The following is a 57,671-nucleotide window of genomic DNA, read 5'->3' as shown; positions in this document are numbered from 1 at the left end:
TTTATTGCACCACAGGCAAGATCATTAACACTCGCTGAAACGGGGCTGGAAAACAAATGGCAATCTAACAATCTATCTGACAGCTCTGTCATTACTCTGGTCACTAATCAAAATGCTGAGTCAGTTTCTCTATTGGGTTTTGAAACAATGCTGCGCTACGAGTGGTCGTATTTAACATCTAGATGGCAACACGTCGGCCTAATTGGCCACTTTAACTATACGGATGGAACGAAGGATTACTACAATAACGACGCTGAGTTTTTGTTTCAAAAGGCGTTACCTTATTTATCGAAAAAAACCGCTGCGGTAACATTATATTACGACGACAAAATCCTTAGTGGGCGAATTTCAGCATCCTATCGAGACAATTATATCCATCAAGTCAATCCAATGACTTTACAAGACGAAGATGAAACGGGTTTTCATTCCACCTTATATATTGATGCGAGTTTTAGCTTGCAGTTGAATCGGCGGTGGCAATTCAGCTTAGAAGCACAAAATCTTACTAATCAACGAGAAGAGCAATACAGTGATTCGACAGATCGAGCGTACAACTCAACTACCAGCGGTCGTACGTTTTACGTGGGTTTATTATATAAATATTAATCTGTTTAGTTGCGAAAAAAGTGGATTACAACAAACACCTTTGCTGCTTGTATTTGTTCTCGCTTGCCTGCCTAATTAAGCGTTTAACATTGGCTATTTTTGGCATAAAGCTCTCAATTTTTTGATATTCATCTAGATAGCTTATTCTGCCGAGTATGCCTTTTTTAGCAAATAGTTTTAGTTCTGGCTTTAGCTGCTCATTAATCGATTGGATGTCCGTTAGGGTTTTATTTTGTACCTCGACGCTTTGTTTTTTAAACTTGCTGACAAAACATTGGCATAGATCGACACTTTCAGTTTTACTCACTTTTGAATCAAACAAGCCGATGAGCTCTTCACCGCTAATATCGTTTAGTACCTGAAATTGCGCCATGTAGTTTACGATGGAGTGTTCGGTTTTATCTCGACAACTTGCATAAAGCGTATCAACGCTTAGTTGTTTGCTGCATGCGGTCAGCAGAATAGTGGCTAGCAGTAAGAAAACGAGTACTTTCAAGTTACTTCCTTGTCTTTAGATTTGCGCTTGTTGGCTAAAAACGCGACTGAATTAGAGTCTATCTAAACGCAAAGATTAACACTAATGCGTCAACTCTGTGAGATTAGCGAAACTATCCTTATCTTTTTTCGGCGCGTGTATCTCTCATCAATTCAATTAATTGCGTTAAGCTTGCGGTGGCATCTTCAGATTGTTGCTGAGTTAAATTATCTTCCACTTGTTTCGCTAATTCACTTATACGTTCGAATCCGTAGCTACCCGCAGAGCCTTTTAATTTATGCATAAGTTGCTGCACTTCATTCCAATTTTGCTGTTCAACAGCGCTTTGGATATCGCTAATTTTGGTCCCAAAGCTAGCTTTGTAGTCTTCAATTAATCGCTCAAACTCGCTGCTAGGCTGAGAGGTTTGGTGCTCTATTGGATTATGCGTATGCAAATCCATCAACTCACTTAATTTAGCGTAAAATGCCTCGGTCTTAATGGGTTTACCAAAGTGCCCTGTTGCCCCTGCCTGCATCACTTGTTTAATACTTTCGCTATCAACATTGGCGGTGAGCATCAAAATAGGACATTGAATACCCGAACTTAACAATCTGCGAGTTGTTTCTAAACCGTCCATATCGGGCATTTGCATGTCCATTAATACCAATTCGAAGTTATGTCGTTTCGCAAGCTCTAGTGCCTCAATGCCGCTGCTTGCTAAACTAATTTTCACACCGGTTTTTCTGAGTAAATAGGCGACTAACTGTAAATTGTCTTGGTTATCATCCACACACAGAATATGTCCCGATAGGCGTGGTATTTTTAGGTCGTTGTGTTGGTACTGCTGGGCAATATCATCGGCTTCTTTTTGGGATGTTAGCATTGCCTTATTGCGGGCTTCAGACCAAGGTAAATAAACAGCGAACTGGCTACCTTCGCCCTCTTGAGAGGTGACTTTAATATGCCCCCTCATAATTTCAATCAGTTGTTTGCTGATATATAAACCGAGTCCTGTGCCTCCATATTTACGATTAATCGCAGAACTTCCTTGAGAAAAGGCGGTGAACAGGCGCAACTGTTGCTCTTCACTCATGCCCACGCCACTGTCAGACACGACAAAAATTAAACGTCGTTTATAACTATCAAAATAAACCTGCAACTCCACCTGGCCTTGGTCGGTGAATTTAATGGCGTTGTTGCACAAATTAAGCAATATTTGCTTCAATCGAGTGGGATCTGTATTGATATAATGGGGCAACGGGAAGTGCAGTTGCAAATTGAACTGCAAGCTTTTTTCTTCAGCAAAACGGCGCATGTAGGACTGCACTTCATTTAATAAACTGACGGTGCACGTATCGATATTTTGCAGGTGGATTTTGCCTGCCTCAATCTTAGATAAATCCAAAACATCATTAATAATATTTAACAGATATTGGCCGCTACTGTTTATCGCTCGCGTTGCTTGCTGTTTTTCCTGAACGCTTGCTTGGCTATCATCTAGTACTTGGGTATATCCAATAATGGAGTTCAACGGTGTGCGTATTTCGTGGCTGACATTGGCTAAGAACCGATTTTTAGCTTCATTGGCAGACTTCGCCAACTCCTGCTCTTTTTGCACAATTTCAATTTGATATTTGGCTTTATTGGTTTGCCTGATTTCTTCGGCCTGATCTTTTATCTTTTGTTCACGCTGCATAACAGCTTGCTGCATGTTGCCAAACTCCAGCGCCAATTCGCCAAGTTCACTTTTTTCGGATACCTGAATTGCATCACTGTATTTGCCGCTGGCGACCAATTTAGCCGCATCCAGCAGTCGACCTACGGGTCGAGTGATACTGCGCGCAATATAGTAGGAACCAATCACCGCTAACAATAAACCCACCGCGAAGAATGGCAGTAACTCGAGCATAAATTGTCGTAAGGTATTCAACCAAGTCTGAATGGAGTCTTGCAATACCACGACAAACTGTCGGCGATTATCTTCAAACAGCACAAATGGCAATAATACGGTGTCATGGGTGTCTACCGTTTGAAACTCGATAGCGCGGTTTTCGTCTGGCAACATTAGACTGGCGTTTCTTATAGCATCATTTAACAATTCGTCGTTATCAATAGTCGATAGCGGAAGCAGTGCTTGATTATCGCTGACAACAGTAAGGTTGATATCAAGAGAAATTAAACTTTTAATTCGCTCGAACAGGCTTAAGTTGAGCTTTTTACCCATGATTAACCAGCCAATCACGCCGGGAGCACGAATAGGCTCAGCGGAAACCAAAAACGGCTGTTCTCCCATCATAGTGATCCAAGCTTGGTGTTTTTGTTCGTCACTCAGTTCTCGGCCTAAGGCTTGGGCAACTTGACTGTCCTGCCCACCATACTGGGAAATAAGCTTAAACTTTTTATCTAACACTAGGGCAATATCTGCGTCTATGCGGCTCCCAAAGTTAAATAAAATAGTACGGATAGATTCCTCATCTTCTCCTTGTCCAATGGCACTGCGCAGTGCCCAGTCTTTGGAAACCGTTTCTACATTTAGATCAAGTTGCGATTTGGCATTCGCCAACTCGTTTAAAAATACATTGCGGCCCACGTTCAAACGAGACAAAAATTGACGTTCAGCCTGATTATAGGCAGCGTTGTATATACTCAGCAGAGTTAACGCGAACACCATGCTAAACAAACTAACCACCAGCACAAATATTTTAATTTGTAATGGAGTCCAGATTAAATGTTTGCGTCTGCCTAAAATTGGCTTCAAATTAAAACCTAATAATTTAATTAATGATTAAAAAAACCTGCATTGAGGTTAGCCAGGTTGTTTGATTCTTCTGTGGGTAACTCTAACAGAGTGACCCGAACCTCAGTGCATAACTTTCATTGAATCAGATGTATATTTGACACTTTCTGTCAGACTTTTTGACAAGCGTCTAAAACACCTCCCCCACCAAAAACACTTAACCTTTTGTTTTTAAATAACATATCAAACATGGTTCGATTTATGCTGTATAAGAATAGTACAGTTTTTTTGATTGGTAACCCCAGAAGTATCAGGTGAAGTATGTCTTGTTTAACTCGTAAGTTGCAGCAAAATTTAACACGTTATGTCAAAAAGCACAGCGCTAACATTGCCGATAAGCCAGTGGAATGTGTAAAAGAAGAGTTAGTAGATAAGGGCCTGTGTCCGTCACACATCACCGACGACCAAATGCGCGAAATATTGCGTTGCGCTTATCAGTCGGGTAAATAGCCAGTAGCCAGCCAATCGCAAAAGGCATCTAAGTGCTAATACAATATGTATTTTGCACTAAATGCTAGATGGCTATATTTTCTTCAAAGTAACGATTAAAGTCGATGTCGAATTGGCTGGGCTTGACCCCCTTTTCAACCTTCATTTGGCTTTGGGTCAAGTCGATCTCTTTGATTGGTAAATAATTTCCAGTGCGGGCAGAATAAAAGATCTTCACAACAGGTTTCAATGGTGCCAATTCATTGCAACTGACCACCATACCCACTTGTTCGTTGTTTAGCTTCACTAGGCTGCCTACAGGGTAGACGCCAACACATTTAATAAACTTTTGCACTAAGGGCTGATCGTACATCACAGGTGAGTCAGCCAGTAATATTTTGAGGGCTTTTTGAGAAGACATGCCTGATTTGTAACAGCGATCGGCTGTTATCGCATCATAAGTGTCGACTATGGCTATCATGCGGCCATATAAGCTAATTTCATCCCCTCGTAAACCTTCTGGATACCCATAACCATCCAGACGTTCGTGATGCTCTGACATGATTTTTATAATGTGTTCAGGTAATCCCATTTCTTCTAAGGTTTGAATCCCAAGAAAGACGTGATCGCGCATAATATTCATTTCTTGATCGGTAAGTCGGCCGGGCTTGTGCAGAATACTATCTGGTATTTTAATTTTACCAATATCGTGTAAAAAGCCGGCTAACGCGAGTTCTTGCACTTCAATTTCTTGTAAGCCAATAAATTGCGCAAAATTCGCAAGCAATATCGCCACGTTAAGGGAATGCTCCAACAGATAACTGTCTTTTTCACGTATTTTAGTTAAACACATCAGCGCGTTGGGGTTACGATCGATAGAGCCAACAAGTTGTTCAGTAAATTCTCTAGGCAGTTTTAAATCAATTGGTAAGCCTTTGGCTACCAACTTAAACATCCTATTTTGAATTACTTTACCTTTGTCGTGTAATTGCTTAGCAACTGCAATTTCACTGTCAAAAGTAATATGTCCCCTGCGTTTAGTGGGCTGTTTTTGTTCTTCTGAGGGTTGATTATCTACGTCTGGTTCAGGCTCTGGAGTAAACTCTTTACTAGGATCAATAAGAAGTCGGATGATGCCTTTTTTTTTCAACTGGCTGACAATAGCGCGTTTAGTCACCTTTCCTTGGCTTTTGATTTTCATATTGCCACGCTGCTCAACAATAGCTTGAACGTACATGCCTGGCTTCAATTCATCAATTGAAATTTCTTTTAACACCGGCCGAAAACTCGTTGCTTAAAATAGATACGCTTAAACATAAACCACACTGCTGTTTGGTACAAGAACATTTACATAATCTTTAAATTTATCAAGTATTTAGTAGTTCAATTTAAATAGCATTTCTGCTAAGTCAGGTTGCCATTGAAATACCTTCAGTTTCACTCTGTTATTAAATACTGCAACATTCTCTTGTTGTAATAACCCTGTTTGCAAATTGGATTGCTCACTTTGCGCCGGAAAAGCAATTTTACCGTCTGCTCGAAGTACTCGATGCCAAGGTACTTGCAGCGAATCAGGGGCATAACCTAACGCTTTACCAACTAAGCGAGCCCGTCCCGGTAAACCCGCTAAATCAGCGATTTGCCCATAACTGGCAACCTTGCCAATTGGAATCTGTAAAACCGTATTCCAAATTCGCTCATAGTGCTGCTGATTCACGTTACTATGCTAATGGAAACTGCAAATTAAGTTGCTCAACATCAACCGGCTCGCCACGACGATTTACCTGACGATACAAACTCAGATCTGTGGGGCTAACAAAGCCTGCCACTCGCTCTAGATCGTTAAGTCTAGCTCCCTGCACAACCAAATAGGTCAAATAGGTATGTCGCAACGCCGCCACCGAAAACTGCTCAGCAAACGCTAAACCGGCATCATGGGCGATGTTTATCATCATCTGGTCGAGTTGTTGAGCATCGTGTCGCCCACCTAACAATTGACTTTCGGCAGCTTGATTGGCCCGCAAATTATCAACAATTTCCATACAATCGGCGGTCATTGGAACGCTTCGAGCATACTCTCCAGAGATCTCTAAAGACTGGGTTTCTGGGTCAACATCCTGAATCGTCACATTGAGTAATTCGCTAGGACTGACACCATTTAAAATCAATGAAATTGCCAATTTTCCGTCACGATTAGCCACCTTGTACAAACTTCCACATTCAGATTCTGACAATAAACGAGCTGCACTTGGCGCATTGTTTTGGGCTAATTGTAAGGGTGTTTGTTGATGTCCTAATTGTGCATTTTTTTGTTGCTCTAATGCGTGCTGTGCCGCCAATTTTTGCTCTAATGTCAGCCCTGAAGAAGAAGGAACAACATTGTAGCTTGTCATCGTTGGGGCTGGCGTTTTTTGGCGATGAATGAAACTGAATAGCAGCAGCGCAAACAAACTCACCAGCGTAGCTGCAGCTAAAGCAATCGCCGAATCTCGCCAATAATTAGGGGATATTGGGTAAGTTGGAACAAAGGGTTGCTCCAATACGTTGATTTTTGCTTGGAACGGCTTTTGTACTTCAGTTTCTACCAGTTGATCCTTCAATTGCTGAGCTTGTTCTTGCAACTGACTTAGTGAACGCATTAATCGGCCGTATTCTTCTAGCTTTTGATTAAATACCTGTGCCTCTTTACCCAAATCATCAAGCTGAATTTCTAATTGTTTTTGCTTCTGTTCAGAGGCCACCACTGTGCGTTGTAGATCTTCCACAAATTTCTGCTGGCTTTCAGCGGCGACAATAGCATAACGGGACTTCAACTCTTCTAATCTGCGTCTTTTGTTGACGATGCTTGGATCTAAGCGCATGTATTCAGCGGTATATCGCTGCGATAACTCGTAGAGTTCAGCTTCAGTATCTCGTATTGTACTGCGAATATCGTCCAGTCTATTTTTGTCGCCAGGGTGAATAACCGAATCTCCTTGGGCGATACTCTGTTTCACACTTTCTAAGGTTGCCGCAGCTTCTGCTTGCTGGGTCTCAGCCGTGTCTAACGCGGCCCCCATACTTTTAATCTTTGACAACGCGCGGTTTTCATCGCGCTCCATTGAAATAATGTTATTTTCTTCACTATACTGCTCCACTAATTCGCGCTGCTCGATAATCTTCTGTTCCAGCGCAATGAGCTTTTCTTGTCCTAGTGATAAATCTTCTACCGTATTTTCCTGAGTTTCTTCTTCTAACCTCGCCAAATACAAAGCCAACCATTGTTCAAGCACAGGTTGTAAATGGTTTTTGTTTTCGCCAGTGGTAAATAGATTAATAATCCGGCTATCAAGGTGCTCTTCAGTAGACACCATATTGGCTAGCTCTTCGGTGGTTAAATTTAACGAATACTGCTCAGCCAGTTGTGTGCTTAGACTATCTAAAATTCGGTTGCTGGTAAGACGCTTATTGTTGAGGGTTATTTGCTCTTCAGGCACAGCGGTTTGTTGATTATTCAGCTGCTGAGCATAACTAAAGTGAATTATCGCTTGGCTTTGGTAGATTGGTGAGCGGGTCCAAATCCAAATCATAGCGACCACAAATACCAGCATAAAACTGATACTCAATACCCACCACTTTTGCTTCTGAAGTTTTTTACTTTCTTCCTCAGAGCGTCTATCCATGCTGTCTGTTCCAAATTGTGGCGGGATCACTTCCACGTTTTCGCTAAATGACATGTTTTATATCCATATTCCTTAAACGAGCGTCTGACATTAAGACAAACACACGAAGATTTTTATACCTAATAGATTATCAGCTATAGTAAGGCTCTGCGACTGATATTAAGTTCCAAAAATAATAAATTTGGATTCATTTTCGAGATACAAAAACCTTAACATATTTCATGACAAACTCTTACGTAAAACCAGCAATCAAAAAACGAGTCATTTGTCGACGCTGTAAGTACCCGCAAACAGTGTGTATTTGCGCGTTTATTAGTGAGGTGAAAATCCCCCTGCAATTAACAATATTGCAGCATCCGTTAGAATCGAAACATGGCAAAAACACAGCAAGACTCATTCCCTTGTGTATTGAAAATAGCGAAATATTCGTAGGCGAAAACCAGCAGGATTTTATTGATGTAAAAACTCAAGTCATGGCTGCTTCTCAAAATACTTGGGTGTTGTATCCCCATGCCTTTAGTCAACCGTTGGAAGAGCACTCAAAACACTTTCAGAACGTATTACCCGATAGGTTAATAGTGATAGATGCGACTTGGCGTAAAGCGACTAAGATGTGGCAGTTGAATCCTTGGTTACATGCTTTGCCAAGTTGGCATTTTAATACCCTACCTGACAATCAATACCGTATTCGCAAATCTACACTTGAGCATAGTTTATCTTCATTAGAAGCCACGGCCCAAGCGTTGAGCATATTGTGCGATACAGATACTCAACCTTTGTTAACCTTGTTCGACGCCATGCAAAGGAAACAAGAACGGCATATACCAAATTTAGGGGTGTGAACAACCACAAAGAGCTAAGGAAATCGGGATTTATTTTTGACGTTTAAAATGAAACCAGTTGGGCAGCCTACCGACAATAACAACATAGTATGCAAATATCCCTAAAGCGGAAAAAATGATTCCACTGACACCGGGTTCCCGCCAATTTTCGGTAAAAAGTGAATAGACAGAAAAAGCAATAACCATCAGCGTAGGTGAGGCCACAAGAGCGATCATGACGCGCACGTTCGCCGGTATTTTCACCGCCTTTTGAGTTTCCACATTCGAACTTGTTGACGCTTTGGCTGATGGCGAATTTTGTGTCATGTTTTACCTTCTGTAATCATTCACTGTTGCAGAAAATCAATCACACTTTTGACTGTAGATTCAGGATCTTCTTCGTGGGGAACATGTCCAAGTGTAGCAAAAATAACCAGCTCACTGTTTTCAATTTCCTCTTGAAAACGTCTTCCTAATTCGACCGGAATAAGGCGATCTTCTTGCCCCCACATAATCAGCGTAGGCTGCTTAATCTCTGGTATTCGTTTACTTAACTCACTAGGTTGAGTTTGCTCAAAGCGCGCTTCTAACGCTTGCCTATTTCCAGTACGAGTGGTCAATTGGTAATAACGGTCTACCAACTCAGGTGTGACCTTGCTTGGGTCACCATAAACGTTTTTAACACTTTTCACCACTAAACTACGAGGCAACATGTCGCCTATAAGTAATTTAAGTAACGGTTGCTGGGTTATTGTAAACGCTAAGGGTACCGACGTAGATTGGTATGGATAACCACTGGCATCGACTAAAACAAGCTTTTCAACACGTTGCGGGTAAAACACTGCGGTTGCCCATGAAATGTAACCACCTAAGGAATTTCCCGCCAATACAAAACGATCAACCCCAAGGCTATCCATCACATCAATCACTGTCTTGCTATAACGCTCAATGGAATAATCATTTTCTGGGTTTGGACCAGTTAAACCAAATCCAGGCAAGTCAAACCGTATGACTCTGCGCTGAGACTTTAATGCCTGCGTCCACCCCTCCCAAGTATGCAATGATGCACTAGTACCATGTAGCAGCACTATTGGAAGAGGATCATCTTTTGGCCCTTCATCGCGAAGATGAATTTGCATTCCATCTAGCTCAATAAACTCTGAAGGTGCTGGCGCCCATAGAGGCGCAAGTTCAGCAACGGTTTTATCGGGTTGCTGAAAAAGGATAAGGAGTACAACATAAATTGCCACCAGCAAAATCAGTATTGAGCCCAAGAACGTCATTATGCGTTTTACCATTTACTATTCCATACTACTTCTGTGCACATTACATTCTCCACTTCCGGTTAATCTCGTCTGTTGCCGCGGAGTCTGTTGTAGCAACACAAAACTCAACACGATTAGTGGAATGTTTGTTGTCACTGGATTAAATGCTTCCACTAAAATTTGCGGAATGAAAATTAACGTGAATATCAACAAAGCTGCCAAATTAAGAGCGCTAAAGTAAATGAGTAACCTATTTTTGTAAAACAAAATCAAAGCAACCCCCAAAATTATCTCAGCCACACCGGCACATCGCGTAATTATTAAACTTTGCTGGGGGGAAAACCCAAGGCTGGCTGTCATCAACATTTCCAACGGCGCAATATGCAACAGCTTAGGCACTAAGCCGTGATAAATCCAAGCCAAGCCTATGGTAAACCTAGCTAGCTGCACAACCGACACAGTTAACAACATTCAAACTGTTCAAAGCGTAATTTTTTACGATAAAGGTAGCTAGAAACCAGCAAAGGAAAAGGACAAATGAAGGCGAAAAGAGGATTGTAATCGATGAAAAATAACGTACACAACACGCAGCCAATGCCACCACAAATCAGGTGAAAACGATAAAAAGAAATACTCTCTTCGTAGGCATCAGGAAACACTAACTTTAACAGTAATTGGAATAGCCCCCAAATGCCAACTGAACTCAAAATAATACCAAAAACAATTAAATAACCAATCTCAAAACCACGACTGATCATTTCCATGCCAACGATAAAGCCAGAATCTATCACTGCGATCCATAGCGCAACAACCGCGCAAAAACCACAAAGAGATTCGACCAAAAATAGGTTTTTCTTGGCTTTTTTCACCTTGACTGAGACTCGTTCATCGATTTCATCTGAATAAAATACTAACACGCAAATACTGTGTTTTTAACACCCTAACAAAGGCAGATGTTTAATTTTATGGTATTTAAGAGTGAGTGCTATGCAATGGTATAGCTCAGTTTCAGGCAATTCGAGAGCCAATGGCAACAAAATTGCTCGATTGCCAACAAACTGCAAGCGTCTGCAGTACAGTTCTTTAAAGGTTTCTATTAACTTAGTTTGGCAGTTAACATAAATGAAGATATTGTTTGGATCTTTAGGCTTCCAATCCATTCTTAGGGTACTACCGGTTTTGCTAAGGTAGCTCGGTTCTCCCCACTTCAACGTCTCTTCGAGGTATTTTACTTCGGGGGTATTAGTTGCCACACGTAAAATTAGGTCGCGTAAACATAACAACTGGTTGCGTGGTTTTTGTGGGTAACTATTGATTCGGTTTAGCACCGACTGCCCTTGCGTAAAGACCATATTTCTCCTGTACTCAGGTTAATTACCCACAAAAATGCAAATCAATTTCGCCACTTATGGTCGCTAAACTTGATTGTTTTTGTCGCCTATACTGAAGGTTTTAACCATTCCATTGCGTCTTCAGGATTGTCAAAGTACTTTACTTCACCGGAAATAAACCAAGTGCCAATCTTCGCCGCATACTGTTGCCATTTTTTACTGCCATAAATAGCGATTTTGTTGAATTCATTGTTGTACTTTAAACCAATTTTGAAATCATCCCAAGCCGCCCTTAAATCCCAGCCTTCTAGTTCAGTTGCATCTATGAAGGCGTTAACTTTCGGATCTTTCACTTGGGTTAGCGCAGAGTCAATAAGTGGTGTGATAATTTCGTAATCTTCGTGAGTTAACTTGCCAACAATTTGCATGGATAGGAAAAAATTCTGTTCTACTCGTTCAATACCAATAGATAAGCCGTGTTTTTTAACTTTCATCATACTAATTCCTTATGCCCAGATTAAATTCAAATGCAGTCTCGTATTGCTGACTGCATTATCAAATTATACTCGCTATGAGGAATACATTTAGGCTTTCATGGACGTTTTCAAACCCATAACTTGATTGAAATCAAAAGAAACGAATTTAATTTTCGTCAACTTTTTAGATTCATCGAGTCAGTGCTACTGTAAGCTCAAAATTAACCTTCTTGTGATTGGATTGACGATGCTAGCCAGAGCAAAATCTGGATTGCACAAAAAACTTATAAAGGAGGATCCACTCGCTCAGAAACAGAAGTGTTGACTCGATACCATCCGGCAATTGAATAGCGATCACGTTGCGCTGGCAAAACTTCATGGGGAAAATCTTCACTTAAGAAAACCACTATGGTTCCCATCAACGGAACAACTTTAATCCCTTCAATGTCGTTATCGTCGGTAAACAGGACTAACTCACCACCGTCATCGATTGCCCAACCAGAATTAAGGTATGTCACTATTGATAACACACGCTGGGCTTCGCCTTTAAACGCATCATAATGACGTTTGTAATACATTCCGGGGGCATAATGCGCAAAGTGACTTTCAAACGAAAACAAACCAAGAAACAATCGGCTATTTAAATAGCGTTGTAGCTGGGCGGTCCAATTTAACCACTCAACTTCCTCTGGTGATTTTCCGGTGATCCAACAAATTTCGTCGGTTCTGACAAATTCATTTTTCAGGTAATCATTTCCTCGGCCAATGCCAGCAGCCTTAAAACGTTGCTCGTCCATTTTCAGCTGATATTGGCTCATGGAAGTGCAAAGCGCACTTGGTAACGCAACAGGTTTAATGCTGTACCCTTGGTGATATAAATCATCGGCAATAGCCGCAAACAAGGTTTCGTCAAAACCACTGTTATCACTTTTCAGAACCAAAGATTGGATGGCGCTCACGTTTGTTACCTTACAAAAGCCTAATTAATTTAAATTGAAAGAAAATGGATGATTATCTGGAGATGCAAAATGCAAAAAAACGCCAATTAACGCTTAAAATCTGTGCAATACTCGCCAGGGTGGCGAGTATACGACCATTTGAACATTTTACTAAGTTTATTATTTATCTAAAACGTAATTACCGCTTACGCACCAATTATAAGCCTGTAACGACATAGCAGTAGCGCGTTTTTTTATAGGGTTTAGAGTAGGTCTTTAAGAACAATTAGCCACTACCGAGCGCGCCTCTTGCCAAGCAGTGTCGGCATCAAAATCTTCAATAAGACCATTGCTGTGTTTTTGTTCTGTAAACGAGCCTATGCCATGTTGGATCATGTAAGTGGGTATATAGGTAGGCTTCCCTAGTTTTTTCAGATGTTTACAAGTAGCAGAATTATTCGATGTTTTCTGCATTATGTAAGTTAATAGTTCATTCAAGGTTTGTTGTTCATGGTCGCCAAAGGAATTCATTCTCAATACCATAATTGCTTGGTGGCCAGAACGATCTGCAACTCTACGAGTATCAAAATAACCATAGCTCATAGCCACTAAATATAGATCTGACGCCTTATCAAATTCATCCTGTTCAATGCACTCTGTTAAACCTAAAAATAGATCGGCAGGCGTGTGCGACGAATTTACATCATCAATGCCCACGCAACCTAGCGCAGTGGATGATTGCAAATTACCTTGCGCTTCATAATTCACGGTTTGGGTTGGAGAGGTTGGCTGACAAGCTGCCAAACATAATAACAATACACATGTGGCTAGTCTTTTAATTTTCATGCACGACTTCTTTTAAAATGAATATTAGATGATCTCAGAATACCAGAGTGACAATTAGCTACTAGTCACCAACATGTCACTAAAAAGTGCCAAGCAGAAACCAACGACAGCTCCTAGTGGCGGGGCCCAGTGTTTAGCCAAACGTGATTGTGGTCCAATATCTTGAAAAATAATATACAAAATTCCACCTGAGGCAAACAACATAATTGCGCCTAAAATTGCTTCATAATCTGATAAAAAAACGTAACCGATAATCCCAGCAATAGGCCCCAATGGAATTAATGCACTCATGGTTAAAAGGGTTTTAAAAGATTTGTTGCCGTTGTTATGGTTAATTTCTCGGTAGCTATTAAAACCTTCAGGCAAATTTTGTAAACCAATGAACAATGCTAACAAAGGTGCCACTGGGGAACCCAGCGCAACTAAACCGCCTAGTGCAATTGCTTCGGGAATATAATCCAGCATCATTCCCAGTAACTGCGGTGAATCATGCTTTTTCAAGCCGAGTTGCTTTTCAACAATAAAAAAAGCCACTCCGCCGAGTAACACAATCGGGATAGAGAACATAGAATGGCCCATACTGGCAATGCCTTCAGGCACTAATACAACTGACACCGCACCGAGTAAAATGCCACCGCCAAAAGCAATCACACCATGGCGTACTTCGCGCTCAATCCAAAGCGGGCGAATATGGTCAAAGCTAGCCAAAATTCCACCGATGAGAATACAACTCCCCGATAAACCGGTAAGTAAGATGATTGTTAGTATTTCAGACATTAAATTCCCACCCAGCAACTAAGATGAAACTATGATAGCAGTATTTTTTAGTTGTCTTTAGGTTCACCTCGATCACATTTTTTGCAATCCAACATAAAACCCAGTTTGGCATTCCTTCCAGACGCCGTTTCCACCCAAGGTCTATTGGCCCAAGGCGGGGTGTGTCTGACGTGCTGATTGTGACCACAATCAAGTTCGGCAACCCAATGCCTTTGTTCGTCTTTATGATAACCCTTGATAGCCTGTTTCATGGTTTTATGTAATTTAGTAATAATCTGTTAAGTAAAGCAGTTAAATCGCCATTAAACCAATCCCGCCTAGCAACATAATTGCATAGTATTTGCCCCCAGAAGGAAAATAAGACAATAACCAGAAATACACAAAAGCAGCCAAACTCAAAATTAGGCTTAAAAAAAGCGTATGCCAAATAGCAACAGTGGAAATAAAACTAATAATAGATAGCGGCACAACGAATAATAAAGTGGGAGGAACGGGTTTTGCTACGACATCATGTAACGATAACGCAGCAAGCAGTAAGAAGACTTTAACCATCAAAAACATATGAAATGCATCCTGTGCTCATTATCGAGTTAAACAAATCACCGCATTTGTCGGCTTTACATCATCGATTATCTCAACCTGTTTTAACCTGAATAAGATCGAATTTATTTCCATACAAATCTTGAAACACCACAACAGTGCCATAAGGTTCTTCGCGCGGCTGTTCATCAAAGACAACGCCTTTGGATTGCATTTTTTGATAATCTCGCCAAAAATCATTGGTTTGTATAATCAAAAAAACGCTGTCGCCAGCTTGATTTCCCATAGCAGCAAGCTGTTGCTCTGACTCTGCTTTGAGCAACAACAAACTTGAGCTGGTTGAATCTCTTGGCGATATCTGAACAAATCGTTTACCGTCACCAACATCGACATTTTGAATAACGTCAAATTCTAATTTATCAGTATAAAAATCAATAGCATTCGCGTAACTATCTACCAATAAAGCCACGCTGCTAATATGCTGTTTAACTGACTGACTCATTCATTACATCCAGTTTGTTTTAAAAAATAACCGCTGAGGAAAGCTAGATAACAGCTCAACTTACTTATTCGGATGGATCGGCAACGCTTTTATCTTCGGCTTTTTTGACCCGTATTTTATTGCCACCCAGATTTTTATAATTTAGGTTTTGAATCGCAGCCTTAGCCTCTCTAGCGTTAGCCATTTCCACAAAACCAAACCCTTTTGATTCGCCGCTCACTTTGTCGATCACCAAAGTACAAGAACCAACTGTTCCAAATTCTTGAAATAATTCTTTTAATTCATTTTCTGAGGTACTACGGACTAGATTACGTACTAATATTTTCATGTATATTTCCTAAAAGCGCTGTTGATTGAGGCTTCGCTTTAATATCTCGATTTTAAAGCGTAATACTTTGCAGAATAGCAAAACTCTATATTCAGCTAGGCTAATTAGGCAAAAAGTCGATAAATTATAACACTTATAATGAAAAACAGGGGGTTAAAAAGAAATTTGGTTTCTTCCATTCTCTTTGGCCAAATACAGTAATTGATCGGTTCGACGAATAAACTCGCTCACATTATTATCATCATTGGGATAAATTGAGTGCAATCCAATACTGGCCGTTAACATCGAACATATAGGTGAATTTTCGTTAGCTATGTTGAGCGAACGAATTTGCTCCAGTAACTCGTTAACTAATGGCTTAGCTTGCTGCAAATTTGTATCTCCATATACGAGTGCAAACTCTTCTCCGCCATAACGAGCGCACATATCGCTTGGTCTTTTAGCAAACTTTTGAAGTATCTTACCAATTGATTTTAAACAGCTATCTCCAACTTGATGTCCATAGCTATCATTTAATAATTTGAAATAATCTAGATCGATTATCGCAAGACAAATTGGCATGCCATGTCGATGACATCGCTCCCATTCATTTTCTATAAATTCATTAAAATAACGACGATTAGCGATACCAGTTAATTCATCAATACGCGAAAGGTTTAACACCTCTTCTTCAGCTAACTTTCGTTCTGTAATATTTTGATGGGTGATAACAAAGTAGGAAACTCCAGATATGTTAAAAGGAGATACTCGCATCATAAACCAGCGTGGCTCATCAGGACTATGGCAAGGATATTCTAAATAAAAAAGAGATGAACGTTGCTCGATAACGCTTCTAATACCGTTGCCAGCATTAGTCCCAAATTCATCTCCAACCGCCGACGCTTTATCGCAAACATCTAAATAATTAACTCCACGCCAATCATTGCCAACCGAACACGCATTATTGTTGCCAAACGCAGACCAGCTTTTATTGACGTATTTAATCTCACCTGCGTCATCAATAACAACAATATGTTCAGTGATTGTATCAAGAACTAAGCTTAAAAATTCAAATGAATTTTCCACTCTCTACTCCAAGGGTTATTGATAATTGCGCTTTCATTTTTACTGCTAGGTTTTCGCTGATAATAAGTGTTTTTTTCTAACGCCTCTAAAGTTTTCACGATTAAATAATTAGAAAACTCATAGGCTTAAAATCAATATTCAAGTAGCGAGATTAGTAGCCAACATAGAGTATCACAAAGCAGCTTATTTCAGCGCTTATCTAAATAAAATCACGCTTTATTTGCGCGAATTGACCGCAACCACTGCGACAAGATGAATTTATGAATTTTATATTAAATTCAACAGTTTAAGACATACCATTATAGCCTTTTTTAATGCAAGTGATATAATTAGCCGTCTTCTAATTGGATGACCAACTTAAGATAAACGTCAATCTTGGAAACCTTATGACAACGCACAAAGCAACAAACACTCACTTTCGCAAAAAAGCAATTACCCTAGCAGTGGCCAGTACCTTTATTGCCACTTCAGGATCAGCACTACTCTCATCTCATGCCTATGCACAAACAACAAATGCACAAGCAGATGCTTTGGAAGTCATTACCGTCACGGCTCGTAAAAAAGTCGAATCAATACAAGATATCCCAGGGGTTGTTAATGTACTTGATGGCAAACAACTTAGAGCTAATGGTACAGCTGATGCCCAAGCGTTAGCCCTAAATACTCCAGGACTAATATACAGTGAAACCTACGCTGGGGCGTCATCTCCTAGAATCACCATTCGTGGTGTAGGTGATGATGACTTTAATCCAAACGGCTCATCATCTGCCGCTATTCATGTAAATGGTGTTTACCAAGGTACCAATGGCTTGTTAAACGGTCAGTACTTCGATATTGATAGAGTAGAAGTATTAAAAGGCCCACAGGGTACCCTATACGGACGTAACGCGACCGCTGGTGCAGTGAACATTTTAACTAATCGTCCCGATGTTGATTTTGGTGGCTACGTTGATTTAGATGTTGGTAATTACGGCCTATTTCGCGGTGAAGGCGCTGTGGATATTCCTATTTCTGAAGACTTCCTAGTTCGTATCGCTGGTCTGTATGAATCATCTGACGGTTTTTATGAGCACTTAGGTACGGGCCCAGGAACTGGATATACCTACGCAGAAGGCACAATTGCGCCGCAAGAAAGTGTAGCGGCTCAAGGCGACTGGGGCGGGGCCGACCGTATTTCAGCTCGTGTAACTGCTGAATGGACGGTTTCAGACAGCACATTGGTGACAGCTAAAGTCACTATGGGAGAAGATAACTCTGAATTAGCTATCCCGGATGTCACCGCGGATAACTGGGCGGAGTATGCAAGCACATCAGCGTTCTTTTTAAACCCACAAGATCCTGCACTTATTGAATTTGCCAATGCCTTAGACAACGACCCTTTCACTGTCTATTCCAATATGCTACCTAAATTAGATTCAGATCAGTTTGGCGCAAACCTGCAAATTGAACACGAGTTTTCAACGGATATGACGGGAACTGTTTTAATTGGCTATGAGTCACTTGACCGTGATTACACAACCTCTGACAACCTACCATTTGCAGTTGCTGATTATTTATTCAGAAATGAATTTTCACAATTTACGATTGAAGCTCGACTAGCTGGGAGCTATTCAGAAAACCTTAACTGGTTGCTTGGCGCTTTCGCCTTGCAAGATGAAGTCGACTTTGGCACTAACTTATTGTTCTTAAACTCTGGATTGTGGCAAACCGACGTGCAGACAGATTATATTCAAGAACGTGATTCTTTTGGCCTGTTTGCCTCATCAGACTGGACCCCAGTAGATTGGTTTACGTTAGAAACGGGCATTCGTTATTCATCAGATGAAGTCACATTCGAAGGACAGACTCAAAACCTAGACCCTTATGGTGTTTACGGTACTGCACCGACATTTTTCCCTGCAGGTGACGTGTATATTGGTGTGCCAATTGATCCACTATCTCCACTGATGTTTGATGAATCTTTGGATGACAGTGAAGTAACTTGGAAAATTAGCAGTATATTTACGCCGGCACAGCAATGGCGACTATATGCAACAATTAGCACTGGTTACAAAGCAGGTGGCTTTGACGGTTCAACCATATTGACACCCGAAGAAGCTCTGCCGATTGATTCTGAAACCTTGATTGCCTATGAGCTAGGTTCGAAGTATCGTTCAACTGACGGCTTGCTCTCTGCAGAAGCCAACCTGTTCTATTATGACTTTTCTGATTACCAGTCTACGGCAACGTTATTCGTAGCAGGAGCCAGTACCAATGTTCGCGCTAATGTATCAGATGCCACAATCAAAGGCGCTGAATTTGCTCTTACTTTATCGCCAATTGATGGATTAGATATTCGTGCAGGTGCAGCGTTTGTTGAATCGGAAATCGATAACTTCCAAGGTGAAGATGCAACTATTGAAGGCAATGACTTACCGTTTTCTCCAGATGTGTCTTGGAATATAGCTGTAGTTTATGCGACAGCCATCGACGATAACTTTACTCTGCGTACACAAATTGACGCAAGCAATACTGGTGAGCACTACCAAACCATCAACAACAATGATCAGGTCGACTCTTACACTGTAACAAATGCGCGCATAGCGTTGGAAACAGAGGATTGGGAAGTGGCATTATGGGTAAGAAACTTGGCGGATGAAGACTACAATGTTGGCTTCTTTCCGACCACAGGATTATCTCCAGATACCTTCTTAAAGGGCGCTCCGCGTACCTTTGGTGTGAACATGTTAATGCATTTCTAAAAAACACCATGGATACCAAAATCAACTGCTGATTTAGGTGCATCATTAACAAGGCGATATGACATTTCATATCGCCTTTTTTATACTCCGCCGAAGCTAACGTTAATCCTTTAAAGCGACAAAAATAGCGATTAAAGAGATCATCCCAGCATAACGAAAAGCCGAGCCTAATACCGGCACCAACATCGACTCTGAACGCCACAATTCAAACCAGCTTTCAGCAATAATAATGAAGCCACCGAACAACATAATGATAGCCACAGCACACCCTGTGAGCGCAATTTGTTTTGCTGCGTTGAACACCGTACTGTTGGCATTATGCGCTCTCCACATGCGAATTGAACCCAGCGTACACATAACGCCAGTAGTCAATTTTGCCCCCAAAATTAACAGTGCGCCAATCCAAATAACCAAGGTATTTGAGGTGGCTTGCCAGCTTTCAGTGCCACCAGTAACAGTTACCATCGAAGTCGCAGCCCCGACAGCGGCCAATGTACCGTCCCAATCTATTAGGTTGTGAAAAGACCCAACAAACCCCCAAAGTGCAACCGTAAGAATCATGATCGATTTTGCTCGTCTGAGCATAAACATCCCTCCCGCAATTTGTTATTACTTTCCCTACGACCATCTGACATTGTTCACTTTTGCATTTACAGGTAACGCCTGCAGATATGCGTAGATCATTTTTAAAGCTTAGCCCAAATTAGGAAAAATCCAAAAATAGCGAGCACAGATTAGATTGAAAGGGATATCGTCAACTTGGAAGGAAATAGCGGCTTAACAAGCGAATACTTTTTAAAGAATTTTGGGGTAGGCCATAGCATAAGTGTTTTTGCCTGTGCGTTTAACTTTATACATACTAGCGTCGGCCATATCGAGCAACGTTACGCGGTCAAGTGAATGTATTGGAGCACAAGCGATACCAATACTTGCTCCCACCTGCACTTTGGTGCCATCTTTTAAAACAATTGGAGCACATACGGAAGCCATGATGCTGTCTGCTACTATCGTTAAAGCGTCATCACTTGGACCTATATCACGCAAGGCAACAACAAATTCGTCACCGCCTAGCCTTCCAACCAAATCAGTTGATCGACGCACCGCGTTTTTCATTCGCAAAGCACATTCAATTAATACTTTATCACCCGCTTCATGACCGTATCGATCATTGATCTGCTTAAAGCCATCAAGGTCGATACACATAACACTCACAGCGGTAGCATTAGTCCGGCATTCTTCCAAAAACCGCTCGATAATAGCATGACTTGAGGCGCGATTATTCAGCCCGGTCAGAGAATCATGATCAGCTTGATAACGCACCGCGGTTTCGACACTCTTACGCTCGGTGATATCATACATAACACCTTCGGTCGTTATTGCCCTTAGGGTATCCGTTACCGAAGGACCAGCATGTACCGATATCAAACAATGTACCCAACGGCGCACATCGCCTTTTTGCACCAATTCAAGATCGCCTGACACCGTTTCACCAGTGCGAATAGATTCTTGCACCATTGCACGAACTTTGTCTGGTTGACCAAAAACCCGCTCAATAAAGTTATCATGTTTGAGCTGCTGCATCCCTGATAATGACATACCGACAACTTTTGACACCGTTGGATTGCTATTGATCAACAAACCATTTTGGTCTAAAACAAAAATCCCCGCACTACTGGAATCGAATATTTGACGATATTGTGATTCCATTAATTCTATTTCGTGGCGTAATTCTCGCTCCCGAGTCAATGCAACTGTATTCGAGTCTAGCAACTCATTAGCACTATTAATCAATATGCCGATCTCATCTCCACGATGCAGCGAAGGAGTCTCTAAACGCTCACTAGTGCCAGGCGACATTATTCGTAATTGCTCAGCCAAGCGTGTAATAGGGCGTGAAACCAAAGCGGCTACAACCGCGTAGATAAGAATAGCCACTAATGCTGTTTGCCCAACCATCATCCAAGCCAAGGTTAATGCTTCTTGTTTCGCAACCTTAGCGATTTGGTCTTGGTGGGCATAAATAAGCAAAAATCCAACGATTTCCTTTTCATCAAAAGGAGAGTATAAGACTTGTTTTACATAGGTATTTCGAGTGGTATCCAGATTATTTAAAGCGCGGGGTTCGGCCTGCGGATTTTGCGCCAATATATCGCCATCGGCAGACTCAACCTGCACCAAAGCAACCAAAGAATTACGGGCTAACCCATTAACCACTTCAGCCAATAACACAGAATCTGATGCAAACGCGCCAATAGCAACGGTTTTTTCAACAGCTTGAGCAAGATCCGTAAGGGTAGCTTGACTGGTCGAAATTCCGCGCTTTTCACCTAAATGATAAGCAAATAAACCTGCTGCAATCGAAAAAATTACAGCGCCCAAAATGATGATTAGCAGAAGGCGAGTTTGTAGACCTGCGAAAACGCCAAATCCGCGTTTAGTATCATTCAAGGAAGCTCCTTAAGGACCAATATTGCTCGCAATGAATCATCTTCTGGCGCTTCGCTTAACCAACCGATTCCACTTGGATTACGCTTGAGTATATCAATCATTGCTTTTTCGTTAGGCAAAGGTTGTGGCGGCATACTCTGACCTGAAAACATCAAACGAGACCAGTAACTGTTAACTTGTGCCATGCTCCACCCTGTTAGCGCTTTATAAAAAGCCGCACTATTAGGATCGTCTCGAGGTAAATCAAAAACCAATGCAAAATCGCCGTTTGAAAAGCCTCGACTGCGTCCCATGAAAAGGTTTACCACCTCTTTTTTTGTCATGTTTTGTTGAGGATTATTAGCGTTCACTACAATATAGAAGTCTGCATGCGCCAGTTTGCCAAACAAAATGAGCAGCATGAACAACGAATAGCGTAATGTTGTTTTAATTAACCCGTTCAAAATACAAAATCCAATAGCACACTGTAGACGTCTGCGTTAGCTGATTCGAATGTACCATTTGTCCACAATCTGGCCCCGTATTCATCGATACTAACCTGATCCCATTGTATTTTTAACGCCATGTCATGACGGAAATCCCAGCGACCGCCCAACGAAAATGTGTGCTGATTAGCGCCAGAACTATTTACCGCAATTGCTGATGCAGAGGCTAAAGCTTGAGCTTGAAATGCACCTGTCTCACCGATAATAGGCGTCAGAGGTGTTGCCCAATCAGGAGTAGAAACGGGTAATTTTGGCGTAGAAATACGGCTATAGCCTGCAAAAAGGGTCACTGCACCAATTCGTCTTCCAAAACCTACATATCCAGCAGTAAGACGAGTAGATGGATGGCCTGTAACCTTCGTCAATTCAAAGGTCCACAACCAATCCAATGAGTCATAATTCATCGCAAAAGAATGATAAATCCCATGGGAATCGCTGCTGTCTAACCTAGATTGAAAACTTTCCACTTGGCTTACAATTTGAGGAATTGGCAGGGCTGTCAATGAGTTGAGCCCGTCGAGTAAAGGCACCAAGGGCGCAGGGTTATCGTCTAGACCCGCATAGGCAAGTCCAAGGCGTAACGTTAATCCATTGGATTCGCGAGACACCGTGAGTCCGTAAATCGGCTTCACTGAAGTCCGGCCGTCAAAGGCCAAGTCTCCACTATGTGAACGCCCAGCATAGGCCTTAAAACGCCAAAAACTATCGTCGAATTGCATATCTTTGTTGATATCAATACCGTCTAGTGAGTGTGGTAAAGAACCATAAAATTCCACTGGCGGGCGTGCAAACGGATAAGCAAAACCAACGTTGCGATAATCTGCCGATAAAAATGCGTCTATATTGACCCGTCCGACTCGCATGGTTAAATCGGCTAAAGGTCGGTACGCCGCAAACGCCCATTCAATGGCATCACTTGCTGGAGCATTACTAGAGCGTCGCTTCAAAACAAATTGACCGACCAACTCAAACTGCGCATTTGGCGCATAGTTAAACTGCAGGCCCAATCGAGAATCAATATCTCCACGAAAGTCACCATCGTTGGCTGGTTGAGAAATATCTCGCCTAAAACCCCAGTCGCCAGGTCCATCGACGTTGGTAACTCCCAAAGTTCCAAAACCACTGATCCGCAGAGCAGAACCCGTTCCTTGATTAGATTGTGCGATTACACTAGTGGTAGACAAACACAACGTAACTAAACATAAAGAACGTAGTACTAAATATTTATAAAATTTAAATCTGAACATCAAAACGCTCTCTCGACAGAAAAACTCTTCAAACCGATGATTATATTTATGAGTGGATTTTTCTGACAAAAGGCAATCAGACAAATGTTAGGTGAATATGGTTTTAACAATGCAAGCATGTATAAAATCTCGTTACTATCCTTTAACTCAACAAACCTATACATTCAGAATAGCACAAGAAAAAATATGGGATAAAAATATTCCAAATAATCATACTAAAGTATGACCTTTTTAATTCGCGCCATGCTTTTGTTTAACTACGCCTTACCTATAGTATTTTTAGAATACCAAGGCTCAAAATGTACTAACATCTTTTGTCCATTTTGAGCCCATTTGAAGGGAATAATAACCTGAGGTTAGGCAGGCATTTTGCGGGCTAATTCAAAACTGTCGTTGAGGGTTCTTGAAAATGCCACCTTGCCGATTTTTTTCCTAATCCCTGCACGTCTAAGTTTTAAAATCATGCGTGGCTGCAAACTATTAATGATTAATCCAATATTTTTTTGCTGTAAATCATTGGCGATGGACTCCATGGCCACAATCGCACTCATATCCAGCAGCGTAACTTCAGACATATCGAGGATCACAACCCGCACATCAGGCCGAACGGAAGCAATGGTTTTCAGTGCTTTATGTGCCGAACCAAAAAACAATGCACCGTTAATATCATATACGACCGTATTGTCGGGCATGTCATAGTCCCCGTGGTCGGCCTCAATCTGAGAAGTTTGCGTAAGACTTATGCTTCTTCTTATGAACAGCATTGCCGCTAATCCAATACCTACGCCCACAGCAATCGTCATATCAAACAATACAGTAAGCAGAAAACACAAAACCAAAACAACTACATCATCTCTAGGAGCAATTTTTAAGGTCCGAATAAAATATTTAGCCTCACTCATATTCCACGCAACCATCAATAACAATGCGGCCATGGATGCCATAGGAATATACGACAACAAAGGAGTTAAAAGTAGGATGCTAAGTAAGATGAACAAGCCATGGACAACTGAAGATAGCGGCAAGCTTCCTCCAGTTTTAACGTTCGCTGCGGTACGGGCAATAGCTGCTGTAGCAGGTAACCCACCAAATAATGGAGCGATAATATTACCAATACCTTGACCGATAAGTTCATCATTTGAATTGTGTTTTTTGCCCGACATTCCGTCGGCAACAACGGCACATAATAAGGATTCAAGTGCACCCAATATAGCGATAGTTATCGCTGATGGGAGCAACAATCTAACCAATTCAAAACTGATCCCGATAGGCGCACCATTCGCTCCAGGTAAATTCCAAGGCCAATCGAAGGACGGTAGAATAGGAGGAATACCGTTTCCTACAATGCCATTGATATCAAACGAGAAGCGACTACCAATAGTGGCAACAGAAAAGTCAGCTACATACAAACTGAGTAACCAAGCGGTAAAACTGGCTATCAGTAAGGCAACCAAGTGCCCTGGAATTTTAGAACGAAACTTTGGCCATACTAACAACACCGTTAAAGTTAAAATGCCAATTAGGGTTTCTTGCCATGCAAGAGTAGGCAATGCCATAAAGATAGTGGTTAACTTATCAAGATAGTGACCGTCGAGAGATTCAATCCTGAGCCCCAAAAAGTCACCAATTTGAAAGGTGGCAATCACCACGCTAATGCCTGAAGTGAAGCCAACGATCACTGGATAGGGCACGATTTCAATGAGTTTTCCAAACTTCCCTACCCCCATCAGAACAAGGATGAAGCCTGCCATAAACCCACTAACCAGCAACCCGCCTAAGCCAAACTGTTGCACTATCGGCAACAAAATAACCACGAAAGCGGCTGTTGGACCAGAAATATTAACTTTAGAGCCACCCGTTAAGGCAATAATGACACCTGCCACTATTGCGGTATACAGACCGTGCTGTGGTGGTACGCCACTGGCGATGGCCAACGCCATAGAAAGGGGAAGAGCAATAACACCAACGGTTAAGCCGGCCAGAACGTTAGCCTGAATCTCATGGTAAGACGGTTTACTTTGTATCGATTTTCTAAGTGCAGATAGCATTTGGGACCTGATTTAAGTTGTGCTCTAACGAGACTCTAGAAAAAGTCGTTAAATTACAGTCATATCACGCATTCACGTAATTAATTTGATACAAAATCAGCGAGCCTGTTGAGGGCAGGACTTTGGTGGCAATAAGTTCGAGAAAATAGATGCCCGATCAACTCAGTAAGGACACATTAAAGGTCACATTGAATTAATTTAGTCTCTTTTAATGCTGGAGGGATATGACTATGACCCAGTTTGAAGAGCACTCGAGCTGAACCATGCTTGTACAGCAATACTCTGTGGAATATTCACCATACAATTTTATGCTCGATTTACCACTACTTTAGTTTTCTGTCCAATTCCTAAAAGCGCTTTTACGCTGATATCAATATCGTACGTTGAACGTGAAACCAACTTTTTCTGCTCATTTGAGCTGTTTAAGTGTTTTTTAGTCTATTTAGTTTTGAACTAAGTAGACTCAGACAACAAACCTGTAGTCTGGCTAAATTATACTCTAAAACCCAATGCTGGAGCAAAAAAAATTGGCTAAAAACCATTAAAAAAAAGTGAAAAATCACATAATTTTTAATCCTCTCAGCTACAACCACCATTTATTAGCAAAAAATGACTCTTGTATTTATGCCTACGAATCAAGGGTATTTTTACAAAAAATTTTAGACATAAAATAAATAAACTGACTGTTATCTATATCTTTTTTGAATAATTGGCGGTGCTCAGCATTGTAAGTCACAAATTCTAAGCAAGCATTAAAGAGTAAACTCTAATCAGTTTTAAAAAGCAGGAAGTTAGTTGATACCCATGTGGTTATTCAATTTAGCGGGCATCTAGACCGAAAAATAGGCTAATCATTTGATTTGTATGTTTAAATTAACTGATATTTTCTAATTTACTACAATTTACATTCACAAATTTCAACGAAAATATGTAAGACCTTAGGCTTATCGTAATTTTTTAAAAGCTGATCTATTCTACGCCCTCAACATTCATTTGCTTTAAATAAAGCTATTTTTTATTTTTTAAGAGCAACTATGTTGCCGGGGAAATCATGAATACCACGCCGCAAGATGAGATTACATCTGGAGCTGAAAAGGTGACGGAGAATCAAGCCGTTTCCGATAGCTATGAAAAACTTCACAAACCGAGCTCTGAATTCGCAACGAGAGACGAATACCTAGAGCACGAACTGCAAATTATGCAGCCAAAACGCTGGCGACCTAATCTACCGTTTAGGGATTACCGTTTTGAATTCGAAGACACCATTCCCGCGATGGCAGCCACAATTGGAAAAGTAGTAATGGTTGCGGCCATTGCAGCTACCTTTGCTGGCGCGCTAGGGTTGGGCGATGAGTTTGTTTTAGAAAATGTGCGCTACGAGTTACTCATAGTGTCCTTTTTCATTATTTTGTTTTCGGGTTTTATTTTGCCTACCGCTAATTTAGCCGGAACCCATGGCCCGTTAATTCCGTTAATCCCCATTGTTGTCGCCACTGGCGGACACCCGATGGCATTTGGACTACTTATTGGTGCCTTTGGATTGATATTGGCATTCAGCAAAGGCGGAAGTCTGCTCGCCCGACTCACGAGTAAAGGAGTATGTGGCGGCCTACTACTTTATTTAGGCTTTATTGGCACGATTTCGCAGGTTAAAAAGCTGTTTGTTTGGGCTGAAGGTATTGATAAAACGCACATTGCTTTTATCGTTATTCTGGCCACAATTTTACTTTACGCGTTCTTAGAGCATTATAAAAAGCGTTGGTTAGCCGTGCCCTTAAGTTGTGTTTTAGGCGGCTTTACAGCCTTTGCTTTAGGTGCACCATTTGAGTTTCACACTGCACCTGGGCTACCGAATATGAACCCAATGTATTGGTGGGGAGAAAACACGGGGTGGATGTTGGGCTTACCGACCGCCGAAAGTTTTATTGTCGTGTTACCTTTTGCAATTCTTGCTGTAGCAATGTGGTCTCCCGACTTTTTGGGGCATCAAGTGTTTCAAAAAATAAGCTACCCAGAGCGTACTGAAAAAGTGCAAATGAATATTGATGACACTATGCTCAGCGCCTCAGCTCGACAAACCTTTGGTTCTATTTTAGGTGGCGCTAACTTCGCTTCGTCTTGGGGTACTTATATCGTCCCAGCCGCCATTGCTAAACGTCCAATACCTGCTGGTGCGATTTTAACCGCGTTATTCTGCGTAATTGCCGGAGTTTGGGGATATCCAATGGATCTCGCCATCTGGCAACCAGTACTGTGTGTAGCATTAATAGTAGGGGTTTTTATTCCGCTTCTAGAAGCTGGCATGGAAATGACACGTGAAGGCAAAACCACACAATCTGCGGCGATAGTGGTATTCGCTTCAACATTGGTGAACCCTGCGTTTGGTTGGTCTCTGACTATGTTGCTTGATAATTTAGGATTAATCGGCTGTAAAGAGAGAAGCTCAGAGTTAACTCACATGAGCCGTTGGATTATTCCGCTTGTCATGTTTGTTATATTAACCAGCGTAATGGCTATGGTTGGCATGTTACCGGGCATTCCAGCATTAATGCCTAGCTTTAGACACTAACTATTTGTAACACGGCAAGCGCAATTAGAGCGCTTGCCGTATTTTACTTTGATGATTAACCAGACGCGTGCAAGCTGATCACAATCGACTTATAGGCTGGTGTGTTACTTTTATCTGCAACACTGCCAATGGGTATCAAATCGTTGGTTTCAGGGTAATAAGCCGCTGCACACCCTCTAGGAATTGCATATTCTACTAGCGCAAAATCAGTCACTTCTCTAACGCTCGCCTTATCATTTGGCCAATGGCTACGAATAGTTACTTTTTGACCGCTGTGCAACCCTAATTCAGCAATGTCCTGTTTATTAATGAACAACACCTTACGCGTACCACGTACGCCACGATAGCGATCATTATTAGTGTATACAGTGGTGTTAAATTGGTCGTGACTGCGAATGGTCATCATCAATAAACCCCCTTCTGGCACCTCAACATTATCAATACTGTGCACCATAAAGTTTGCCTTCCCAGTAGCAGTGAGGAAGACACGAGCATCTCGCACACCATTGGGAAGTACAAATTCACCTAACGCATCAATTCGTTGGTTAAAGTTTTCAAAACCGGGGATCACATTAGCAATATGATCACGAATAAGACGGTAATCATCACGCAAGGCTATCCAGTTAACGCTATCGTTTTTAAGGGTGTAGTGCGCGAGTTGGGCGATAATATCCACTTCGCTTTTCAGCAAATCTGACGCAGGCGGTATTTTACCGTGAGAGGTTTGAATAACGCCCATCGAATTCTCAACGGTGATGGTTTGAACACCGCCCACTTGAGTATCGATTTCTGTGCGCCCTAACGCAGGTAAAATCAGTGCTTGCTTGCCAGTATAAAGATGCGAGCGGTTGAGCTTAGTTGACACCTGCACCGTTAATTCGCATTGACTTAGCCCTTGTTCATTGGCTTGATGATCAGGCATGGCCCTAAAAAAATTTCCACCGAGGGCAAACAGAACTTTAATTTGGCCTTGCTGCATACCATGCACAGTCTCAACTGCATCTACACCGTTGTCTCGTGGAGGGTTAAAGCCAAACTCTTGTTCAAGTGCATCTAGAAATTCAGGATTCGGTTTTTCCCAAATACCCATGGTACGGTCACCCTGCACGTTGCTATGACCTCGCACTGGACACACACCGGCTCCGGGCTTACCTAAGTTGCCTTGTAACATTAAAAAGTTGGTCATTAGCTGAATATTGGCCACCGCATTTTTATGCTGTGTCATACCCATTGCCCAACAACAAATGGTTTTTATCGATCCACAGGCAATATCTGCGGCCTGTTCAATAAGGGCTTGGCTTAAACCACTACCTTGCTGGATGTCTTGCCAGCTCGTTTGCTCGATATCGGCTTTGAACTCATCAAAACCGTGGCAATACTGCTCAATAAAATCGTGATCCAATACCGGCTGATGTTTGTTATCACGCTCAATTAATGCCTTACACAAACCTTTTAATAAGGCTACATCGCCATTTATTTTCACCGGCAAATACAAATCTCGAAGGGCGGTGCCGTTGCCAATAACACCCGAGACTTCTTGTGGGTTTTTAAAGCGTTTTAGACCTGTTTCATCCAGTGGGTTAATGGCTACGATTTTAGCGCCATTACGTTTTGCATCTTGCAGTGTTCCCAGCATTCGCGGGTGGTTTGTACCTGGATTTTGGCCAAACACAAAAATTGCCTCGGCCTGCTCTAAGTCTTCAAGGCTTACTGTACCCTTGCCCACTCCAATGGTTTCACCTAAGCCCACGCCACTTGATTCATGACACATGTTCGAACAATCGGGCAAATTATTAGTACCAAATTTACGCACAAATAGTTGATATAAAAACGCAGCTTCGTTGCCGGTGCGTCCAGAGGTATAAAAGGCAGCTTGATTAGGGTTATCCAATAAATTTAATTGCTTGGCAATTAATTCAAACGCACTGTCCCAAGCAATTGGTTGATAGTGTTCTGCGCCCTCGGGCAACCACATTGGCTCAACTAAGCGCCCTTGATCGTTTAACCATCGGTCGGATTTTTCACATAACTGACGAATACTATGCTTGGCAAAAAACGCCCCATCGGCTCGTTTAGTGGTCGCCTCATCTGCTACCGCTTTTGCACCGTTTTCACAAAACTCAAATGTAGCCCGTTTATTTAATGGATCAGGCCAAGCGCAACCAGGACAATCGAACCCTTCGATTTGATTCAAATCAGACAGCAGCCGCGTACCTTTAAAGGGCCCAGCTTTGGAAGTGACGTTCTTGTATGCAGAAATGACGGCAGGGATGCCTGCGGCCCACTCTTTGGGCGAACTGATTTCAATACGTTGACTATCTGCTGGATCAAATGAAGGCGGTTTTCCATTAGCCGGTGACGCGGTTTTCATGTTGGCTCCTAATATTAAGGTTCGCTGAAATTTATTCGTTATGTCTTTATAATGTCGCACAATTATTCAGTTAGAGGCTTCTATGATTATACGCGATAATCCCCATTCACTGCGCTTGTTTTTTATTATAAGGGGCTCTGTTTTACCTCTTGTCTACCTTAGAATAATTTTTATCACGCTATTAGGCGCTGGAGTCGCGCTTGTGCAACATTTTTACCCTGCAACTTTTCCCAGCTTCACCCTCGCTCCAGTGGCGCTATTTGGTGTCGCGTTATCGTTGTTTCTTGGTTTTAGAAATAACGCAAGTTATGACCGCTGGTGGGAAGGGCGTAAACAATGGGGCAAACTTATAGTGGCATCTCGAAGCCTTTCGCGAAAGATGGTCTCTTATGTTGACGGTACGCAAAAACAAGGTGCTGAAATGCAAAGGTACGTAATAAACTTAATTATTGCGTTTAGCCACGCGCTGCGTCACCAATTACGTAGCACAGATCCATGGCCAGACATTACTTCTTACATAGCACAAAATGACGTACAGTTTCTGCGGGATGCTCAGAGCTTAACCGATGGAATTTTACGTTTAATTGGTGCAAAACTAGGGGAGTGTCGACGCCAAAATTTAATATCAGACTTTTTAATGCTGAAAATGGACGAGCATATGACGGCAATGGCAGATGTGCAGGCCTCATGCGAACGCATTCAAAATACTCCATTACCCTTTGCTTACATGCTGCTTGTTCAGCGTACTGCTTATTTGTACTGTTTTATTTTACCCTTCGCCATCGTTGCCTCACAAGGCTTAGTAACGCCTCTATTTAGCGCAATAATTGCGTACACATTTTTTGGATTAGATGCATTAAGCGAAGAATTAGAGGAGCCGTTTGGGGTATCAGCCAATGACCTGCCATTACATGCGATGTCGAGAACAATTGAAATAAACCTGTTGGATATTCTAGGCGAAAAAACACTTCCTAATCCTATTCAAGCCCATAACCATCGATTGGAATAGACCATCAGCCATAACAAAGCTGCAAAGTTAGGTTATTAAGGTAAACATTGCAGCTGAGAATTGGTTTGGCGTAGCCTCTGGCAATCGCCTATGGAAAATGAACAATGGAAATTAACGTTTCCATTGTTACACTGCGGGTAAGTTTTGCGCTAACCACTGTTTAAATTGAGGTTTTGGTAACGCCCCTGACAAACGCGCAACCTCCTTGCCATGATGGAATATCATTAACGTTGGAATAGAACGAATTTGATAGCCACCAGCCGTGTGCTGATTATGCTCTGTATCTAATTTTAGAAAACAGGCTTGAGTAGACATTTCACTCGCCACTTGTTCAAAAGTGGGTGCAAATTGTTTGCATGGGCCACACCATGATGCCCAGAAATCAACCACTACGGGTAAACCGTTATCGGTAATAAAACGGTTAAAATTCTGGTCGGTAGCGATAACAGGATGGTTAGAAAGCACCGGTTTTTTGCACTTCCCACATAGAGGTTTATCATCAAGCTTGGCTTTGGGAAGGCGGTTTTTCGCATTACAATGTGAACACACAATTTGAATAACTGAATCTGTCATCTTAAACCTCAATGAAAACCTACATTATTACCTTCAAACATTGAAAGTGCAGGGTTTAAGTTAATATGGGTTTCGTGCGGTTTTAATTCAAGTAGAGCAAGATTAACTATTTGCTGTATAAAGAAAAATCATTCGATTTAGGTTAATGATTGCTGTGCTAATGCCTAAAAAACAGTCTACTGTTTGACGCACTCAATGGGCATCATCCTGCCAATTTCAACAGTCAGATTATCGCCTTTTCCACGAATAGTTTTAGGGCCATTGCTGTAAATGAATCCCGAACCACTTTTTTGCTGAAACAACTTAATTTCATCTGAATTTCGCAACAACACTGCCACTTCTTGCTCAGTGTAAAAACGCACTCGTAAGTTCTCACCGTTGACACAACTGAAGGCCACGTCATAGTCAGGCGTTGATATATTCTGATTCGTCGTTGTAGTACATCCAGCTAATACACTCAGCTGCAGCGTGATAAAACCGACAATGACGCCCCTAAGAGTAACTCCATGTCTTTGGGTAAAAGCACGATTGGCTATCGGATTAATATTTACCATGGGATACAACCTCCTTGCGGTATGCGATAAATTCTCAACTTTAACTTTTGAGTAGGGATAATATTTTAGTTAGGTTATTAGCGCTAAAAACTCAAAGACATCAGCTGTAATGACGATATAGCCACAGACAGAATAGAGAAGCTCTCTAAGTCTTTTCTGTGGCCTGCGCGATCCGCTTATTTAATAAATTTGATACTAAGAGGGTACACCCAAACCTCTCCATTATTGGCTTTGATTGCAGCAATAATGGCAAACACTAAATTAAGTACGGCCAACACAATAAGCCCTAAAACACCGATAAATACAAACACTAAAATAGCGCACACTATCGAATAAATAAAAACACTAATCAGCCAATTAACGGTTATCTTTCCATGTACGTCAATAAGTTCATTTTTATCTTTATTGGTAGCCCACATGACGATGGGTAAGATAAAACCCAAGCCTGGTATGATAATACTAGTTAACTGACTTAAATGAATTAACATACAGTAAGTGTTTAACGGCATTCCCCAATATTCTTCTTTATTATCATTCATATCACTCTCCTTGTATTGAGTATTTCGGGGGGCGGCAGAGCCCCATTGGATTAATTGTTAAAGTCTTTTGGTTAACTGTTTTACTATTGTCAGATATGTCATTATACAAAGCACAAATTATGTTTTAACGATAATGATATGCAGGTCGAATGGCAAAAATAGCGATGTATATAACTGACCATAAGATACCAAATTCTATAGAATATTCTACGTTTCTGCGTTTTAAATATTAGCTAGCCACAAACCCAACGAAGTACTAAAGCGGGGGTAGAGGAATAGCGCAAAAGCTCTGTACAATCACCTTGTCTGTTTATAGCCACTTTTAACTATTTAGTTACTGACACTGCACTCATACATTTAATATTAAATTCAAAGAATGGAAACCGTTTCAATTTCCATAACAGAGTTGGCATTAGCGCGTTCGATGATTTTGACTAATGCGGATTGAATAACCTCATCAACCCTCGCATCGGTTTTGCTTGAAAAGCGCTCTTCTTGCATCTCTGCCCCCTCTTCTAATAAAAATTGAACGGCAACTTCGGTAGCTTTATCGGTACTTTGACCAAAATATTCCAAGGTAATTGTTGGATAACCTTTAAACCCCTTTTTTACCTGTTTCGCAATGCGCTTTTTCGCTTTATCTACATTCATGCTAAATCCTTTATAACGCTGCAACTAATCGAAAATACAGCAGCAAAGTAAGCCACTAAATTTAGTGGCACTGTAATTACAAAAATCCTGAGAGACTCGAGTGTGAACCCTTAAAATAATGGCTTAACGACATTGATTGATAACAGCTAACCCTAAATCAATATGCGCGACTAAATAACCGTACTGTTTTTTAGAAAGCGCTGCTTTTTTATATTCTTGTTTGGCGAATGCATGAGTCCAGATTTCTCCACATGGTGGATCTGGAATGCTAGTATCTATCTCAAGAAGATGTGTTTCGCTTATGCTATGCCCGTTTTTAACAATATTCTTTGCACACAGACTAAGTGCGTACTCCACCGCATACTTATCAACACTTGGTAAACCGACAAATTCAACCTCACAAGCGAGTTTTTGATTGCCTTTAGCGTCCACATAAGAAAGCTGCCCCGTTGTGCATGCTGCTAGCAATGTGACGCTGAAAACGACCAACAATTTTATTAAATTCAAACTATTACCCTGTGCAATTACAGCCCGTTTAACTATTGTAGCGGCATAATCATCAATCGAATGTAAATTCAGGTTATATTGTTTTTCATCAATTTATCGGAACTTAGCCATTTTTCACACTCTAATTTATGAACTATTTGCATATTCTCACGTATAAAATCCAAGACAAAAAGGAACTAGTTTATGTTTTCAATATTTAAGAGCGACCCAACCAAGAAACTCAGAAAGGAACATGCTTTAAAATTAGAGCAGGCCATGCATGCCCAGCGAAAAGGTGATATTCGAAGTTACTCTCAACTGACCTACGAAGCTGAGGAGATTTATAGCAAAATTCTAACCATTGAAGCATCACAGGAAAGCCTGCGGAAATAGGGTAACTCCCCCGAATAGCGCTTTAACTTTGCTTTACACATCGCATGTTTAGCTACGGATATAGCTATCGCGAGCATAGATATCATAGCTAAGAAGTCAAAGTGATAGATTTACCCCATAGCTTTTTTCGAAGGATGGTTAACCTTTAGAAACCACTCTAATTCGTTCAGCTGGAACCCTTAGTTGCTCCATCAAATACACTTTAAACGAGGCTTCATAAGGTTGTTCATCTACGGCTTTTTGCATACATAAAAGCCAAGCATCTCTTTCCTCAACGCCAACAGACAAGTGTCTGTGTGCAAAAGGAATGTTAATAGCCCCGTAATGCTCGGCATACAATTTAGGACCACCAAGCCAACCGGATAAAAAATAAGTCAACTTTTTACGAGACTCCGTTAAATCATTTGAGTGCATATTTCTAATCTTTTGGGCTTCACCGAGCACAGTCATATTCTCGTAGAACGCATCGACCAGTTTAGTTATGCCAGGTAATTCACCCGCCATAAGGTAAGAATTGTTTCCTACCCCGTACTCACGATTTTTTAAACTCATAAAAGACCTTTATTTACCCATGTTACGAACTAAAACAGCGGCTTCAGAGCCTGTTAAACGAAAAAATCAACAAAACGAGAAACTCAACAATTAAAAACTTTTCACTTGAACTGCAATTCATAATTGCCCGTTGAGACCCTTAGTTTCAAACCATCAGTTTTTTCATAAAGCCTGCGAGCCTTTGCAAGCCTTCCTCTAACTCTGATTCAGCAGAAGCAAATGATAGGCGCACAAAATGATCCCCTTGATACTCACCAAAATCATTGCCTGGCGTTAACGCCACGTGCGCATCTTGCAATACACGTTCACAAAAATCCATCGCGGTGAACCCGGTGCGGCTGACATCAATATAAACATAAAAAGCACCGTCAGGCTGAACGGGCACCTGCAAATTACATTTTTTCAACCCCGCCAGCACCAATTCTTTGCGGGATTTAAGCGTTTCTCGACGTGACTCACAGACCGCAATAGACGCTGGAGTAAAACAGGCTAGCGCTGCTTTTTGCGCTAAAGTCGATGGACAGATATAATAGTTTTGCGCCATACGCTCCATCACTGGTATCGCACGTTCAGGCACCACGCACCAGCCTAATCGCCAACCTGTCATACCGAAATACTTCGAAAAACTGTTGATGACTAACGCCTCATCATCAAATGACAGAGCCGTGACAGGTTGTGTGCCAACGTTTCCATGATGCAAATTTAGATAGATTTCATCAATAATGCGCCACGCTCCACGGCTTTTCGCAAATTCACACATTGCCGCCAGTTCATCAGGCGCGACAGCGGTACCTGTAGGGTTAGACGGAGTCGCAAGCATTAAACCGCGCGTTCCTTGCTGCCAGTGTTTTTCAAGCAGCGCCATGTTCAACTGAAAACGCGACTGTGCTTGAGTTGGCACCAGTTGCACACTGCCGCCAAAGCTCTTGATAAATTGACGATTACAGGGATAGCAAGGGTCGCCCATAATGACGTTATCACCGGGATCAACAAAAGTCGCAGACAACAACAATAAAGCCGCAGAAGCCCCCGCCGTAACTACAACGCGATTAGGATTTAAATCAACATTGTGGGCGGTCTTATAAAAACCCGCTATGGCCGCGCGCAATTCAGGCAAACCTAAAGCTGAGGTATAAGGCAGTGGAGCAGTGGTTGCTAAAGTTTGCATGGAGCGTAATACATCAGGTGGCGCACCAAAATCTGGCTCCCCAATGTTTAACTTAACGATATGATGGCCTTGGGCTTCTAACTCGGCAGCTTTAGCGCCAAAAGCCATAGCGAAGAAAGGGGAAATGGCTTGCGCACGTTGTGAATATTGCAATTGATAAAACTCGACTTATTGATGAAAATAATTTGCCAATTGAAGCAAAGATGAAGGTCTATTATTTTGCCATTTTTAGCCAAGCAAAACATCACTAATTGTTATTTTCAGTCTTCACAATTGTTGCCGCTGGGCGAGCTTGCTCGTTAACGGTTAGTTGAAAGATATCTGGACGGGAATAGTGCCCAGCGGGATCTAAATCATATCGAGCTTTAACAATCTCGTCTAAATCAATCTCAGCACATATTAATCCCTCTTCATTGTATAAAGGGCCCGCTAGTATCTCACCCATAGGTGAAATAATCACGCTACCGCCTCTAATTAGAGGTTTATCCTTTGGCCAAGATGGATCTAGGCTGTTTTCTGCAGTCGGTGAGGATTGATATTGACAAGCACTGACTAAAAAGCAGCGTCCTTCATAAGCGATGTGTTGCATGCTTGCCTGCCATATATCACGATCGTCAACCGTTGGTGCACACCAAATTTCAATACCTTTGGCATACATTGCTGAGCGTAACAACGGCATGTAATTCTCCCAGCATATGGCCGCACCAATACGCCCTGCAGATACCTCTAACACGGGTAATGTCGAACCATCACCTTGCCCCCAGATTAACCGTTCACTGGCGGTGGGCATCAATTTACGATGTTTACTAATTTCACCTTTTTCGGTAATGAATAACGCCGTGCAATAAAGAGTTGAACCACCGCGCTCGATAATCCCTATCACGATTGACGTATTACAACTTTTTGCCAGTTCAACCAACTCTTGCACTTCCGGACCATCAATATCAATTGCTTGCTGCCAGTAATGTAAAAAGTCTTCACGCCCTTGCTCAGTTCTATATCCCACTTTAGTGCCAAAGTCAGCTCCCTTGGGGTAGCCTCCCAAAAGTGCTTCTGGCATCACTAACAAATCACATTTGGATTCTAAAATACGCTCTTTATAACCTAAGATCAGCTGTAACGTTTGCGCCGTTCCTTGCGAGGAAGAGCCAATCTGTAAAGCTGCAATAATTTTCTTTTTCATCGGGAATTCTCAAGGTAATTTAAGCCAAAACTTGGATTTCTGACCGGCTGATTAAACAACTATGCTTACTCTTTTTTGCTTCTAAATATCTTATCAAATGCGTCATAAACTGCTAAATGCAAAGTGTCGCCATGACTTAGTTGCTCAAAATAATTAAAAAAAACGGCATCGCGGGAAGGTTTATTTGCTTTAACTTTTTCAAATAGCGCTTTTGCTACTCGCTCCATTATTTCACCCTCTTTCCCTACGCCTATATAAATGGATTTAGGCGAACTTGAGGTTAATGCTGTGAATTTTAAGAGTGACTCATCATCCCACCATAAACTCGGGCTGATAATAATATAGTTATCAAATAGATTAGGCTTTTTGAACAAAATTTCAGTCGCCAATAGGCCTCCAAGTGATTGTCCAATAATTGTTTTTTTCGAGTTTGTACGATAGTTTTTCTCGATTAGTGGTTGAATTTCAGAGCCAATAAAGCGAACAAAAGACTCAGATCCACCGCTAGTAGGAAAGTCTTTGTGATCTAAAAGGTTATTAGAGGGGTAGGTAAAATCGCGCTTTCTATCAACATTTTCAATACCTACAACAATACTTTCTGGGAGCTGATTTATCCAAGAAAATGAGCCAAATTGGACTAAACCGGCTAAATGAATAAAATCTTCAGAGGCAGATCCATCAAGCAGATAAATCACCGGATAATGTTTATCAATAGCCGCGTCATAGCTGCTAGGAAGATAAATGTTAAGGATTCGATTTTCATCTAAAACAAGGGAATGAAACTCGATAGTGTCACCAATCGTAAACTTACTTTTAGCCATTATTTCAAGTTTAGTCTCGGCAAGTAGATTATGGCTACCAACCAAACATAAAACCAAAATGAAAAAATTCCTAATCTTCATAGCGCTCCTAATTTACGCCTAACTAAAGTGCAAATGTACAACAAAATCTAATGTAATCTATTTTGAAAACGTTTATTCAATCAACCAATTGGATATCCAGGCTTTCCAACAGCCTTAACGCCTCAAAGCGACTAAACTTGGCATTTTTGAGTTTGTTACGATGAATATCAATGTTGTAGTCAGTGGCTTCTGAAAAGTCCACACCCGACAAATTGGTATTATCGAAAAAACTCCCTTGCAGCTCGCTAAAGGTGAAATTTGAATGGCGAAAATCACCTTCACGAAAATCCACATTTTGCGCTTTGCATGCTTCCATTGTTAAATCTTGTAAACAAAGCCCATAGAAGGAGCTATCGTTAAGAATAGATTGATAGAACTTAACCGGAGAGTTATAGATTAATTCTGACCAAGCCGCTTTAGTCCAATCAATACCGATTAATTTTGAATCTCGAAAACAAACATCTGAAAATTGACTGTATTCAATTTTGCTATTACTTAAATTACAATCAGTAAACTCACAATCTGTAAAAACGCACCTAACAAAAGCCGTGTTGCTGAAGTTACAACGGTCAAAGGTACAGCCTTCAAACTCTTTCGAGCATATTTCTTCATCTGATAAATCTAAATCTTTAAATTTATCAGACCAATATTCATTTTTTTCTGCAAAATTTAACAACCCTTTGAGCTCCTTAATATGTAAGACTTGCCGTCTCATTTACCGTTAGTTGTCGCCACAACTAGGTTTGATTCCATGCTTTAAAAGACTTCAATTCCGTGACTACTCAACCAATATTCATCTAACTCCCAAGTGACGCGTTTAACGTCCTCTTGTTGCTTTATTAATTCGGCAACTTTCGACTGAGTAGCGGCTAGTATCTGTTGTGCTTCCACCATTTTTAAGGAGCTTTCGCTTTCATTGCGAAGCTCAGGAAACAGCTGTTTTAAAACGGTTACTGCTGATACTTTCCCCGAACGTGGACTAGATATGGTAGCTACCCCAGCATCAAAAGAGACGACACTAAAGGGATATGGATAATTATCAATTTCGCTATTGTCTGCCAACACATTATTTAATTGATACACCCGCAAATCAAAGAAAAAGAACCACCATAGAAAAATGATACCAACCACTATCAACAAACGCTTTTTAGTAACTTTGTTCATTATTATTCCTAATTTTCAAATTGAAGTACAAAGCAGGTGATTTACACCTCGAATTAAGCTAAATAGTTAATTCAGTGCTTTATACAGTCATAGAGCTACGAAAGGATATATACCTAGAAACCCAAAAAAGCCGGTACATATTTTGGGTGTCAAACTCCCCTCGTTGTCATATCCCATTACGGGGCCACCGCATATAAGATAGAAACACCTAATACAAAAAATACGAACCGAACACCCGTTTCCCGAAGTTCTTTGGCTCGTTTAACCTCAGGAATGAGATCTGCGCCTGCGATATAAAGAAAATTACCGGCCCCCAACGCCACAAGAAAAAACACATTCATACTCTGTCCCACACTATAAGCAATAACCCCACCAAGAGGGAAAGTTAGCGCGGATATAAAATTATAAATTAGTGCTTTTCGAGTTGAAAAACCGGCATGAACCATCGCTCCAAAGTCACCGATTTCCTGGGGAATTTCGTGTAATGCAGCGGCGACCCAAGCTGCGATACCAGCACGGATGTCCACAACAAAGATAGCACCAATTGCAAGCCCTCCAAGAAGATTGTGAACCCCGTCTGCGAACAACAACAAGGGCCCTAATGGCTGCACATGTTCAGAAGGTAAACGATGGCAATGGTGCCACTCAAGTAGTTGATCAAGGGCGAAGAAAGCGGTAAACCCAACTACCACCCAAAGCAATACTAAGCTCTGAGGTTGAGGGGCTTTCAGCGCATGAGGAAGCATATGAAAGAAAGCGCCCCCAAGCAAAGAACCAGCTGCAAAAGCAACAATTGGTTTCAGCAAAATCTTCAAAATTTTCTCGGGCAAAAGAATGAAAAGCCCACCAATGATGGCAATCAGACTCATTATAAATCCGAAAACCAAAATGATCAGTAGCGTAGAATCCAAGTTCCTTTCCCTCCCAATTATTGAAGCATGATTGATAGCTCAAAATAGGTAGCAACTTCTTCGCTAACACAATTAAAATTATTCAAATATTAGGCTAAGTCGCTAAAAGCTAACCTGTAAATGTTATTCCAGCCATAACTCAAGAAGAAGCCCGAACTAACTTGTGTTTACCTTATTTTCCTCATCATCTCGATAATGAAGCGTCTGTAGAGCCTAATTGCCTAGTCTAATGCCGGCACATGCTGATCTATAAGAATTTGATTTCCATCCGGATCTTCTAGCATAAAATAGGCTGGCCCAGATGTTGATTCGTCAGCTTCTGCAAGGAGTTTAATGCCCTTTGCTTTGATTGTTTTTTGTAGCGTACGAACATCGGTAAATTGCGCTAACTCTTTTCCATCATTATCCCAACCGGGATTAAAAGTCAGAATATTCTGTTCGAACATGCCCTGAAATAAACCGATGATTGTGCTTTCATTCTGAAGGACCAGCCAGTTTTGCGCTTGATCCCCACCACGCACTGTGAACCCTAGTTTTTCGTAAAACGCTCGGGATACCGATATATCTTTAACAGCAAGACTGACAGAAAAATTCCCCAATTGCATGGCAGGTTCAACCTTTGCTTCGGTTTTTTGGGGAGTCGCGACACAACCACTTAAAAACACGATCAGTAATAAAATAACTTTCATTATGCTCTCCAGATTTATGACGGATTACTCTTTCTTTAGAGTGTGACTTGTTTGAGCGTTAGTTGCGTCTAAATAATCAACTAAAAAGCGCATCAAGTCGATATATCTGTTTAGCATTTCCTGAAGACAGACTAATTGAAAGCATTTTTTTAGCCACCTCATCACCAGAAATGGGACGATACCGTTTAAAGAATGGCAGCATGCATAAAGGGGGAAGAATCCAACTTGCCAAGGTTTCACCTAAACGAAAACTTTCTCGCTCGCCAATGAGCAGTGACGGTTGCAATATACTTACTCGTTTGAAAGGTAATAAACAAACAGCGTCTTCTAGTTCACCTTTCATCTTTAGATAAGGACTGATGCTTTTCCCGTTAGCACCACTAGATGAAACAAGAATATAGTGACTGACACCATTTTCAGCGGATATTTTTGCGGCTTGATACTGATATTCAAAATCAACTTTCCGTTGTTCCTGGACAGAACCGGCTTGCTTCGCGGTTGTACCAAGACATGAAAACAGAACATCACCGGTAAAAACATCAGCGTATTTTTCTAGCTCGTCAAAGTTGACGACTTGATTAACAATTTTGTTAGATTGATATTCAATGGGACGCCGCGTAACAGCAACAACCCGTTCAACGCGCTTATCTGCCGCTAATCGGTCAACCAAATTTTTGCCGACTAATCCTGTCGCCCCTATCACAATTGCAGTCTTCATTGCTTAACTTCCACTTTCTAGAATGTCAGTATTTCAACTTAATTATTGATTACTAAGTTTACACCCTAACTCTATCCTAAGTTGCATACTTAACGAGTGCAGCCTTTACCAAAGTAATAGGAATGACAGCTTTTATCGTTGATTTGAACCTTTGTTAGATAGTTCAGCAGCATCTCAGCCTAAGCGGTTTGTTCCAAGCCTTAGTGCTTTTTGTCGATAGACAAGAATCTAGCAGCGTTATCGTGAAGAATCGCGCGTTTCTGCTTTTCAGACAAAAAAGGAGCGGACTCAATCACCTCAATACTCCCCGAAATCGCGCCCCAATAATCAGAGCCAAAAACGATCCTGTCTTCATGGCCTGCTTGAACAAAAGTCTTGATGGCGCTATGAATTAGAGGAGTGGGAACCAAGGTCATTGGTGATGTCTCTACCATCACATTTGGGTACTTATCTAACAACACCAACGCTTGCTGAACAAAATCAGGGCGAAATACGTGATACAAAACTAAACGAAGTTGAGGGTGCCGAGCAAGAATTGGCTCGTAAAGTGCTGGAAACGCTAAGCTTTCATTAAAGTCCGCGCAACATCCGGCAACACGCCCTTCTGGAGGTGGTCCTGCATCGGCGTGCACCAGTACCATCAGATTATATTCAGCCGCAAGAGCATAATATGGCCACATGCGGGGATCATTCGGGGCAATGCCTGCATACACGTTATACAGCTCTCCAATTGCGCCGATTCTGCCCGCCTCAGCCTCTTGACGCAGCCAATCTAGATCCGGCCAATCGCCACCATTTTCAAAACAAGGGGATAGATTTGGATCTACCCCATCTGAACAAGGAAATGCCACACTGCCTATCAAACGAGTAGGGTCAGCACTACGAATTCGCTCAACGTCAGCAGGAGAACCGCCGATAACGGCTCGAACGATGGAATGAACATTCAAGGTATCGAGCAGGTAGCGCGTTTGAGCCGCATCGGCTGTCTCGTTTGTTGTAAGTGAATACCATCGCGATGCAGTACTGCTGGGAGCAGCGTGAAGATGAACGTCAATAACTGGCGATGCAGTGGTTTGTGCAACCGTACAGCTCCAAAGCAGTAAGGCACTTAAAAGTGAGAGAATGACTCTTAAATCAAACAAGTGGCTAGCGCCCTCCAAATTAAAGCCTTAACGACCAATCTAGCGTTTATCAATAACAGCATTAAATCCAATCAGTTCCGCCAGAAGTAAATTGTGACTAGTAGTAGCGGCAGAATCCGAGCTATTAATAGTGTAGTCGAAATTATTTCATCGAACATGAAAACCACGAAATAACTGGCGATTACCGGGGTTACTGAGATAGCCGTTATTGACGTTATCTGTGGACTTCAGTAACGCCGAAATCCACAGCGACAGCGCAAATCCATTAAAGCAAATCACACACATTCAACAAGAACTTGTATAATCTCGCCTTTAGCTGAGTTGTTTCAACCATTAGCCTGAGTTAGATAGTTGCTATTGAGGGTGTAGATAGCAATCTAAACATCGACAGAAAATAAACTGAGAGCCAAAGTAGGAAGTCAATATGACGACTCGTATTAACGCAGATTTTGAACAACGTATTGTGATTCGTCCGGAAGATTATCAATGGGTTGAATCGCCGATGCGAGGTGTCGAACGTATGATGTTAGACCGAATTGGCGATGAGGTGGCTAGGGCCACCTCTATTGTAAGGTATTCTCCATTTAGTGAGTTTTCAGCACACACTCACTCTGGTGGAGAAGAGTTTTTTGTGCTCGACGGCGTTTTTGCAGATGAACATCAAGATTATCCCCAAGGCTCTTATGTGCGTAACCCGATAGGAACCTCACATACACCTAAAATTGGAAAAGAAGGCGCGGTTATCTTTGTCAAACTGCATCAATTTGAGCAAACCGATGACGCACAAAAGGTGATTCATACTCCTTACCAACCATGGCATCAAGGGCTTGTCGATGGACTGACTGTCATGCCTTTACATCAATTTGGAACTGAACAAGTTGCTTTAGTTAAGTGGGCACCGAATACCCAATTTAACAGTCATCAACATTGGGGAGGTGAAGAAATTTTCGTTTTAGACGGCACCTTCCATGACGAACATGGCAGCTATCCTAAAGGCTCTTGGATACGAAGTCCTCACTTCAGCCGCCATACTCCATTTACTAAACAAGACGGTGCATTAATTTATGTGAAAACGGGACATTTGGGATGAAACTTTGCTAAATGCAAAAATGCGGCGAAAAATTAGTTGGATAGATCAATTAGCGAGGGTAAATATCTTAATGCCGAGGGTGTTGGTCGCTCTTTTCAGTCCGATTAAATTGTTCGAGATATTATAACTGATACTTTCCCAGCAAGAATTTTAACCCTTACCCCACTCACGATTTCTTTTAAAATCAAACTAGGTTGATTATATCCAAAATAACAAATATTAAAATTTTCATGCTTGTAAACCCTGCAAACTGATAGGCATAATCTGTGGTTTTACTGCGAGTAAGCTTATGATTAATCAGCTACAGCAAAAATATCAACTGTCATTATTGTTGTTACTGGCTACTGTAGCAATATTGGGGGTTTTTCCATTTGCGGTGATTCGTTATTTTGAAGGCAATGTTACCGCTGCAGTCATAGATATGGCTCTGGTACTGGGTATGATCGCCTTTGTTGCCTATGCGTTTTACTCTAAAAAAATCCGCATGGTAAGCGCGGTGTTAGCCGTATTTATTAATGCCGGTGTTGTAGCCATTGTGAGAGCAAATGGGATTGATAGCTTTTTATGGGTTTACCCTGTGTTCGCAAGTACGTTTATGCTGCTAAAACCTGTTGAAGCCTTTGGCGTTAATTTAGTTGCAGGCGCATCTATCGTGGCACTATCTGACATTTTAGCCACTGTTTCACTCGACTCTTATATTGTCACCATTTTGATGCTGTCACTAAGTACCTTTGTGTATGCCAGTCATAGTGCGAAACAATTTCGTTTACTCGAAACCCTGAATACGGTTGATGCGCTAACCGGTGCATTTAATCGCAGAGCCATGAGCGCAGATATAAAAGCAGCCATTTCAAATTCAGAGCGCACTGGTGCCAAGCCATTATTGGTGATCCTAGATTTAGATTACTTCAAGACGGTGAACGATAAATACGGTCATGCAGTTGGCGACGAAGTTTTAAAAAGTTTTGTTGCTATTACCAGAACCCACATTCGTCAATATGATCGGCTTTATCGGTTCGGCGGAGAAGAGTTTGTGTTACTAATTTCACAAATAAATGATCAACATCATACTTTTATTAACAACCTCAGACAGGCAATTAAGAATGCGTTAAAAACCCCAGATGGCAAAGAAATAACAGTGTCCTTTGGTGTCGCGTCTTGGCTACCTGATTCCACGGAAGACACTTGGTTGCAGCGCGCAGATGAAGCCCTTTATATAGCTAAAAGTGAAGGTCGTGATCGCGCAGTGTTCAGCGACGAATGCAGTGGATAACGGCGAATTCACAATAGATAAGCAGTAAAGCAACTTGATGTATGTTTGCACTAAACAATCGCCAAAACAGTTAACTTTTTACTAGGTGATGAAACCAGTTGGGTTACTGGTGCAATTTGGGATGTTGATGGCGGAGTGATAGCAGGGAAAAACTAAGATAATCAGGTAACCAATCAAACATTGGTTACCTGTATTTACTAAAAGTAACATAACAGCCTATTACTGTTTTTAGCAGATTAAGTAGGTGGAATTGTTTGTCACTTCAAGATCAATCTTTATGCACTGCATGGCCGGCCGCAACCATTGCCTCTTCATCCCCAGTGCTGGCAAGCAAATTTTCTAATACCTGTTTAGTCTCATCTCGACGGTTTATACGAGGAAACTCAGTGTCTGGTACTGGAATATCGAGGAAATTACAAAGTGGTTCCCAGCCTTCACTTACCTTGTATACAAGCAACCGTTCTGGAGCAATATAGTCAATAATTTCAGCTGTGCGATTATTGAAAAAATCGATCATGTATTTTCTATCATCCATGCGGTTTTCCATGATATCCCAAACCGTTTTTTGTACCATTTCCCCAAACGGACTATTTTTAATGAAACCGGCAAAGGCACTCGAATGAATAGTCTCACTGGTAGATTCAAACCATTTGTCTGCGTCACGAACGGTCAAGATAACTTTCCCTTGAGGGTAATAGTCAGCAAGTTCTTTCCAATAATTACATCCCGGATTATCAACGGTTGCAGTATATCCATTGAAAATTTTGTCCCAGTCGGCATTTCCTTCAGCCGCATTGATCCAATCTGTTGCAGTTTTAGGATTCTTTAGTACTTCAGTCATATGGTAGCACTGCCCAAGACCCAAGGTTTCAAGTGCCACTTTTAACGACGCAGTACCAGTTCTGCCCATACCAGCACCAATTATTTTTATTGTCATATTTCAACTTTCCTTATTCACGTATTTACATCCGTATTTGCTTCACAATCCAGTAGGCTAAAACTAGCGCCCAATGCAGCAAAGCTAAGGGCTGATGTTCGCAGCACTTATTTGACAATCGGCCACTTGACCTCATTATCACGATTTTTCAGCTATAACTGGCAGCACAATAGCACTGTACAAAAATCAACCGACAGACTAAGCCAAACTGGCAGAAAAGTGCAACTATTGTTAAATATCTGTTTGAACAGCTGTTGATGAACTCATCTGATATGAATGTATATAAGCGAAGTAAATTTGAAAAAGCGGCACGCTAATAACAAAGCGAAAAAGTATTCGTTAATTCACTGAATTGCAGAATCGGCACAAAACTACGCACTACCGCCACAATCGCTTTGTACCCAGCAAATAATAAACACCATAGACACAGCAAACGCTTGAACTAACTAACCAAAAAGCGATTGAGTTTTGATGAACCACTGGATCTGATGTCACAAAAGGCAGTAGCAAACCAGCAATACCACGAATCAAATATACAGCAGTGATTAACACTAAGGATGTTTTTAAAAGCGGTAATTTAAAGACTAAACCAGCGCCAGAGAAAGCGTAAAGCCCCCAAACGAAAAGAATGGAAGCAATAACTAAGGTAGCAATTGTGGGATACGTGTCTCCCGCAGCTGCCATTTGGGCCATTCTTTCACCTGCACCAAAAAAACGATACCAATCAGGCCCGCCAAAGATACAAGCAAGATGCAACAGCGCTGCGAAAAAGCTTAAGCAGCCTGCAATAATGAGTAAGTTATTTCTTTGCATTTGAAATCCTTTTTGCATATGCCTCGAAGCTAAACAGTTTAAGTTTAGGTATGGATAGTTAAAACATGTACTAAAACACAACTCAGCCACCGTGGCATAAGTAATTACCGGTTGAGAATCTACGGTTCTAACTTCTGGCAATGCAATATTAATAGATAGCGAGACGCTCTCTTCTGTGCCAAAGGAAATATCCTCATGAAGCACTTTTAGCAAGGCGAGTTATTATCATAGTACTGTCATAATCAAAATGAAAACCATGATTAAATCTTATTAAAGGCAATGTGTTAGCTGTTACTTTTCGCGACGTTGGTCGTTCGACACATACATTGTTTTTTTCCCTTGGAAGTCTGTAAATAACTTTTCATGGGCCGCTTTCGAAAAGCTATCTGTACGAACAGTATATTGCGAAATCCAATTGATTAGCATTTCTAAATTCTTATCTTGCGCTTCTTTGGACTCATATTTATGCGGCTCCCATGGACGGTTTTTTGCATTTTCGATGCAAGCAGAGACGGGTAAATTGAGAAAAATCACTTCATCCGCTTGTTGAGTTACCAGTGCTAGCAAATCCGAATAACAACCTTCAATAACCCAACCACTATTCGCAACTAAAAATTCATTTATCAATTTACTGGATTCTAAAATAGGCAGTCGCTCTGGTGGCATAATAGGTTTCCACGCCACGGTATCAAGATCTAAATGGGCTAAATGATTACTCAACGCTAATTGTTTTGCTAAAGTTGACTTACCAGAGCCTGAATTACCAAAGATTACGAATTTACTCAAAGCTTTTCCCTTAGTGTATAAAGCCATGTTAAACGGCTAATTATAGTTGCTTAAAATCATCGGCGAAGCGAACGCAGTTATTTGTTTTGTGTCTGTTTCAGCTGCCCAATGCAACTCAAAGAGGCTTTTCCTTCTGGGCAAGCATCGTCATGTATTTGTGAAATCGTCTTTGTCTAGTTTCGGCTTTCTTCGCACTTGTTAGGCCATAGGCGATAACATAACGATTTGATTTATTAAGGGTTTCAAAAAACGCTTTGGCGATAGGCTGATGTTCTAGTGCAGCTATAAAATCTTCCGGCACTTCCATTTCACTTGCCACATACGCATTCTCCCAACGCCCATCAGCTTTGGCAGCACGAACATGGACCAGCCCAGGTTCCATCATTCGACCTTCGTTTATCAGTCGTTCAACATGCTCAGTGTTCCTTTTAGACCAATTGCTTCGAGGGGTTCTGGGCGTGATTCGCTGAAGGTAAGATTGCCCATCAATTGATTTTTTGACACCGTCAATCCAACCCCAACATAAAATTTCCATGACCACATCGTTCCAAGTAACACTCTGAATTCCGCTGTTTTTCTTGAATATATTTACCCACAACTCACTTTCAGTTGCGTGCTTCAAGTGTAGCCACTGGCGGAGTTCTTGCGGGCTAGCAAATGACATGATTTTCAATGCGTCTGGTTCAGCCATTTAAGTAAATTCTGTTGAGCATAATACTGGGTTTATCGATACAAACTTATTGCCTAAACGTGACCACGAATCAGGCCCAATGCGCCATTTTCCGTTTGGCTGCACTTGATTGATTTGGTATATCACAATTGATAGGTCACTCTCATTTCATTCAATTTAAAGGACGACTCAATGCCATTAAAATTTGTTCCACTAAAACTTAATTTAATAGTGACATCATCCGTACCCGTTATAACGTTGTAACCTGGGTTTCCTAACGAAATATTCAAAGCTTTCTCAACTTGTTTGAAAGGTTGTTCGATAAATATTTCATTATTTATGGTCAGCTCTGAAGCGTTAAATTTATTATTTATAATCACTGGCATGTCGTAGTAATGATGGGAGAATATCTGCCCAATCACAATTTCCCGCAATTGATTTCGAGAAATCAAAAGTCCAATGTTTTTACCGTAGAACAAAAATTCCCTATGTTTATTTATTCTAAAAGAACCATTGGGCTCCCCTAAAACTTCAATGACCTTATCTTTAGACGAAAGCCATTTTGCACCTAAGAATCCTTTATCGATATCAATGTTTAACTCTGTTGCGCTGGAAAATAAAGCCACAAATAAAAGTAAAAAAAACGAAGTTTTCACTAAAGTCTCCCAGATATAAAACGCGATCTATTAGCATGCAAAGCTATAGTTACGCAAAAAGCACATTGAAGCAAAGCAAGCTTTTGCTAAAACTTACGCAGAGTTTCCTAAACTTGCTTAACATGGTGAGGTAACAGCTACGCAAATTGTTATGTCTTTAATTGTCAGATTGCCCCGGCAATTTTTCGAAGCTCGTAACATTACTCAAATTTGTTACCCAATTTGCGCAACTACCCACAAATATTTTAGCGGTAGGAAAAATTGCAACAGGGCCATCAAGACTACCTGCAGGAACGACTATGCTATCAATTTCTTGACTAATCGTTGGGACCGCCGAACCACAAATTTTACAGAAACTCTTCTGATGTAATGTATTTGGGTGTTGATAACTGACAACTTCGTTTTCACCTTGTAGCCAAGTTAGCGTGCTGGATTTAGCAAACAGGTTGGCTGCATGGGCAGAACCTGTATCCTTCTGACAGCGGCTGCAATAACATAAAAAGAACGACTGGAATTCACCGCAAAGCTCATACTTTACGCTACCGCAAAGACAAGAGCCGTTATGTTTGTTGCTCATCAATACCTCCTTATTTTCGATAACACAGTACTCAGTAATAAAAAGCAGCTGTTAGCATGCCTTACAAAGCTTAATTTACTTTAGACTTTCTGGATGAGTGCTGCCAGCAAGTTTTCTCTGCAAACACGATATGGCTCTTTATTACTTTCACTTTGTTAACAACAGTTAATTCGTCGCTTTTCAACATTCGGAGATTTCAAAATACAACTTGTCTTGCTAGTGCTCGTCTTTATGCTTAAGTGCACAAGCTTTGCAGATACAGGCTTTATTTATAGCAGCATCTACCAGCTGGGTGAATAGCTTTTCTGGAAAGCGAATATCCTCCTCCATGCACCAACAGGGCTTATTGCTATTTGATAAATTAGCGCAATAATTCGGTTTATTACATAACGGGCAATTTTCAGGGCTTACATATTGATCTTTAGTCATAATCAGCCCAAGAATATGCGTCCCAACGCGCGAAAGAAATCAACAGAATGTCCTTGTTATGCATCATATTATTTGTCGTTAGCCCATGAGTTTAAATCATCTGGAATACTATAACGTTATCCAATATTGAAATTATCTTTACTACTGCGCATCGCGAATAGCGGTTGCACACTAGGGTTAATTGCTTTCGTGGATAGCGTGTGTGCGACGCTTACCTCGCCAGATAATAAAAAGACCGGACATAACAATTAATATAGAGCCGAGCAGTATCGCAGGTGTCAGTACTTCACCAAACAGCAAAATGCCCATGGCTATACCAAACAGAAGTCGGACGTACCTAAAAGGGGTCACAGCGGATACTTCCCCTGTTTTCATGGCTTTCATCAAACAAGAATAAGCTAGCGCACCGACCACGATGCAGCCCACAAGAGCCAGTGATGCTTCGCTTTGAGGAACAACAAAAGGTGCATCGGCCCAAACGGAGTATAGTAACCCAGACACGGCTACCGACAAGAATCCATAGAGACCAAGCAGTGATGTTCCAATAGTCACAGGGGCAGCCCTACTAGCGAGATCACGACCAGCAAAACCGATCATTCCGATTATCGCAAGCAAAGATAACTCAGAGAATCCATCAGTACCGGGTTGAACGATTATTATCACCCCTAGAAGCCCCATAATAATGGCTAACCATCGGTGCCAACCCACTTTTTCACCAAATATCATTGCAGCACCGGCAACCACAACAAGAGGTGTTGCTTGTAAGATTACCGTAGCCGTAGATAGTGGAATTAAAACGATGGCAAGTACGTAAAAAATACGTCCGGTTATCTCGAAGCCTACGCGTATTAACATTGAGCGCGATAAAACGTCTGGGATAAAAAGAGGTTCACGTTTAATGTAAAGCATCCCCATATAAATCAACATGCCACCCAGACCGAACAGGATAAGCACCTCGCCAATTGGAAGCGTTTTGGTCGCCACTTTAACAAATGCGTCCTCAATAGCGAATGCGCCCATAGCCGCAACCATCCAAAGACTACCGATCAGGTTTTGCCGATTTATTTCGGTATATATAGTGCTCTCCAAGACCGCTTGTCTCCAAAGTAATTCGTTGTTAAAAGGCTTAAATTTCAATTCGTTTGCGAAAAAGTATAATTTTCTATGAAGATCGCTCTCAAATTGGCCGACTGACATAGCTCGGCCTTAGAAATTGATACTGATAGTTAGTGTGTCTGCGCTGACGTCAATTTATGCAGGACTGCTAAAGACTTGTCACAAAATCACTAAGTGTAGACTAATACATGCTAGCTATAAGACTGAACGAAGTGACGGGTGCAAGCCGATGCAATTGTTAGATGACCTATTTATCCAACCAACACAACTCATATACAAGTATTCCATTACTGATGAATTTAAGTTTATGCACTTTACTATAATCGTCCTTAGGTTGAGGTTCTACACCTATTTGTAACGTAACTGTACTTTTGGAGATTATTTCATCATTCATTATAACTATCGCTTTAGATAATGAATAAAGTCTCCTGGAAAGCATAATAAATCACCCCATAAAGGTTTATCGCTATCTGGAGTTCCTTGTCGTCAAGTTCTGCCAAATCTTTTTGTAAAAACCCTATGTTTGTTAATGGCGAACCGACACCTCGCAATTGGGTTTTAAAATAAACGTTTCGTCGATGTATGGAATGTGGAGATTAGGATTTTTAGTCGCAATTTCAATTACATATGAAACAGAAACAATAATTTGGGTACTTTCATGAAGCATAGATACCGCAGGATGAGATACATCCAAAGCTTGCTTGACGTTTTGACTTTAATAATTGGATAAATTGGATAAGTATCGACGGTACAAGGGTAGTATTCACTATACTCGTCAAGAGTAAAAATAATATAGAGATAAGAAACGTTGTTTTCAAAATCATCTCAAGATTTAATAAATTGCCGAAACAAATAGTAGAAGCAAAAAGAGTAATGTCTTTTGGTTTAAAAATTATAAACTAAGCAAAAAATCAGAAAAAATAGAGTAAAGAAAATAAAACCTTTTTTATAACCGCGATTTCTTACTTTTATCCAAAACTCTTTTTGTGCTTTTTGCTCAGCATGACTTAACAAATGTTCACAGTGAGGACACCTATTCCCAAGATACATAATTAACTGACATTTTGGACATTTTGCAGAAGGTGAAAACTCTGCCATTCCCATGATGGTTGGTTTCTCAGACTTCATTATATCTTTGCCACATAGGGCCCCACAATTTTAAGATAAGCTTGCTGGCAGTATTTATTGGAAATAGGCTGCATGCCGCCAATATTAGGCCTAGGGAACAAGTTTATTGGTTTTGCCTTTACGCCCAAAATAAATACCACCTAATCCACCTGCATAAATTAAAAATTGTTCTATACCTAAAACAGCAAAATAGTACCAACCTTGCTCATCAAGTAAGGCATTGCGCATTTGTATATCTTGCCACAAGGATATAAGACCTATCGAGTACAAAGCACCAACAAAAATGAATATTGCACTCAGCCACCATCGAATAAAACTAACTGTAATAGCGACTATAAAAATTCCAACGCCAGTGAAAAGTATCTCTATAAGACTTGGCATTTTATCCGAAACTTCGGCAAATGCAGGAAATGGTAGAATTGTTGCTAATGGAAAAAGATATTTCATGCTACCCCTAACCCTCACAATGACGGGTAAAACCGCATGCGTTTCCCGCTGATAAGCAAAGCATATTTGATACTTTTATTGAGTCGGAACATGATTGAAAAAACGATCAGCTTGGGTCGCTAAATGTGGCAATTGTCCGAAATCAACTAAGATACTTGACCTTAATTGCCACTCTTCTGGATGTCCAAGCATATCTTTTAGCTGGAAAGAAAAACAAACCTCTCCAACAGATGAGCAAATTGCAGAGAGACTAAACTGACTTTCTATGGACCCCCATTTACGAGCTGATTTCCATGGTTTGTTAAATGCAGCCAACTCATTTAAAAAATTTAGCAGCCCCTTTTCATCTGTATATGTGCAAACGCGAACGGATGCACAAGCAACTCCAGATGAATGGACGATAAAATAATCATGCTCAGGATGAGTGAACCTGAGCGAGTTAGCTGAAACTGATGAATCTATCGAAAATTCCATCTTCCCTTGAGCACCTAATGTTTTAAAACACAAAAAGATTGGTATCTAAGCGGCGGAGGCAACCAATGTTTTGCCTTATTATAGTTATTTTGAAAACAAACTAACTTTTGTTGGTGAGGATTTTGCCAACTCTAATACTTCGTTGTAATTTAACCCGTCAATTTTTTTACCAATAATGAAATAGTTGATTTCGTTAGTCATTGTAGGGTCTCCCTCTATGTCATAAAAACTTTTGACATCTGAAAACTGTATCGCCATCAAAGCCATTAGAAACTCAACTTCCTCTGCACGTTTTAGACGTTTGCTTACGTACAAAATTCCCTGCTTCGTTGATTCAATTGTTGAGCCATCAAATACATAATCTCTTTTTATGCTTGCGCAGCCGCTAACAATAATAATGAGTACAGCACAAAAAATATGTTTCATCGAATCTCCTTATAAATATTGTAACTTCCCTTGAGCCTACTTTTTTAGGTGTTGATATCTAATTTACTTGGTTGCGCTATATGCCTACACCCGATGGTTTATCAATAACACCTAAAAAGAGCGCTGTGAGAATAAACATAACATACTTTTTATCGGTCTCGAAATGCACAGAAAACTTGTTGATTTGAGCACGAGCGCCTCGTAAGTGAAGTGATTTACAATTCAAAACAACACACTAAGGACTTAACTTAGTGTGTTGGTGTTGCGGGTTAAAATCATAAATTCGATTTAAGAAACAACTCAATTTGACTGAGCATCCACTCAGGTTCGTCAGCCATCACGAAGTGCTTAGCGGTTGGGGCATAGGCCATGTGCTTAAATTCTTCCGGAATATTAGCCAGTTGCGTGACGTAATTGTTTTTTGTAGCAGCATAACTTACATAAGGCGCTGCTTGTGCCGGTGCGCCAATTGTAAGCACGGGGCGTTCTATTTCATTGAGCTTATCTCTGAGATCTAATTGCATCAATTCACCGAATGCCTGTCCCGATGTCATTGGGTCTGAAGTCATCATCTCATTTAGCATTTGTGAGTGCCAAGCTTCATTATTCGCCATCGATTTGACCATGATTTTAGGATCAAATGAACGTGGTGTTTCGCCACTTGGTGCTTGCTGATTAGCAAGTAAAGCCCCAAGTGCTGGTAGTCCATCAACATTCACAATTGCTGATATTTGAGGATGTTTTTCTGTTGCCAACCACAAAGCTAAAGTTCCGCCAAGAGAGTGACCGACAATCACAACGTCTTCTAATTTATTTGTGCGGATATAGTCTAAAATCGCATTCTTTTGAAATTCAAGATAGTTAGCGCCAACGGTTTCTGGTGCGGCGGCTTTTACCCCGGAAAATCCAGCTAAAGTAAGGGCATGAAGTTGATAACGATCAGAAAAGTGCTCAATGGTATCTGTCCATACAGCAGCGGAAGAAGAGACCCCAGGAATCAAAATGATAGGCTTACCCGCTCCGGATACCACTGCATTAAATGCTTCATATTGATGAGTAATTTTAACTGTCGGTTTGCTGCTTTGTGCGCTGACATAGCCTGAACTAACTGAGCTAATTAAACATAGTGATAAAGCCAAAATTTTCGTTATTTTCATTGTTGTTCCCCAAATTTGTTTGAGGTTTAACTTTATCCCTATAGCAAAAATTAGGTCAGTGTGTTTTGTCATTCATTCACGATGACAAATGTCACTAATTTTTGAGACACCCATTCTTTTACCATGACCCCCATCATTTTCTTACTGAGACACCCATAGCATTTTCTTACTGAGACACCCATAGTAATAAGCCCTCATTCTCTGGTTTATTCAGAACGGTAGAATCATGTGAATATTGTTAATTTGGGTTTTGAATTTAAAATTTTCGGAGGTTTTTGAATTGCTATGTCTTTATTAAGATATATATCAGATTTAACGCATATTATTGGCAGCAAGAACTGCCCACCTTGCAGGACTATTTGGATAGTACTTATTAAGACACCCATTATTACCAAAATAAAAAACAATATGTACACTTTGAAAATAAAGCGCCTTCAGAGGTGATATAGAGGTAAAGCACTTTGTTAATTTTTATATAAATCTACTGCGTAATAAAAATTACTAAAGATGGGTGTCTTCTTTATTTTTAAAAGAAGTTTTTCATCCCATAGCACTAATTTCAGCTAAGGCTGTTTCAATTTCTTGTTCATTATTAAGTAATGAAGGTGCAAATCGGGCGTAGCTTTTCCGATAAGGAGTACTACTCATGATTATGCCTTTTTTATGCATTCTTTTTACTACTGTTTCAGGATCTATTCCATCTACGTCAAAGCAGACTAAACCCGATGAAAGCGCGCTACTCTCAGGTGTATACAAGGTAACATGAGGCATTTTTGCTAGTCCGACTTTGGTTTGCTGGTTTAATTGATGGATGCGGTTTTGTACATTTTCTTTGCCTAATTGCAAATGCAATTTAAAGGCCTCGGGTAACGCCCAGCGGTGCTCAAACGAGTGGAAACCACCCGGTGACATGTGTTCGCCCACTGGCACATTTCCTGGTTTCACCAATCCCATCCAAACATCGTACGATGCACTAAAGCTAGGAATAACCGCTTCAGCCTGATCCCAAGCTTTATCGTTACCCCAAATAACACCAGTTCCTCTAGGACCAAAAATCCATTTATGCGTACCAGCAATGAAAAAATCACAGCCAAGTTCGCTCACATCTTGATTTTCAATCCCAAATCCATGAACTCCGTCCACACAAAATAAGATTTGTTGAGCTGACTTACGCGTTTTATTAATTCGAGCAATCTCATCGGCCATTTCTCGTATAGGGAGTTTAACGCCGGTCGACGAATGAACCCATGTGGCGGCAAAAACTCGGGTGTTAACATTTATTGCTTCTTTTAAGCGGGCAACAACTTCCTTAACATTCACTTTTGCTGGATTATCATAAAGAGCAATACGCTGGATTTTAATACCGCTTCGATTCGCCCTATGAACCAATGACATATCCGTTGAATAATGATCATGAACTGTTTGCAAAATTTCTTCACCGGATTGTAACTTTAATCCACTGTAAACCATGGCAAGCCCCATAGTGGTACTGTCGGTTAGGGCGATATTCTCCCCTTTACCGCCCATATATTGAGCCGCACTATTTGAAATTTCACTATCGATAGTTAGGAAGTTTTCGTGCCAGTAATCAGAAGGGTTTTCATCAAAAGCTCGTCGATGTTTTTCGATAGCATCAGCTACAGGCTTTGGGTGCGAAGCCAACAAAAAAGTCGATAACTGTATGTAGTCGTGAGTCAGTGGAAACAATTTTCGCAATGCACGCCAATCACCGGTTCGAACTGTTGAAACCCCCATATCAGTGCTTGAAGAATGTGCTAGCACAGCTCCAGGGGCCAACATACTCGCTCCAATCCCAAAACCTAAACTATTCAAAAATTCCCGTCGTTGCATCTCTATCTCCTTTTTAATTTAGATAATATTTTCGATCTTGAATTTAAATAAACGAAAGCAACTAGTTGGGTTAAGTGCAATGACAACTAATATCGTTAAAAATCTCATATTAAGGGAAATTAAGTATAGTCCATTTTTGACATAGCGACTTTAATGGGTAACACAGTGAAAACACGTGCATTAAACCTTTGCTAATGTGCAAGAGTGACGTATTACTTTATCGATTTATTGGCAGTTTGAAGCATCAAAATTGCGTCAATGCCCCAACCTCAAGTAACTATTAAGAAGTGTCTATTAAGACACCCAAAATAAAGTGCCTAATGCCGATTAAGACATCCAAATTATTAAGTCCCTTTAATCCAAACCAATTCAGAGCGAAAAAGTGATGTGAATATGGCGCTTTTGGGCTTTGATAAGAAAGTGGGGGGAAGTTTGGA

Annotated in this window: 63 protein-coding genes and 1 pseudogene (1 of these 64 running past the window's edge); 10 read left to right on the top strand and 54 right to left on the bottom strand. The window is 41.0% G+C overall.

The features are described from left to right. Positions 1-606, top strand: the 3' end of a protein-coding gene (locus tag Q4567_RS19135) for a TonB-dependent receptor (protein ID WP_303501707.1). Its footprint begins 2,442 nt before the window's first position; the window shows 606 of its 3,048 coding nt (coding positions 2,443-3,048); the start codon falls outside the window, past its left edge; it ends in the stop codon at positions 604-606. Positions 607-631: 25 nt separating this feature from the next. Here Q4567_RS19135 and Q4567_RS19130 read toward each other — a convergent pair whose 3' ends face one another. Together Q4567_RS19130 and Q4567_RS19125 are read right to left on the bottom strand one after the other, a co-directional pair. Then, complete coding sequence (locus tag Q4567_RS19130) at positions 632-1,102, bottom strand: hypothetical protein (RefSeq protein WP_303501705.1); 471 nt, start codon at positions 1,100-1,102, stop codon at positions 632-634. A 118-nt stretch (positions 1,103-1,220) separates the two neighbouring features. Then, complete coding sequence (locus Q4567_RS19125) at positions 1,221-3,842, bottom strand: response regulator (RefSeq protein ID WP_303501704.1); 2,622 nt, start codon at positions 3,840-3,842, stop codon at positions 1,221-1,223. A 300-nt stretch (positions 3,843-4,142) separates the two neighbouring features. Here Q4567_RS19125 and Q4567_RS19120 point away from each other — a divergent pair, with 300 nt between their 5' ends. Beyond that, positions 4,143-4,331 carry a hypothetical protein gene (locus Q4567_RS19120; RefSeq protein WP_216047719.1) on the top strand — a complete coding sequence of 63 codons (189 nt, stop codon included), beginning with the start codon at positions 4,143-4,145 and terminating at the stop codon, positions 4,329-4,331. A gap of 64 nt (positions 4,332-4,395) precedes the next feature. Here the strand turns inward: Q4567_RS19120 and Q4567_RS19115 are convergent, their stop codons facing one another. The 3 genes from Q4567_RS19115 to Q4567_RS19105 form a co-directional block, all read right to left on the bottom strand. Next, the gene (locus tag Q4567_RS19115; protein WP_216047718.1) at positions 4,396-5,586 is read right to left on the bottom strand and encodes an HD-GYP domain-containing protein; all 1,191 of its coding nucleotides are present in this window, start codon (positions 5,584-5,586) and stop codon (positions 4,396-4,398) included. Between the two features lie 99 nt (positions 5,587-5,685). Further along, positions 5,686-6,027 carry an MGMT family protein gene (locus Q4567_RS19110; protein ID WP_216047717.1) on the bottom strand — a complete coding sequence of 114 codons (342 nt, stop codon included), beginning with the start codon at positions 6,025-6,027 and terminating at the stop codon, positions 5,686-5,688. 4 nt (positions 6,028-6,031) lie between these two features. Next, positions 6,032-8,026, bottom strand: coding sequence for a hypothetical protein (locus Q4567_RS19105; protein WP_216047716.1), 1,995 nt, complete (start codon positions 8,024-8,026; stop codon positions 6,032-6,034). A 167-nt stretch (positions 8,027-8,193) separates the two neighbouring features. On the opposite strand from Q4567_RS19105, the gene Q4567_RS19100 reads away from it, so the two are divergent. Then, on the top strand, positions 8,194-8,814 hold the full coding sequence (locus Q4567_RS19100) for a tRNA-uridine aminocarboxypropyltransferase (RefSeq protein ID WP_216047715.1): 621 nt from the start codon (positions 8,194-8,196) through the stop codon (positions 8,812-8,814). 30 nt (positions 8,815-8,844) lie between these two features. On the opposite strand, the gene Q4567_RS19095 is transcribed toward Q4567_RS19100, so the two are convergent. The 14 genes from Q4567_RS19095 to Q4567_RS19030 form a co-directional block, all read right to left on the bottom strand. Continuing rightward, positions 8,845-9,120 (bottom strand): hypothetical protein, encoded by a 276-nt coding sequence (locus tag Q4567_RS19095; protein ID WP_252728970.1) that lies wholly within the window; start codon positions 9,118-9,120, stop codon positions 8,845-8,847. 20 nt (positions 9,121-9,140) lie between these two features. Next, positions 9,141-10,091 (bottom strand): alpha/beta fold hydrolase, encoded by a 951-nt coding sequence (locus Q4567_RS19090; protein ID WP_252728968.1) that lies wholly within the window; start codon positions 10,089-10,091, stop codon positions 9,141-9,143. A gap of 3 nt (positions 10,092-10,094) precedes the next feature. Further along, entirely contained in the window at positions 10,095-10,529 is a 435-nt protein-coding gene (locus Q4567_RS19085) for a DoxX-like family protein (protein WP_303501701.1), read from the bottom strand. After that, complete coding sequence (locus tag Q4567_RS19080; protein ID WP_303501699.1) at positions 10,520-10,975, bottom strand: hypothetical protein; 456 nt, start codon at positions 10,973-10,975, stop codon at positions 10,520-10,522. Before Q4567_RS19080 ends, Q4567_RS19085 begins: the two co-directional genes overlap by 10 nt. A 15-nt stretch (positions 10,976-10,990) precedes the next feature. Next, positions 10,991-11,410: a DUF1801 domain-containing protein gene (locus Q4567_RS19075; RefSeq protein WP_252728966.1), complete on the bottom strand. Its 420-nt coding sequence runs from the start codon at positions 11,408-11,410 to the stop codon at positions 10,991-10,993. Positions 11,411-11,496: 86 nt separating this feature from the next. Continuing rightward, positions 11,497-11,883, bottom strand: a complete 387-nt coding sequence (locus tag Q4567_RS19070) for an STAS/SEC14 domain-containing protein (RefSeq protein ID WP_303501725.1) — start codon at positions 11,881-11,883, stop codon at positions 11,497-11,499. A 266-nt stretch (positions 11,884-12,149) separates the two neighbouring features. Beyond that, positions 12,150-12,824 carry a 2OG-Fe(II) oxygenase gene (locus Q4567_RS19065; protein WP_216047713.1) on the bottom strand — a complete coding sequence of 225 codons (675 nt, stop codon included), beginning with the start codon at positions 12,822-12,824 and terminating at the stop codon, positions 12,150-12,152. Positions 12,825-13,079: 255 nt separating this feature from the next. Continuing rightward, complete coding sequence (locus tag Q4567_RS19060; protein ID WP_303501694.1) at positions 13,080-13,649, bottom strand: hypothetical protein; 570 nt, start codon at positions 13,647-13,649, stop codon at positions 13,080-13,082. 54 nt (positions 13,650-13,703) lie between these two features. Next, positions 13,704-14,426 (bottom strand): ZIP family metal transporter, encoded by a 723-nt coding sequence (locus Q4567_RS19055; protein ID WP_216047711.1) that lies wholly within the window; start codon positions 14,424-14,426, stop codon positions 13,704-13,706. Between the two features lie 47 nt (positions 14,427-14,473). Further along, entirely contained in the window at positions 14,474-14,677 is a 204-nt protein-coding gene (locus tag Q4567_RS19050; RefSeq protein WP_303501692.1) for a DUF3565 domain-containing protein, read from the bottom strand. 40 nt (positions 14,678-14,717) lie between these two features. Continuing rightward, positions 14,718-14,987, bottom strand: a complete 270-nt coding sequence (locus Q4567_RS19045; RefSeq protein WP_303501689.1) for a hypothetical protein — start codon at positions 14,985-14,987, stop codon at positions 14,718-14,720. A gap of 73 nt (positions 14,988-15,060) precedes the next feature. Further along, a complete protein-coding gene (locus Q4567_RS19040) occupies positions 15,061-15,468 on the bottom strand; it encodes a VOC family protein (protein WP_303501687.1) in 408 nt (135 codons plus the stop codon). Positions 15,469-15,532: 64 nt separating this feature from the next. Further along, complete coding sequence (locus tag Q4567_RS19035; RefSeq protein ID WP_216047708.1) at positions 15,533-15,796, bottom strand: RNA-binding protein; 264 nt, start codon at positions 15,794-15,796, stop codon at positions 15,533-15,535. 153 nt (positions 15,797-15,949) lie between these two features. Then, positions 15,950-16,861, bottom strand: coding sequence for a sensor domain-containing diguanylate cyclase (locus tag Q4567_RS19030; RefSeq protein WP_216047707.1), 912 nt, complete (start codon positions 16,859-16,861; stop codon positions 15,950-15,952). A gap of 386 nt (positions 16,862-17,247) precedes the next feature. On the opposite strand from Q4567_RS19030, the gene Q4567_RS19025 reads away from it, so the two are divergent. Continuing rightward, positions 17,248-19,602, top strand: coding sequence for a TonB-dependent receptor (locus tag Q4567_RS19025; RefSeq protein WP_303501683.1), 2,355 nt, complete (start codon positions 17,248-17,250; stop codon positions 19,600-19,602). 102 nt (positions 19,603-19,704) lie between these two features. On the opposite strand, the gene Q4567_RS19020 is transcribed toward Q4567_RS19025, so the two are convergent. The 5 genes from Q4567_RS19020 to dauA all read right to left on the bottom strand — a co-directional run bounded on the left by Q4567_RS19020 (position 19,705) and on the right by dauA (position 25,830). Then, entirely contained in the window at positions 19,705-20,187 is a 483-nt protein-coding gene (locus Q4567_RS19020; RefSeq protein ID WP_216047705.1) for a DUF2165 family protein, read from the bottom strand. A 210-nt stretch (positions 20,188-20,397) separates the two neighbouring features. Beyond that, a complete protein-coding gene (locus Q4567_RS19015; RefSeq protein ID WP_303501681.1) occupies positions 20,398-22,050 on the bottom strand; it encodes a sensor domain-containing diguanylate cyclase in 1,653 nt (550 codons plus the stop codon). Further along, the gene (locus Q4567_RS19010; protein ID WP_216047703.1) at positions 22,047-22,493 is read right to left on the bottom strand and encodes a hypothetical protein; all 447 of its coding nucleotides are present in this window, start codon (positions 22,491-22,493) and stop codon (positions 22,047-22,049) included. Before Q4567_RS19010 ends, Q4567_RS19015 begins: the two co-directional genes overlap by 4 nt. Continuing rightward, complete coding sequence (locus tag Q4567_RS19005; protein WP_303501677.1) at positions 22,490-23,782, bottom strand: hypothetical protein; 1,293 nt, start codon at positions 23,780-23,782, stop codon at positions 22,490-22,492. Before Q4567_RS19005 ends, Q4567_RS19010 begins: the two co-directional genes overlap by 4 nt. Before the next feature lie 356 nt (positions 23,783-24,138). Further along, complete coding sequence (gene dauA / locus Q4567_RS19000) at positions 24,139-25,830, bottom strand: C4-dicarboxylic acid transporter DauA (protein ID WP_303501675.1); 1,692 nt, start codon at positions 25,828-25,830, stop codon at positions 24,139-24,141. Positions 25,831-26,881: 1,051 nt separating this feature from the next. Here dauA and Q4567_RS18995 point away from each other — a divergent pair. Continuing rightward, the gene (locus tag Q4567_RS18995) at positions 26,882-28,399 is read left to right on the top strand and encodes a DUF3360 family protein (RefSeq protein ID WP_216047700.1); all 1,518 of its coding nucleotides are present in this window, start codon (positions 26,882-26,884) and stop codon (positions 28,397-28,399) included. A 55-nt stretch (positions 28,400-28,454) separates the two neighbouring features. Here Q4567_RS18995 and Q4567_RS18990 read toward each other — a convergent pair whose 3' ends face one another. Continuing rightward, on the bottom strand, positions 28,455-30,770 hold the full coding sequence (locus Q4567_RS18990) for an FdhF/YdeP family oxidoreductase (protein ID WP_303501671.1): 2,316 nt from the start codon (positions 30,768-30,770) through the stop codon (positions 28,455-28,457). An 82-nt stretch (positions 30,771-30,852) separates the two neighbouring features. Here Q4567_RS18990 and Q4567_RS18985 point away from each other — a divergent pair, with 82 nt between their 5' ends. Continuing rightward, on the top strand, positions 30,853-31,779 hold the full coding sequence (locus Q4567_RS18985; RefSeq protein WP_303501668.1) for a bestrophin family protein: 927 nt from the start codon (positions 30,853-30,855) through the stop codon (positions 31,777-31,779). Positions 31,780-31,905: 126 nt separating this feature from the next. On the opposite strand, the gene trxC is transcribed toward Q4567_RS18985, so the two are convergent. The 5 genes from trxC to Q4567_RS18960 all read right to left on the bottom strand — a co-directional run bounded on the left by trxC (position 31,906) and on the right by Q4567_RS18960 (position 34,603). Continuing rightward, positions 31,906-32,352, bottom strand: a complete 447-nt coding sequence (trxC, locus tag Q4567_RS18980; protein WP_252728962.1) for a thioredoxin TrxC — start codon at positions 32,350-32,352, stop codon at positions 31,906-31,908. A 176-nt stretch (positions 32,353-32,528) separates the two neighbouring features. Further along, positions 32,529-32,906: an MliC family protein gene (locus tag Q4567_RS18975; RefSeq protein WP_303501665.1), complete on the bottom strand. Its 378-nt coding sequence runs from the start codon at positions 32,904-32,906 to the stop codon at positions 32,529-32,531. 176 nt (positions 32,907-33,082) lie between these two features. After that, the gene (locus Q4567_RS18970; RefSeq protein ID WP_216047696.1) at positions 33,083-33,445 is read right to left on the bottom strand and encodes a DUF4870 domain-containing protein; all 363 of its coding nucleotides are present in this window, start codon (positions 33,443-33,445) and stop codon (positions 33,083-33,085) included. A 369-nt stretch (positions 33,446-33,814) separates the two neighbouring features. After that, entirely contained in the window at positions 33,815-34,096 is a 282-nt protein-coding gene (locus Q4567_RS18965; RefSeq protein WP_303501663.1) for a hypothetical protein, read from the bottom strand. A gap of 123 nt (positions 34,097-34,219) precedes the next feature. Beyond that, positions 34,220-34,603 carry a hypothetical protein gene (locus Q4567_RS18960; protein ID WP_303501660.1) on the bottom strand — a complete coding sequence of 128 codons (384 nt, stop codon included), beginning with the start codon at positions 34,601-34,603 and terminating at the stop codon, positions 34,220-34,222. A 183-nt stretch (positions 34,604-34,786) separates the two neighbouring features. On the opposite strand from Q4567_RS18960, the gene Q4567_RS18955 reads away from it, so the two are divergent. Beyond that, positions 34,787-34,975, top strand: coding sequence for a DUF6435 family protein (locus Q4567_RS18955; RefSeq protein WP_216047693.1), 189 nt, complete (start codon positions 34,787-34,789; stop codon positions 34,973-34,975). 138 nt (positions 34,976-35,113) lie between these two features. Here Q4567_RS18955 and Q4567_RS18950 read toward each other — a convergent pair whose 3' ends face one another. The 10 genes from Q4567_RS18950 to Q4567_RS18905 all read right to left on the bottom strand — a co-directional run bounded on the left by Q4567_RS18950 (position 35,114) and on the right by Q4567_RS18905 (position 43,404). Next, positions 35,114-35,527, bottom strand: coding sequence for a group II truncated hemoglobin (locus Q4567_RS18950; RefSeq protein ID WP_216047692.1), 414 nt, complete (start codon positions 35,525-35,527; stop codon positions 35,114-35,116). A 145-nt stretch (positions 35,528-35,672) separates the two neighbouring features. Continuing rightward, positions 35,673-36,848: an aminotransferase class I/II-fold pyridoxal phosphate-dependent enzyme gene (locus tag Q4567_RS18945; protein WP_303501656.1), complete on the bottom strand. Its 1,176-nt coding sequence runs from the start codon at positions 36,846-36,848 to the stop codon at positions 35,673-35,675. Between the two features lie 94 nt (positions 36,849-36,942). Further along, a complete protein-coding gene (locus Q4567_RS18940; RefSeq protein ID WP_303501654.1) occupies positions 36,943-37,878 on the bottom strand; it encodes a carbon-nitrogen hydrolase family protein in 936 nt (311 codons plus the stop codon). Positions 37,879-37,943: 65 nt separating this feature from the next. Then, positions 37,944-38,780, bottom strand: coding sequence for an alpha/beta hydrolase (locus Q4567_RS18935; RefSeq protein ID WP_303501653.1), 837 nt, complete (start codon positions 38,778-38,780; stop codon positions 37,944-37,946). Positions 38,781-38,856: 76 nt separating this feature from the next. After that, positions 38,857-39,456, bottom strand: a complete 600-nt coding sequence (locus tag Q4567_RS18930) for a pentapeptide repeat-containing protein (protein ID WP_303501651.1) — start codon at positions 39,454-39,456, stop codon at positions 38,857-38,859. 80 nt (positions 39,457-39,536) lie between these two features. After that, positions 39,537-39,944, bottom strand: a complete 408-nt coding sequence (locus tag Q4567_RS18925; RefSeq protein WP_216047687.1) for a hypothetical protein — start codon at positions 39,942-39,944, stop codon at positions 39,537-39,539. A gap of 176 nt (positions 39,945-40,120) precedes the next feature. After that, positions 40,121-40,831, bottom strand: coding sequence for a ZIP family metal transporter (locus Q4567_RS18920; protein ID WP_289847875.1), 711 nt, complete (start codon positions 40,829-40,831; stop codon positions 40,121-40,123). A 245-nt stretch (positions 40,832-41,076) separates the two neighbouring features. Next, entirely contained in the window at positions 41,077-41,460 is a 384-nt protein-coding gene (locus Q4567_RS18915; protein WP_216047905.1) for a VOC family protein, read from the bottom strand. A gap of 160 nt (positions 41,461-41,620) precedes the next feature. Next, positions 41,621-42,262, bottom strand: a complete 642-nt coding sequence (locus tag Q4567_RS18910) for an NAD(P)H-binding protein (protein WP_216047685.1) — start codon at positions 42,260-42,262, stop codon at positions 41,621-41,623. Positions 42,263-42,462: 200 nt separating this feature from the next. Then, a complete protein-coding gene (locus Q4567_RS18905; RefSeq protein WP_216047684.1) occupies positions 42,463-43,404 on the bottom strand; it encodes an amidohydrolase family protein in 942 nt (313 codons plus the stop codon). Positions 43,405-43,828: 424 nt separating this feature from the next. Between Q4567_RS18905 and Q4567_RS18900 the strand changes: the two genes are divergently transcribed. From Q4567_RS18900 to Q4567_RS18890, 3 genes and pseudogenes are all read left to right on the top strand, one after another. Next, on the top strand, positions 43,829-44,494 hold the full coding sequence (locus Q4567_RS18900) for a cupin domain-containing protein (protein WP_216047683.1): 666 nt from the start codon (positions 43,829-43,831) through the stop codon (positions 44,492-44,494). Between the two features lie 289 nt (positions 44,495-44,783). Continuing rightward, positions 44,784-45,767 (top strand): GGDEF domain-containing protein, encoded by a 984-nt coding sequence (locus Q4567_RS18895; protein ID WP_303501647.1) that lies wholly within the window; start codon positions 44,784-44,786, stop codon positions 45,765-45,767. A 57-nt stretch (positions 45,768-45,824) separates the two neighbouring features. Beyond that, positions 45,825-45,923 (top strand): annotated as a pseudogene (locus tag Q4567_RS18890) (sugar dehydrogenase); the annotation flags it as partial. Positions 45,924-46,035: 112 nt separating this feature from the next. Here Q4567_RS18890 and Q4567_RS18885 read toward each other — a convergent pair. From Q4567_RS18885 to Q4567_RS18820, 14 genes are all read right to left on the bottom strand, one after another. After that, the gene (locus tag Q4567_RS18885; protein ID WP_303501645.1) at positions 46,036-46,704 is read right to left on the bottom strand and encodes a sulfotransferase family protein; all 669 of its coding nucleotides are present in this window, start codon (positions 46,702-46,704) and stop codon (positions 46,036-46,038) included. Between the two features lie 378 nt (positions 46,705-47,082). Beyond that, positions 47,083-47,517, bottom strand: a complete 435-nt coding sequence (locus Q4567_RS18880) for a hypothetical protein (RefSeq protein WP_216047680.1) — start codon at positions 47,515-47,517, stop codon at positions 47,083-47,085. A 291-nt stretch (positions 47,518-47,808) separates the two neighbouring features. Beyond that, positions 47,809-48,303, bottom strand: coding sequence for an AAA family ATPase (locus Q4567_RS18875; protein WP_303501643.1), 495 nt, complete (start codon positions 48,301-48,303; stop codon positions 47,809-47,811). 115 nt (positions 48,304-48,418) lie between these two features. Beyond that, complete coding sequence (locus tag Q4567_RS18870) at positions 48,419-48,994, bottom strand: YdeI family protein (RefSeq protein WP_303501641.1); 576 nt, start codon at positions 48,992-48,994, stop codon at positions 48,419-48,421. A 122-nt stretch (positions 48,995-49,116) separates the two neighbouring features. Next, positions 49,117-49,629, bottom strand: coding sequence for a hypothetical protein (locus Q4567_RS18865; RefSeq protein WP_216047677.1), 513 nt, complete (start codon positions 49,627-49,629; stop codon positions 49,117-49,119). Between the two features lie 157 nt (positions 49,630-49,786). Beyond that, positions 49,787-50,206, bottom strand: a complete 420-nt coding sequence (locus tag Q4567_RS18860) for a GFA family protein (RefSeq protein WP_303501639.1) — start codon at positions 50,204-50,206, stop codon at positions 49,787-49,789. 216 nt (positions 50,207-50,422) lie between these two features. Continuing rightward, positions 50,423-50,635, bottom strand: coding sequence for a cysteine-rich CWC family protein (locus Q4567_RS18855; RefSeq protein ID WP_216047675.1), 213 nt, complete (start codon positions 50,633-50,635; stop codon positions 50,423-50,425). A 177-nt stretch (positions 50,636-50,812) separates the two neighbouring features. Further along, the gene (locus tag Q4567_RS18850; RefSeq protein ID WP_303501637.1) at positions 50,813-51,724 is read right to left on the bottom strand and encodes a DMT family transporter; all 912 of its coding nucleotides are present in this window, start codon (positions 51,722-51,724) and stop codon (positions 50,813-50,815) included. A 912-nt stretch (positions 51,725-52,636) separates the two neighbouring features. Next, the gene (locus Q4567_RS18845; protein ID WP_216047673.1) at positions 52,637-52,879 is read right to left on the bottom strand and encodes a hypothetical protein; all 243 of its coding nucleotides are present in this window, start codon (positions 52,877-52,879) and stop codon (positions 52,637-52,639) included. A 90-nt stretch (positions 52,880-52,969) separates the two neighbouring features. Beyond that, positions 52,970-53,326 (bottom strand): hypothetical protein, encoded by a 357-nt coding sequence (locus tag Q4567_RS18840; RefSeq protein ID WP_303501635.1) that lies wholly within the window; start codon positions 53,324-53,326, stop codon positions 52,970-52,972. Between the two features lie 75 nt (positions 53,327-53,401). Then, the gene (locus Q4567_RS18835; protein ID WP_303501633.1) at positions 53,402-53,800 is read right to left on the bottom strand and encodes a DUF6228 family protein; all 399 of its coding nucleotides are present in this window, start codon (positions 53,798-53,800) and stop codon (positions 53,402-53,404) included. A gap of 84 nt (positions 53,801-53,884) precedes the next feature. Further along, positions 53,885-54,226: a DUF6694 family lipoprotein gene (locus tag Q4567_RS18830; RefSeq protein WP_216047670.1), complete on the bottom strand. Its 342-nt coding sequence runs from the start codon at positions 54,224-54,226 to the stop codon at positions 53,885-53,887. 275 nt (positions 54,227-54,501) lie between these two features. After that, positions 54,502-55,383, bottom strand: coding sequence for an alpha/beta fold hydrolase (locus tag Q4567_RS18825; RefSeq protein WP_303501631.1), 882 nt, complete (start codon positions 55,381-55,383; stop codon positions 54,502-54,504). A 540-nt stretch (positions 55,384-55,923) separates the two neighbouring features. Beyond that, a complete protein-coding gene (locus tag Q4567_RS18820; protein WP_303501629.1) occupies positions 55,924-57,234 on the bottom strand; it encodes an aminotransferase class V-fold PLP-dependent enzyme in 1,311 nt (436 codons plus the stop codon). Positions 57,235-57,671: the final 437 nt, after the last annotated feature.

Source organism: Aliiglaciecola sp. 2_MG-2023 (assembly GCF_030548145.1).
GTDB lineage: Bacteria > Pseudomonadota > Gammaproteobacteria > Enterobacterales > Alteromonadaceae > Aliiglaciecola > Aliiglaciecola lipolytica_A.
The sequence above is the reverse complement of the archived record's forward strand: the minus strand, read 5'-3'. Positions and strand labels throughout refer to the sequence as shown.

Bases quoted from the DNA above. Each gene is read 5' to 3' on its own strand.
- Q4567_RS19025 (WP_303501683.1), top strand. From the start codon at position 17,248: ATGACAACGCACAAAGCAACAAACACTCACTTTCGCAAAAAAGCAATT.
- Q4567_RS18970 (WP_216047696.1), bottom strand. From the start codon at position 33,445: ATGAATGATAATAAAGAAGAATATTGGGGAATGCCGTTAAACACTTAC.
- Q4567_RS18880 (WP_216047680.1), bottom strand. From the start codon at position 47,517: ATGCAAAGAAATAACTTACTCATTATTGCAGGCTGCTTAAGCTTTTTC.
- Q4567_RS19105 (WP_216047716.1), bottom strand. From the start codon at position 8,026: ATGTCATTTAGCGAAAACGTGGAAGTGATCCCGCCACAATTTGGAACA.
- Q4567_RS19045 (WP_303501689.1), bottom strand. From the start codon at position 14,987: ATGTTTTTGATGGTTAAAGTCTTCTTACTGCTTGCTGCGTTATCGTTA.
- Q4567_RS18990 (WP_303501671.1), bottom strand. From the start codon at position 30,770: ATGAAAACCGCGTCACCGGCTAATGGAAAACCGCCTTCATTTGATCCA.
- Q4567_RS19120 (WP_216047719.1), top strand. From the start codon at position 4,143: ATGTCTTGTTTAACTCGTAAGTTGCAGCAAAATTTAACACGTTATGTC.
- Q4567_RS19060 (WP_303501694.1), bottom strand. From the start codon at position 13,649: ATGAAAATTAAAAGACTAGCCACATGTGTATTGTTATTATGTTTGGCA.
- Q4567_RS18935 (WP_303501653.1), bottom strand. From the start codon at position 38,780: ATGAAGATTAGGAATTTTTTCATTTTGGTTTTATGTTTGGTTGGTAGC.
- Q4567_RS19070 (WP_303501725.1), bottom strand. From the start codon at position 11,883: ATGAAAGTTAAAAAACACGGCTTATCTATTGGTATTGAACGAGTAGAA.
- Q4567_RS19075 (WP_252728966.1), bottom strand. From the start codon at position 11,410: ATGGTCTTTACGCAAGGGCAGTCGGTGCTAAACCGAATCAATAGTTAC.
- Q4567_RS18825 (WP_303501631.1), bottom strand. From the start codon at position 55,383: ATGAAAATAACGAAAATTTTGGCTTTATCACTATGTTTAATTAGCTCA.
- Q4567_RS19035 (WP_216047708.1), bottom strand. From the start codon at position 15,796: ATGAAAATATTAGTACGTAATCTAGTCCGTAGTACCTCAGAAAATGAA.
- Q4567_RS18995 (WP_216047700.1), top strand. From the start codon at position 26,882: ATGAATACCACGCCGCAAGATGAGATTACATCTGGAGCTGAAAAGGTG.
- Q4567_RS19050 (WP_303501692.1), bottom strand. From the start codon at position 14,677: ATGAAACAGGCTATCAAGGGTTATCATAAAGACGAACAAAGGCATTGG.
- Q4567_RS18985 (WP_303501668.1), top strand. From the start codon at position 30,853: ATGATTATACGCGATAATCCCCATTCACTGCGCTTGTTTTTTATTATA.
- Q4567_RS19040 (WP_303501687.1), bottom strand. From the start codon at position 15,468: ATGAGTCAGTCAGTTAAACAGCATATTAGCAGCGTGGCTTTATTGGTA.
- Q4567_RS18910 (WP_216047685.1), bottom strand. From the start codon at position 42,262: ATGAAGACTGCAATTGTGATAGGGGCGACAGGATTAGTCGGCAAAAAT.
- Q4567_RS18940 (WP_303501654.1), bottom strand. From the start codon at position 37,878: ATGAAAAAGAAAATTATTGCAGCTTTACAGATTGGCTCTTCCTCGCAA.
- Q4567_RS19090 (WP_252728968.1), bottom strand. From the start codon at position 10,091: ATGGTAAAACGCATAATGACGTTCTTGGGCTCAATACTGATTTTGCTG.
- Q4567_RS18830 (WP_216047670.1), bottom strand. From the start codon at position 54,226: ATGAAACATATTTTTTGTGCTGTACTCATTATTATTGTTAGCGGCTGC.
- Q4567_RS18950 (WP_216047692.1), bottom strand. From the start codon at position 35,527: ATGAGTTTAAAAAATCGTGAGTACGGGGTAGGAAACAATTCTTACCTT.
- Q4567_RS18915 (WP_216047905.1), bottom strand. From the start codon at position 41,460: ATGCAATTGGGGAATTTTTCTGTCAGTCTTGCTGTTAAAGATATATCG.
- Q4567_RS19095 (WP_252728970.1), bottom strand. From the start codon at position 9,120: ATGACACAAAATTCGCCATCAGCCAAAGCGTCAACAAGTTCGAATGTG.
- Q4567_RS18840 (WP_303501635.1), bottom strand. From the start codon at position 53,326: ATGAAATATCTTTTTCCATTAGCAACAATTCTACCATTTCCTGCATTT.
- Q4567_RS19100 (WP_216047715.1), top strand. From the start codon at position 8,194: ATGACAAACTCTTACGTAAAACCAGCAATCAAAAAACGAGTCATTTGT.
- Q4567_RS18820 (WP_303501629.1), bottom strand. From the start codon at position 57,234: ATGCAACGACGGGAATTTTTGAATAGTTTAGGTTTTGGGATTGGAGCG.
- Q4567_RS18835 (WP_303501633.1), bottom strand. From the start codon at position 53,800: ATGGAATTTTCGATAGATTCATCAGTTTCAGCTAACTCGCTCAGGTTC.
- Q4567_RS19085 (WP_303501701.1), bottom strand. From the start codon at position 10,529: ATGTTGTTAACTGTGTCGGTTGTGCAGCTAGCTAGGTTTACCATAGGC.
- trxC (WP_252728962.1), bottom strand. From the start codon at position 32,352: ATGACAGATTCAGTTATTCAAATTGTGTGTTCACATTGTAATGCGAAA.
- Q4567_RS19005 (WP_303501677.1), bottom strand. From the start codon at position 23,782: ATGTTCAGATTTAAATTTTATAAATATTTAGTACTACGTTCTTTATGT.
- Q4567_RS18885 (WP_303501645.1), bottom strand. From the start codon at position 46,704: ATGACAATAAAAATAATTGGTGCTGGTATGGGCAGAACTGGTACTGCG.
- Q4567_RS18845 (WP_216047673.1), bottom strand. From the start codon at position 52,879: ATGAAGTCTGAGAAACCAACCATCATGGGAATGGCAGAGTTTTCACCT.
- Q4567_RS18965 (WP_303501663.1), bottom strand. From the start codon at position 34,096: ATGAATGTAGATAAAGCGAAAAAGCGCATTGCGAAACAGGTAAAAAAG.
- Q4567_RS18955 (WP_216047693.1), top strand. From the start codon at position 34,787: ATGTTTTCAATATTTAAGAGCGACCCAACCAAGAAACTCAGAAAGGAA.
- Q4567_RS18925 (WP_216047687.1), bottom strand. From the start codon at position 39,944: ATGAACAAAGTTACTAAAAAGCGTTTGTTGATAGTGGTTGGTATCATT.
- Q4567_RS18860 (WP_303501639.1), bottom strand. From the start codon at position 50,206: ATGAGCAACAAACATAACGGCTCTTGTCTTTGCGGTAGCGTAAAGTAT.
- Q4567_RS18895 (WP_303501647.1), top strand. From the start codon at position 44,784: ATGATTAATCAGCTACAGCAAAAATATCAACTGTCATTATTGTTGTTA.
- Q4567_RS19020 (WP_216047705.1), bottom strand. From the start codon at position 20,187: ATGCTCAGACGAGCAAAATCGATCATGATTCTTACGGTTGCACTTTGG.
- Q4567_RS18975 (WP_303501665.1), bottom strand. From the start codon at position 32,906: ATGGTAAATATTAATCCGATAGCCAATCGTGCTTTTACCCAAAGACAT.
- Q4567_RS19055 (WP_216047711.1), bottom strand. From the start codon at position 14,426: ATGTCTGAAATACTAACAATCATCTTACTTACCGGTTTATCGGGGAGT.
- Q4567_RS18870 (WP_303501641.1), bottom strand. From the start codon at position 48,994: ATGGCTGAACCAGACGCATTGAAAATCATGTCATTTGCTAGCCCGCAA.
- dauA (WP_303501675.1), bottom strand. From the start codon at position 25,830: ATGCTATCTGCACTTAGAAAATCGATACAAAGTAAACCGTCTTACCAT.
- Q4567_RS18855 (WP_216047675.1), bottom strand. From the start codon at position 50,635: ATGACTAAAGATCAATATGTAAGCCCTGAAAATTGCCCGTTATGTAAT.
- Q4567_RS18900 (WP_216047683.1), top strand. From the start codon at position 43,829: ATGACGACTCGTATTAACGCAGATTTTGAACAACGTATTGTGATTCGT.